This is a genomic window from Acidithrix ferrooxidans, assembly GCF_000949295.1.
GTDB classification, from domain to species: domain Bacteria; phylum Actinomycetota; class Acidimicrobiia; order Acidimicrobiales; family Acidimicrobiaceae; genus Acidithrix; species Acidithrix ferrooxidans.
Map to the genome: position 1 here is coordinate 1 of NZ_JXYS01000007.1, position 57,671 is coordinate 57,671.

Here is a 57,671-nt window from a genome sequence, read left to right on the forward strand (position 1 = left end):
TGGACAACAAGATAAAGCAGATCCTATGTATCTCAGAGCGTCGCAGGGATAAAGAAGAGGCAATTGCTAGAGGTATGCAAACTAAGTTCCAGAGTGCATTTGACAAACTAGCTGACTCAGTTAAGCGTGGTCAATATTCCAATGCCACAACTGTGGCTTCAAGAATAGGAAAGCTAAAGCAAGAGCATCGCTCTATTGCACGTCGCTATGAGATAGATGCCATAACTGGCGATGACCAAAAAGTCAAAGAGCTGGTTTTGACCGAGAAACCAAAAGTAAAAGAAGCAGCTGAGACTCTCTATGGTGCATATGTGATTGAGACCAATAGGAACGATCTAGAACCAGAAGAGATCTGGAAGCTCTATATGACCCTAACAAAGGTAGAGGATGCATTCAAAGCCCTAAAGAGCAATCTTGGGATGAGACCGATCTATCACCAACTAGCTAGTCGTACCGCTGCTCATCTATTTATCTCAGTAGTTGCTTATCACCTCTATGGAGCAATTGCACTTAGCTTATCTCAAGCCGGTGACAAAAGAAGTGTTCACAGCATTCTTGCTCAAGTGTCTACCCATAGCCGCTTGAACGTAACGATGTTAGATGATAACAAACGTCTACATAACCTTCGTATCTCCTCTACTCCAAACTCTACCCAAAAAGAGATCTACTCTATTCTTGGAGTAGTAGATACGCTAGCTCGAACCAAGAAGGTGATTGCTCAACTGTAGTGCCCAAATCCAGACACCAATATGGTCATTACCTGGGCTTTCATGGGGTGGTTGCCGAAAGTAGGGCTAGGCGCCAGGGGAGTTGGTTGAAATTGAGACCTAGGTACTAAATGCGCCTATAGGAGCGAATCGCCAAGGGGATAAATATTGCAATAATGACGATTAACCATATTACGCTTTTGATTCCACCTGAAAAGAGCGGTCCGCCCAGAGCCAAGGATCTCATCTCGTTGATGATGATTGTGACCGGTTGGTTTTTTGCGAATACTTGAAGCCAACTGGGCATTGAACTTACTGGGACGAATGCGGACGAGACAAATGTCAATGGAAATAACCATGCCAGCCCAAAGGACTGAACCGTCTCTTCGTTTTTTAGTGCCAATCCGCAAAAGGCCGATACGCAGCAGATAGCAATGCCAAAGGCGACGCCGAAGCCCAGCATTGCTATGCCAGCAGCGACACCATTGTGAAATCTAAAACCTACGGCGTATCCAACTAGTAGAATTACTACAACCGTCACTAAGAGTCGAATTGAATCGGCTATTAGCCTTCCAAGTAGGACCGCTGACCTAGCCATAGGCATCGAGCGAAATCGGTCGATCACTCCGAGTTGGATTTCACGAGCAAGGCCAATTGCAGTTCCGAATGAAGCAAATGCTGCAGATTGAGCGATTATCCCAGGCATCAAGTAGTCAACGTAGCCGCCTGGCACGTTGACCGAGATTGCCCCACCAAAGACATAACGAAACAGTAAGACGAACATTACGGGTTGGACTATAGCGAAAAATATGAACGCTGGAACCCGAAGCCAAACCAAAAGATCTCGTTTAGCGATAATAAGGGCATCGCTGATGCCATACCTAAGTTCCTCAAGTAAAGAGACATTGATTTCCGTTGGTCGATCCAATATCGGACGATTATTCATTGGTTGTTCCCTCTCGAGCTTTAGAAGTTGTTCTTTTTGCCCTGCGGTTTTGACTTTTCTGGAGGTTTTCATCGACAGCGGTGCTGTAATGGCCAGTGATAGAGAGAAAGACATCATCGAGCGAAGGGCGATGCAGTGAGAGTTTCTCAATGTTTACACCAGCGGAGTCGAGGTTTAGGACCGCTTTGGCCAGCCCATTTGTTCCAAGGGCGCCAATTCCGACAGTTACCCTTGCTGAATCGTAGTTCACAACTGGTTCCTTCGATGATAGATCAGAGACGGCACGCTGTGCATCTTCGATTCGGCTTGGGTCGGTGACAGTAAATTCTATGACATCACCACCGACTTGGGCTTTTAGCTCGTTCGCCGTTCCAGCGGCAATAACTCTTCCTTGGTCAATTACGACTATCTTGTCCGCTAGGATGTCGGCCTCCTCTAGGTATTGCGTCGTAAGTACGAGTGTGGTTCCTTCTTCCACCAGCTCTTTAATTACGCTCCACATCCCGTTTCGAGCTCTTGGATCAAGGCCTGTCGTGGGCTCGTCCAAAAAGAGTACTGCGGGACGTCCAACAAGACTTGCCGCTAAGTCGAGGCGCCTTTGCATGCCACCTGAATACGTCTTAGCAGGGCGATCTCCGGCTTCAATGAGGTCAAATCGATTAAGGAGTTCGCTAGCTCTGGCCTGTGAGGTCTTTTTATTGAGATGATAAAGTCGCCCCATGATTTCGAGATTTTCTCGTCCGGTTAGCTCCTCTTGGATCGCCGCACTCTGTCCTGCTAATCCAATTAGCCTTCTTGCCTTTGCTGGGTTAGCTAGTACGTCGCAACCTTCAATAAATACTGAACCACCATCTGGTCTCAAAAGCGTGGTAAGGATCTTTATCGCCGTGGTTTTCCCTGCACCATTGGGACCTAGAAGTCCGAGTACTGTTCCTCTTGTGACTGCAAAACTAACTCCAGATAGGGCCAAGACGCTACCAAAGTTCTTCTTCAAGTCGCGAACTTCAACCGCATCTTCCAATTGACTTTCCATGCTTATCCTTTGGTTTTCTTCAGGTAGGGTAGACAGGCTGAACTTCTTTATATCAACCAGACGACTTAGGGTTTCATTCGAGATCCTAGACACCTCTATGGCCATTGGCTACCAGATACTTTGGAATTCGACGTACAATAAATAGGAACTTAGCCCATTCGGGCGCCCTTGCGCTGGTCTTTTAATTTGACGTGGTCGGTTAATGGTTTTCTAAACCCAACTGCACGAAAAGCATATGACTCTACTGTCGACATGTTTCAATCCGCGCTCTTTCAACTTGTGTGTTTGGTCTGGCTGTGGGCCATCTCGGGATGGCTCATAGAGGTAGATAAATTTCCCAGATGTGATTTCTAAAATCGGTACGCTCTGGAGATAATCTTTAGTCAAATAGGGGTCGATCCTCCAAAGCAGCTTATCTCTCTGGTTCATCTTGTTCGTCTTGCATGCACTCTGGAGTGAGCTGGTTCATTATGCAAATCAAATATGGTCGATTCGAGCCCGGCAGTGGTCGTTATATAGTGAATGAATTTGGCCAATTGCAATAGTCAAACCGCTTATTTGAATGCTTATTAGAATAAGGTGGCTACTCGTTTGGTTCATCGACAACTTTAGTCCCTCTTTGCTAAAGAGAAATTGATGGTAGCTTTTACCTCTTGGAGGGTTGGGTAGCTGACCTTGGAGCCGGGATTCTCTTGGAGGTTTTTGAGAGAAGAGACTTTTGTCTTGTCGCTATATCTCTTTAGATTTAGCTCTTTGGGAATTAAGCACGACTCTTGAATGAGGTGGTTTAAGATTCGCTGGGGAGCCAACTGGGTTTTTCCAATTTTGTTTTTAAGGTTTTCTTCGATGCCGTCGAAGATAGCAGTTGAGCATTGGTTCTTATTTACGTCTAAGAGCTAAAAGTGCCCCAAAGAGTTCCAAAGAGCAAAAGATGAGAGTTTGTCTAGGAATTGCCTTTGGGGCATTTTTCGTTGTGAATCTTGCCTGGCGCTTTAGGTTTTGTTTAGAACTATTTAGTTATCCGTAAACTGGTGCTCCTGACTTTAGCTGGGAAAGTGGTGAACCTCCAGTTGTGGCGGTGGCTCCTCCTTTTGCTGGTTCAACTCCTTTGTCTCCGTCACCATCTGGAGCCTTCGAAGTTGCTGATGCTGATTTTGAAGCGCCGCCCCCAGCCATTACAGGGGCTGCCGCTATTGCCGAAATGCTCATGATTCTCTCCTTATATTTCATGAATGAGCTGACCCAATCCTTATATAGGAATTGATCGACCGGGTTAGTTAATTCTTGAATTTGCCTCTTCAGGGAGTCTTCAGATTTGGTCAGCAAAGTCCTGGATTCACCTTCGGTGAGCTTGGGGATGAATCCCTTTGTTGGTTCAGCTAGGCGCGATTAGGTCAGCTTCTTGCGGAGAACCCCCATTTCAATGGCTATACAATAGAATTTGATGCCCGGATTGCAAGACCTTGGTACAAAGTTGATTTTTAGATAAGGGTGCTTTGTGAGTTTTTAATTTTCATATGATTAGGGTAGAGCAAATCCCATTTTCAATCGAAGCTACATTGATGAATTGCGATCTTAAAAAGGAAGTTCGGATCATAGATGGTATTAATATCTTCAGAACTACCTTGGTATTGGGTGATATTTATTTCTAGAGTATCGGACTACAGGACGCGACAATCGGCTCGATTCGTATCAAAAGAGCTACTCTCGATAGAAGGAGCCTCGTTGGGTTAATCGCTCTTCAATTTGTCCTGATATTCCTCTGAGGTGACTGGGGGTCGATCCAAGATTGGCGATATTTGAGATTGCACTATCTATGGCATCGTAGGCAGCTCTAGATTTGGGGGCGTCTGCCATGTAAATTACCGCCTGAGAAAGGATTATTCGAGCTTCTGGCATACCAATGCGTTCGACGGCATTGAGTGTCGATGTGGCAAGTACTATCGCCATTGGATCTGCGTTTCCAATATCTTCCGATGCGAAGATCGCGATCCTTCGTGCTATGAAACGAGGGTCTTCGCCTAGGTCTAAACTCTGCGCAAGGTATTGTATCGCATCATTTTTTTGGCCAGATCGCATCGATTTTATGAGTGCACTCGCTAGTTCAAAGTGGCTGTCGTTTGAGAGTCCTCGTCGGAAGTTGAATACTTCATCTTTGAGTTCCTCGAATTTTTCTAGCTGCTTGGCGCCTTGGAAAGTTCCTAATATCTCGGCAAAAGTCAAAGCGGAGCGTAGATCACCGTGGCAGGAGTCGGCAAGTGCTAGGACGATCTCCTCAACAAGCGGATTTTGAATGGACTTGTTTGAGCGTCGAATTACCTCTGCCACCTCTTTCTTGGTCAGGGGAGCCAATGCTATGGTAAGCATTCTCGAAAGCAACGCGGAGCTAAGGCTAAATGAAGGATTTTCGGTAGTAGCTCCAATTATCTCCAATTTGCCACGCTCTAGAGGTTCCAAGAGAGCGTCTTGTTGAACTTTGGATAGTCTGTGTATTTCGTCGACAAATAAGACCACACGACCACCAAAAAGGGATCCACGGGCTGCTTTAGTGGCATCAATTGCTCGTTTGATCTCCTGGATCGAAAGAGTCGAGCCGGTATGAGCTAGCACCGTGGCGCCGATCTCTCTGAGTAGGTTCTCGGAGATGGTGGTCTTTCCACTTCCGGGGGGCCCATATAAAATTATCGATAATGTCCTATTTGAGGTCCGGAATGATCCTATGAGGCCGCCTTGGCCAAGAAGTGTTTCATGGCCAACGATAGCATCGAATGACTGTGGGCGGATTGCTTGAGGAAGTGGGACTTGTGATCTATCGACATCGTTCTCAGACATTTAAAATCCCGCCTTTAAAACCTACTTACTTTAATTTGATATCTAATTGGATCCGGGTTTACTCGCCTTAGGTAATGTTCGCAGTCCGACTGTATCGAGTATCTTTTGCGAAACTGGTTTAGGTGCGTTCGTCATTGGATCTTGCCCCGATTGTGTCTTTGGAAAGGCGATCACCTCTCGAATATTTTCTTCTCCCGCCATTATGGCCGCGATTCTGTCGATTCCAAAGGCAAAACCACCATGTGGCGGTGCTCCATATTTGAATGCTTCCAATAGGAAGCCAAATCTGGAATGAGCTTCTTCCTCTGAAATGCCAATGATCTCGAAGATCTTGGATTGGATCTCCGAACGGTGGATTCTTATGCTGCCACTGCCTAATTCCCAACCATTTAATACTAAATCGTAGGATTGGCTTCTAGTGGATAGTGGATCTGAATCCAGCAGGCCAAAGTCGTCATTATGTGGCATTGTAAAGGGGTGGTGAGCCGAGATTGGCCTGCCATTGTCGTCCAAACCTTCAAAAAGCGGAAAGTCGACGATCCATACGAACTTAAGATCGTCGTGGTTTAGGCCATTTCGTCCAAGCTCCAAGCGAATCGCGCCCAGCACCTCTACTGCTTTTTCCCATTTGTCAGCCACGATCAGGGCAAGGTCGCCGGCGACAAGATCTAATTTTTCAATGATTTGGGCGGTTAGTTTTTCGTCTAGGAATTTTGCTAGCGGAGATTCGAAGGCTAGGTTGTCACCTTCTTGAATCACCTTGAAGTAGGCAAGACCGCCGGCTCCAAGGGATTTTGCCTTGGCTATTAGGGCGTCTAGTTTTGACCTGCTAGGCATCTCTGAGATAGGAGCCTTGATGCCCTTTACGCATTCAGCGCTAAAGGCGCGTATGCCCGAACTTCCAAGAATATCGGTGAGATCAACGAGTTTGGATCCAAATCTCATATCTGGTTTATCGACACCATATGAGTCCATAGCTTCGCGCCAGGTCATTTTGGGGAAATCGCCGATCTCTGTGCCCCTTGTTAGACTGACGATCTCTCGCATCGTTGATGATACGAACTCATGGATTTCATCCTGCGTTATGAAGGATGCTTCCAGGTCGAGTTGGGTAAATTCAAATTGGCGATCTGCTCTTAGATCTTCGTCTCGCATGCATCTTGCTATTTGATAGTATCTATCAAAACCGCCAACCATAAGTAGTTGCTTGGCTATCTGCGGGCTCTGGGGTAGAACATAGAAGCTTCCTGGCTGAAGCCGTGAAGGTACTAGGAACTCTCTAGCGCCCTCTGGAGTAGGCGTCCAAAGCATTGGTGTCTCAACTTCGGTAAAGCCTTGGTCTTCAAGTGACCGTCGAATGGCGCTATTTACCTTGGCTCTAACTCGAAGATTTCGCTGCATCTTTTCTCGTCGAATGTCTAGATATCGAAAGCGAAGTCGGGTAATCTCCTCGACGTCACCTCTATCGTCCAGTGCAAAAGGAATAGGCGCCGCCTGTGATAGGACTTCTATCTCTACGTCTCGTATCTCGATGGTTCCAGTTGAGAGGTTTTCGTTTTCAGTACCTTCTGGACGAGGCGCTACGGTCCCGCTGACGCGAATTACATACTCGGGCTTGATATCGGTAATTCTGTCGGTTGTAACTTGGACTATACCTGTATGGTCTCGCAGGTCGATGAAGCTTAGGTGCTCCCCGTGGTCTCGAATTCGCTGAACCCAACCGCATAGTGTTACGGAATTGCCTATCTCACTTGCGCTAACTTGACCGCAATAGAGACTCCTAAGGCCGACTGCTTGTCCCATTTTTGAGATGCCCACTTTTCATTGTAAATAGATCTGTCAGAAATTATCGATGCGATGCCTGGCCACAAAGAGCCGCCACACCGCATTTAACTGTAATAATCTGCGATTATAGCCTAAGTCCGCTTGACCTTTTCTTTGCCATATTACTTTGACAACCCTTTGATTTGCATGGCTGAAGGGGCTAATGATCGCTGGAGATCCATATACTTTGGTGCTTTTTGGCGTTCTTATGGTTTATGAGGCGAATGAATTTTTGTTGCAATAGCTCAGGCGTAATTCTAACAAGGGTGTCGCACTCGATCGAGGAGGATTGAGGAAGTGGCCTAAGGGTAGATCGTTCGTGAATCTTAGATTTAAAATGAAACACACTTGTAAAATGAAACAAACTTGGGTCTTTTGATTTTTGTTCGTTTTTTTGTCTCTGACCCATTGATAATTGACTATAGTTCTCGCTCTGTTTCAATATAACTCTGGCGCATTTTCGGCCTCTGTCTTTAGCGCTGGATGAATCTACTCGACGACTCGTCGTGTCTGGTCTGGCTCAAATTTTCGCGGAAGTAATTTTTAGAGTTGTATAACAACATCGGACTATTCCAACTAAGGGCATGTCGCGTGCTGATAAGATATGCATTCAAATGGAAGCAAATGAACTCAGAAAAGCCTTTACAGATTTCTTCGTAGAGCGCGGTCATACCTTGGTACCGTCAGCCTCGTTGATTCCTCACGATCCTACAGTATTATTTACAGTGGCAGGGATGGTTCCTTTTAAGCCGTATTTCCTCGGTGAAGAACAGCCTGCTTTCAGCCGAGCCACCTCGATTCAAAAATGTATGAGGGCTGGTGGCAAGCACAACGATCTAGATCAAATCGGCCGAACCGCCAGGCATTTAACTTTTTTTGAGATGTTGGGTAACTTTAGTTTTGGAGACTATTTCAAGAACGAAGCAATCCCCTATGCGTGGCAACTTGTCACCGAAGTCTTAGGGTTAGATCCGAACCGCCTTTGGGTCACCGTTCATTTGAGCGATGATGAGGCGGAAGCCATTTGGCGTGATAAAGTTGGCGTAAATCCCAAGAGAATTCAGCGACTTGATGAAGACAACTGGTGGCAAATGGCCGATACTGGGCCGTGCGGGCCATGTTCGGAGATCTATTACGACAAGGGCGAGAGTTACGGTGCCGACGGCGGCCCCGCTTTTGGATCGGACGAGCGATTTCTGGAGATCTGGAACCTGGTCTTTATGCAATACGATAGGGCCGAAGACGGATCCTTGCACTTACTGCCTAAGCCCTGTATTGATACTGGGGCAGGACTAGAGCGAATTCTTCCGGTTATTCAAGGTAAGGGTTCTGTCTATGAGACTGATTTGCTTTGGCCTATATTGGCTGCAGGCGCGGCCTTGATTGGTGCTACCTATGGTCAAGATCCAGAAGTCGATGTGTCATTGCGGATCATGGCGGACCATGCGAGGTCAATGGCATTTTTAGTGGCGGACGGAGTGATACCTTCCAACGAAGGTAGAGGCTATGTACTGCGTCGGATCATAAGGCGGGCTGCGCTTCGAGCATGGCGAATAAAAGACGTAGAGTCTGTAATGATCACCCTCTTAGATGCAGTTATCGATAACTTGGGAGTCGCTTATCCGGAGTTGGTGACTGGAGCGGATTTCATAAAATCCGTGATCGACCGAGAAGAAAAGAGCTTCGCCAAGACGTTGAGAGCGGGATCTAACCTTTTAGATGCTGAACTTGAACGTGGTTTGCCGATCTCTGGGGAGGCGGCTTTTCGCCTTCACGACACCTATGGCTTTCCAATTGAATTGACTCAAGAGATTGCAATGGATCGAGGGGTCGAAGTCGACACTGCGGGTTTTGAAGTTGAAATGGACAAGCAGAGAACGCGTGCTCGTGCGGATCGTAAGGAAAAAGGCGGCGATAACGAGCTCAACGACCGTTATCGAGAGATTTTCGAGAGCTTTGGCCCCACTATCTTTAGCGGCTACTCCACATTGGGTGATCAGGGCCGAATTGTTGGGATTTTCAAGTCGGAAGGTCAAGACGATCTCTATGAGGTCTTTTTAGATCGAACTTCCTTCTATGGCGAGCAAGGTGGCCAGGTGGGTGATACTGGCGTAATCTCGACCGAGGGAGTTGTCGGTGAAGTTTTAGATACAAATTTCGCCTTCTCATCGTTGACAAGGCATATCGTTCGAATCCCAAGTGGTGAATTTCGAATTGGACAGAATGTTTCTATGAGCGTCGACCGGGCGCGACGAAATGCAATTCGCAAGAATCATACAGCTACTCACCTTGTTCATAGCGCTCTTCGTTCGGTGCTAGGTGACCATGTAAAGCAACAGGGCTCTTTAGTGGCTCCAGATCGTCTCCGATTTGATTTCTTTCACTGGGGTCCGCTTTTGCCAGATGAGATCATTAAAGTTGAAGAACTCGTCAATGAAGCCATATCGGCTAGTGAAAAGGTGGAGACCAAAGTAACCTCTAAATCTGAAGCCATGGAGATGGGTGCTATCGCCTTTTTCGGAGATAAGTATGGCGACTCAGTCCGCGTGGTGCGGGCGGGTTCAACGTCTATGGAGTTTTGCGGAGGAACTCACGTAGATGAATTGGGTGCGATAGGGCTCTTCGTGATCACACAAGAGACTTCTATCGGCGCTAACACTCGGCGTATCGAGGCACTTACCGGTCTTGGTGCGCTTAGCTACCTAAAGGCCAAGGCTGCCTTGCTGGGTCAAGTTACAAGTGTTCTTGGCACCTCTGAGACCGAGGTTTTGTCCAGATTGGAACAGATGCGGATCAAAGAAAGAGAGTTAACGTCGACTCTCGCAGGCTACGAAAGAGAGCGACTTTCAAAACTTACAAAGGACCTTTTCTCTCGGATTGACGATGGTATCCTTATTGAACGCCTTGATGGACAGAATCCAAATGCTCTCAAAGAGATCTCCTCCATCTTGAAGTCGCATGTGGGGTTGAAGTTTGTAGCTCTAATTTCACTCTTTGATGAAAATAAGGTTGCCTTGGTTGCGACGCGAGGCCCGGATTCGTCTATCGACGTCTCGAGCGCGGTTGCTGGCGCAGCAAAGGTTCTGGGTGGAGGAGTAGGCAGGAATGCAGATTTTGCTCAAACCGGAGGCAAGAATTATGAAAAGATCGACGAGGCCCTTCAAATCATTAAGAAGTCGATCTAACTAGTTGTTTCTGCAGGGGTTGAACATATTTGGCTTTAGATATAAAGCTCAAATAGCTGGCAATGAGCCTTGTTCAAGTAAATAAGATCGAATTGGTATCGTCAACTATTTGAGTCAACTCATTGTAACTTATAAGGTTTGAAGTGGCTAAGTATGTAGCGTTAGATCTAGGAAAGCGACGTGTAGGCGTCGCAGTTGGCAACAATTTGATTGGGGTAGCTGTTCCTAGCGAATCGTTCCTGGTGAGTGGCGATCTTATGTTAGAGATTGATAAGTTGGTGTCTCATCTGATGGATTACGATCCAAGCGTGATCGTAATCGGCGATCCTGTTTCTTTGAATGGAAGTAGTGGGATCGCTTCGAGCTGGGTACATGAGATTGGTAATGAGATAGCTCGCGTTGGGAAAATAGAGATTGTCTATGTTGATGAGCGCTTGACCACCAGGTCGGCGACGAGGGAACTTGCTCAAACGGGCCAGAGAGGGAAAAAATTGCGTAGCCGAGTTGATTCAGCGAGTGCAGCTGTAATTCTTTCTTCTTATTTTGATACTATCAATGGTCACGATTCGTGAGTATGGGTTTGTCCGAGGTCTCCAAGGGTAGTTTGTTTATCTGTCCAGCAAGACGCTCTGTTAACTCTAGGTATTCAAGGGGAGTCTGATTTTGGTTGTAGAAGACCACGACCTTACTAAAAGGCGTCAAGTGACCCTTAGGGGTAAGGTCATCATTGGCATCCTCTCCATAGTGTTTATCGTGATAATTAGCGCTTTCCTAGCTTGGTCTTCTTACCAAAGAGGGATATCTGGAGCAATTAAAGGTTCGGTCGTGAATCTTTTGATAAAGAGCGGAGATAATTATTCTATTGTCGGACGTGAACTCGCAGGGTTAGGAGTGATTCGTTCTAGTTTTTATTTTGATATTTACCTGAAGCTAAATGCTCCTCCCTCCCTTCTTCCAGGTGAGTATACTTTTCATAAGAATGAGTCGGCCAAAGCTGTAATTTCGGTCTTTCGAGGTGGCGCCAATGAGTATCGCCTGACCATCATTCCAGGGATGACCGTAGCTCAAATAGCACATCAAGTTGCTAAAATTCCAGGTCATAGCCTCAAGAGTTTTGATAAAGCTCTATCGAAGGGCAACTTTAAAAGTCCATTTCTTCCTCCTGGTTCGACAAATTTGGAGGGTCTTTTGAGCCCTAACACATATTTTGTTCTTCCAAATGAGCCCGATAGTCAATTGATCCAAGAGATGCTGGATGAGACCACAAAAGTTGCTTCTCAGGCAGGTCTATCGCCAAGCACCAGGTTTGATTCCATCAGCGCCTATCAGGTTTTGATAGTCGCATCTTTGATTCAGCGTGAAGCTTTGTTGAGTGGGGACTACGCCAAGGTTGCTAGGGTGATATACAATCGGCTCGCTATACCGATGAACCTGCAGTTTGATTCGACTGTTCTCTATGGACTTGGCTTGACTGGTGGTTCGCCTACTTATCAACAACTTAAGATGGCTACCCGGTATAATACTTATTTGAATCCTGGATTGCCACCAACGCCCATCAGCGCTCCTGGAGAAAGCGCTATTCACGCAGCGCTAAATCCTGCAAGTGGGCCGTGGATATATTTCGTAACTGTTAGCTCAAATGGAGCAGAGGCATTTTCAACAACCTATAGTCAGCAGTTAGCTAATGAAGCTTTAGCTGGCCAGAGAGGGCTAGGATGACAAATTTTGAAGTTGAGGCTCACCTATCATCGTGGGCCTGGCCCACCGGAGCCACTAAAGTTTTAGCCGTAATAGGTGACCCTGTGGATCATTCGCTTTCTCCGGTGATTCACAATGCAGCTATAAGACGCTTGGGTTTGGACATCGTATATGTGGGTTTTAAGGTCGCACGCCAAGATATAGAGAGCGCGATGGCGGCCGTGCGTATCTTTGGGATCCAGGGACTGTCGGTGACAATGCCTCTCAAGAAGGAGATCATACCTTTTCTCGATTCGGTAACAGAGCGTGCTCGTTTACTGCAGAGTGTAAATGTGGTCTATCGAAAAGGTGATCAGCTCATTGGTGATTCTACCGATGGCCCAGCTTTGGTCGAAGCTCTTCGAGAAGATCATGGTATTTCAGTTAAAGGCAAATCTGTGGCAGTGATCGGTAGCGGCGGTGCCGGACGGGCGATCTGCCTAGCTCTAGGTGAGGCTGGGGTTGGTGAGGTATACGTGGTGTCGCGAAACCTCTCGACAGCTGCAGTTGCAGCAGAGCTAGCTGGATCAGTAGGCTTTGTGGGAGTCCCCGCCGATATTGCGCGAGCCGATATCGTAATCAATGCGACCCCGGTTGGAATGGCTGGTACTCAACTTAGTGGTTTGAGTCCTATCACCCCTGACCAGCTTTCATCTGGTCAATTTGTCTACGACATAGTCTATTATCCGGTGCAGACACCCCTGATGGAAGTGGCTGCGTCCAAGCATTTAGAAGGTGGCTCAGGAGTCTCTATGTTGGTGCAACTTTCAAAGATAGCCTTTGAACTTTGGACGGGAGTTGAGCCGCCGCTTGAAGAGATGAGAGCTGCGGCCAAAGCCGAAACTCTGCGCCGAAGCTGAGTATTCGCTTCGACTTCACAAATAGTGTTGAAGTTTTGGTTAGTAACTGACGAAAATGAAGTTGATGACTTTCCCGGTCCCACCTTCAACGCAGTTAGAACGTAATCAAAGCGCTCGCCAGAGTGGGGTAGGTGGTATCCTTTCCCCCTTAGCTCGGTTTTTGCTTCAAGATGGCGTGGTCTCGGAGGAGAACCTTCACAAGGCTGCAGACGAACAGAGAAGGCGTAACGTACCCCTGTCACGGGTATTGATCGAGAACAACTTAGTCGACGAAGCCATTCTTGGAAAGATCCTAGCTACACGTTTGGGGCTAGAATTCGTAGATCTAAATAGAATATCCGTTGACCCAGCTGCTTCATCTTTGATAACACGTAATCTTGCAGTCAAGCATGAGATGATTCCTATTTCATTTAGGGATGCGCGGGTGGTGGTGGCAGCGGCCGACCCCAACAATGTGCAGGGAATTGACGACTTTCGAGCATATATTCGTAGGGATATTGTCCTTGTTGTCGCCTCAAGAACTGCCGTGCTTTCAACTATCGATCGTATGGTTGGAATCGGAAATGAATCCGTAGAGGCAAATGCCATAGCGGCCGCTGAGGTTGCCGATTCGTCTAGTCATGAAAATGCCTCTGCACTCAAAGAGGTGGCCGAAGAAGGACCGATCGTAAAGTTAGTAAATGCGACAATTGCTCAAGCTGTAAACGATCGGGCTAGCGACGTTCATGTGGAGCCACAAGCAGATGGAGTTAGGCTTCGGCATCGTATTGATGGAGTGCTTCACGAAGTGTCGATGCTTCCAAAGAATCTGCAAGCAGGGATTATCTCACGCATCAAGATAATGGCGGATCTTAATATTGCCGAGCGGCGAGTGCCTCAGGATGGGCGGATTTCAGGAGTTATTGGGGGCCGATCGATTGATCTTCGAGTTGCTACCCTTCCAACCAATTATGGCGAGAAGGTAGTGCTTCGAATTTTAGAGAACGCTACTGCGATGATGGACTTGGCAGATCTGGGGTTTCTGTCGGACTCCTTGGCGCTCTATCAAGCCTCTTTCAAAAAGCCCTACGGAACAATTTTAGTTACTGGACCTACCGGTTCTGGTAAGTCCACCACGTTATATGCAACGCTGAATGTCTTGAATTCGCCAGAGAAAAACTTGATTACGGTTGAGGATCCGGTTGAGTATAGAATTCCAGGCATCAACCAGGTTCAAGTCAACTATAAGGCTGGCCTCAACTTTGCATCAGCCCTGAAATCGATTTTGCGTTCAGATCCAGATATCGTCATGGTTGGCGAGATTCGAGACCAAGAGACTGCGGTTATCGCGACGGAGTTAGCGCTAACTGGCCACCTAGTTCTGTCCACTCTTCACACAAATGATGCGGCATCCACTCCTGCTCGCTTGATTGAGATGGGCGTGGAGCCCTATCTGGTTTCAAGCGCACTTGACTGCATTGTGGCTCAACGTCTAGCGCGGCGTCTCTGTGATAATTGCAAAGTGGCCTATGCACCAACTAGAGCTGAGCTCGCTCCTCTTAATCTTGATCGCTGGGGGCTTGAAGTACCTCCGAATTTGTACAAGGCCGAGGGATGTGGTGTTTGTTCTAATACGGGCTACAAGGGACGCTTTGCAATTCATGAAGTTCTCGTGGTAACTGATGACGTAGAGCGTCTTATTGCTGGGAATGGTAATAGCCATGATATTCGCGATTTGGCAATGGCCAAAGGAATGATACCCATGAAGGTTGCTGGATTGCGGCAGGTTTTAGGCGGAAATACAACTTTGGATGAGATATTTAGAGTTGTTTCATGAGTCAAGGATTAGACCTAGGTGCTAGATAAGACAAAGGCGATTGCAGCATTAGTCCGGGATGGGATCTCAGATCCGGATCGCTTGGAGGGGCTAACCAAAGATTCTTCGGGTGTGATTGAATTCGTAGACATTGTGGCTCGAGAATTTCAGTTGTCTCATGATAATCTTTTGGCCACCGTCTCTGAATCCAACTCCGTAAAATATAGCGATGGACCTTCTGTGGTTCGATCTTCAATGGTGGATAAGCTCGCCTCTTTGGAGTTGTTTAAACGATTCTGGGTGGTCCCGTTCTTGGTCGTCGACGGGAGGCTGCAGATCTCGACTTTGGATCCTTACTCTGACGGTGTGATTTCGAAGCTCAAGAGTGCCTTGGTCGGCTATGGCATTGATATGGTCCAAGTATCTCGATCATCAATGGTGGAGATTGCCACCTCGATCTTTGGATCGGCGATATCTAAAGAGTTCGAGGAGTCAAATCCTCTTTCTCAAGGTGAATCCGATTCTAAATCAATTGGCGTTTCGGATCGTTTAGTATCGATGGCGCGGATGGATGCGTCGATACCCTCAATTGCTGAATTATTGCGAGTTACATCCGACCAAAGAGGATCAGACCTCCATTTGACCGTTGGGGCGAGTCCCACAATAAGGGTTGATGGTCGACTGATAAGGCTCGATCAATATCCAATTCTAAAGCCGCAAACTATAAGGGAATTGATCTATTCCATACTCACTGATTCGCAGCGGGATCGCTTTGAAGCCAGCCGTGAGCTTGATGTTTCCTATGGCGTTGCGGGAATTGGGCGTTTTAGGGTAAATGTATTCATGCAGCGCTCCAGTCTGGGTGCAGTTATGCGATCGATTCCCGACAAGATCGCCACTCTGGAAAGTTTGGGTTTACCTAAGGTCGTTTCTTCATTTGCGGATATCCCAAGGGGTTTGGTTTTGGTCACCGGCCCTACTGGCTCAGGCAAGTCAACTACACTTGCCTCGCTCGTTGATAGTATAAATGCATCCCGTGAGTGCCATATAGTGACGGTCGAGGATCCGATTGAGTTTTTGCATAGCCACAAGAAGGCGTTGATCAATCAAAGAGAAGTTGGCGAGGACACCTTTGGCTTTGCGGAAGCGTTACGTCATGTATTACGTCAGGATCCCGATGTCATACTAGTTGGTGAGTTGCGCGATCATGAGACGATCTCAATGGCGCTCACTGCCGCTGAGACGGGTCATGCTGTATATGCGAGCCTTCACACTCAGGACGCCCCACAGGCTATAGATCGAATTATAGATGTCTTTCCATCGCATCAGCAATCCCAAGTCAGAGTACAAGTTGCTTCGAGCCTTCAAGGGATCGTTACTCAGCAACTCTTACCGCTGGCAAGCGGGCATGGCCGGACGGTTGCAGCGGAGGTATTGGTAATTACTCCAGCTATACGCAATTTGATTCGAGAGGCAAAGATCCACCAGATCTATTCATCCATGCAAGCCGGTGGAGCCTTTGGCATGCAGACCATGGAAGTGGCGCTCGCTCAGCTTGTAAGGGCTAGAACGGTAACGCCCGAAGCGGCACTGAGGGGCTCTTCGAACCCCGACGAACTCCGCAGGCTACTCTCTTCTTCCAACTCTTCCCCTTCTCAGCTACGCAGGGGCGCTTAAGACCATCTTGGCGCCTTTGGGTGGAAATGGCGTTTGACTCTAAGACGCGTCTTTAAAATCTGGGTACCCATCGGAGATAGGTAGGGGTTTGCACTAAGCATGTCAACGGGACCAGAAAGAGAGTCGATCGATAATATTTTGATCCTGTAGCGGAGGATCTTGCCTTGCTTGTCAAGTTGACTCCTTGTTTTGGTAGATAAGCCACCTTCATTTTGCTCTGTTGGGTTGAGGAGCTGATCCGATGGCGTTGGTTTGAGTGGTTATGGATTTATAACATCACTGACACGAAGATTCGCATCTATCAAGTTACCCAAAATAGTCCAAGAATTCAGCCAAAGCTGATCTACCAAAGCGATATCAGGGGTGGTTGTCCGTCCCAAGACACAAGGCTGTCGTAACGTCGATAGTGGCAATCTATGAGTGATAAAAAACTTTTCACTTTTGTCACAAGGACTACGGCTATATCTTGAAATCGCCGTGGTGACTCTTTTTGAGTGGTTATAGCATTTTCGAGGTGCCAAGCTTGACTTTTGGATCAGAAACGCTATTCCAGCGTTTTTCTCGCGGAGGAGTTGGATTATCTGTCTCTGGGGGGTTTTAGGTTGAGCGATAGCCTTAGTAAAAACGGGGGATCTAGCTGTCTCCACTAGAGCAACTGGCAGATTTTGGTTAAGATGACCTTTCTTGGAGATGCGAAAGCATAAACGATTTTACAACGGTATTGATAGCGTCTATACGAATTTTTGAGATCCGTGGTGATGCGATTTCGGGTTTTTATTACAGGTTCACATTCCAAGCGGTCGAAAGAGTAAGTGTGGAATATTCCCCGAGATATTTGAAGGTGCGGTTGTGAAGACTTTTGAATACCAAGCACGTGATCGAAAGACCGGCGGAAAGATATCCGGTGTGATCGATGCAGAGAGTGAAGGCAGGGTAGCCGAACGCCTTCATGAGATGGGCTATCTTCCCGTTTCAGTCAAATCCAAGAATACGGTTGCTCTCTCGATGGAGATTCGGATTCCTGGTATCTCTGATCGTGTCAGTGCTGACGATTTAGCAACATTTTCCCGACAGTTTGCAACTATGATTTCAGCGGGCTTGCCGTTGGTGCGCTCGCTTGTAATTCTTTCAACTCAGGTTGAAAATAAGACACTAGCGACTGCTCTAGTCAAGATTCGACAGGAGATCGAGAGGGGTTCATCGCTCTCGGTTGCTTTGGCTATGCATCCAAAGATCTTCGATCGTCTCTTTGTGTCGATGGTGAGAAGCGGCGAAGTCGGTGGTGTTTTGGATCGCGTTCTTCTCGATCTGGCCACCACTTTAGAGAATGCAGCCTCGATTCGTCGCAAGATTAAATCGGCGATGACCTATCCTGTTGCGGTGTTGATCTTGGTTGTTTTGATTTTGACGGCGATGCTTCTGTTTGTAGTTCCTCAATTTAAGTCGATCTTTGCATCCTTGCATGGCACGCTTCCGACCCCAACATTGATATTGCTTGACATCTCCCATATCATGGTTTCCTACTTTTTGGAAGTGGCACTAGTTGTCGCTCTCCTCATATACCTATTACGTAGGTATATTCGCACCGAAAAGGGGCGGATTGTAAAGGATAAGTTGGTTCTGAAGGTGCCGATTTTCGGCAAACTTCTACATAAATCAGCGGTGGTTAGATTCTGTCGTACACTATCGTCGTTAGTTCGATCGGGAGTTCCGCTTCTGGAGGCACTCGATATCACCAAGGGAACAGCTAATAATACGCGTTTTGAATCCGCTATTTCTGCAATGCAAAACGGTGTGAAACAGGGAGTTTCACTTTCGACGACAATGGCTCAACATGATATATTTCCTCCTATGGTTACACAGATGGTGGCAGTAGGGGAAGAGACTGGCGAAGTTGATACAATGTTGGCCAAAATAGGGAACTTTTACGCCGAGCAAGTCGAGGCGATGGTTGCATCACTTTCATCACTTTTGGAGCCGGTCCTGATTGTGGTCCTGGGAGGGGTCGTCGGTTCTATGGTGATCTCACTATATCTGCCAATGTTCAATGTCATCAAGCTTATAAAATAGGATCCAGAAGCTGCTATTTTTCGGTTCTCCTGATCGTTCTTTCTAGCTTGGCTTTTTTGGATCGATTGCTCGAATTTTCAATCTGTCGGATCAAAAAGCATATTTGTGTCAATTGCCTTGGATCAATGATTTACAAAGCCAGCTTCGGTTGAAGCGTTTCAAAACGTCCTGAAGTATTATGGCTAGCGGCTTCTACTTCCATGATGGACCGAAACACTAAAGTCCCCTCCAATTAGAGCGTTGATCTAATTTTCTGATGAATAAGGATGATCTTCTTATGACGAATTGATTAGACCCACAGAGTTTGACTCCCCGACGAATCTTTATTGCAGTCGGAGCACGCCTCTTCTTGAGCCTCTTATTTTTAGCCATGTACCAAAAAACACCATCGGGGACGATGGGCGAAAAGGTGTCTCGACTCTTTGGAGTTTGCAATGAGACCTCTTTTTATTACTCTCTTATTGAAGATTTGTTCGATGAACAGCAGCTTTGCTTGAGACCGATCGCAAAAGCGTGGTTTGCGTATGTGATGGTTGGTCTTTGAAACTTTTACGGACTCTTTTGGACTTCCCGTGCTAGGTGTTGATTTCAGAGCGTAAAATTGGCGGGTGAAGGTGAGTTGCTGACCCCCGAAGATAAAGAGCAGCGGGCCTGCCTCCGCGGTTTCCTGGGACTCCTGCCTTGCCAGCAGGAAGGACAAACCCTTTGGTTGAGAGCACTTTGCGTCGAAAGTTGGCAACATCAGGAGCCTTGCCCCAAACTGCCTCGTAAACTCCTCGGATGTCGGCTAGTGAGAATGGCTCGTTTACGAATGCGGTCGCTAGTGTTGTGTATTCCAATTTTGATCGAACGCGTTCGATAGCATCCGTGACAATAGTGTCATGATCGAAAGCCAGCGGGATCCTCTCTGCCTTGTCACCGCGTCCAAGTGCCAGTGAATCCACGGGCCAAAACTTTGCTTGAGACACATCTCCTCCGGCAACTGGTCGATCTAAGTTTGCCACAAGAGCCACGTGTGCTACTGAGACGACTCTCATCCTGGGATCACGCTTTGGGTTGCCGTAGGTTCCTAGTTGTTCGAGGTGCATTTCACTTGCGTCTAACCCAGTTTCTTCGGTGAGTTCGCGCCGGGCGGCATCTTCAACATCTTCTTCGGGAAGGACAAATCCACCTGGAAGTGCCCAGTAATTCGAGAAAGGATCCTCGCCTCTGCAAATTAAAAGCACACAGAGTTTTCCATAATTCACGGTAAAGATCGCCAGGTCGACCGTTAGTGCAAATTGGGGTTGATGGGTCTGATTTGTTCGGGTCATTATCAATTCGTAAGGAATCTTGTAACGGTTGATTGCAATTGGTACCTTGATATCAGAGTTGACTATAGATCTACGAGTTGATTTTATCTCATTTTGTGAATCTTGACTAAAGAAAGTTCCAGACTCCCACCTCGCTTGGTGCCGTGACGGCTCTGAGTAATTTAATACTAGGGCAAGCGCGCTGAGCAACGATGATTATTTTGATCAATGGACTAAAAGAACCATATGCTTAGTTATCTTTATTAGAAATAAGTATGACAATTATGGACGTGTAAATGAAAATCGAGATCTTCGCAGATATAGTCTGTCCATGGTGTTTCGTTGGGCGTCGGCGACTAGATGAGGCGCTTACCTATTTCGACCATAGTGACGATGTCGTTATCTCCTATAGAAGCTTCGAGCTCGACCCAGGTGCGCAACTTTATTCAGGTGCATCGATTGTTGAGCTGATTTCGAAAAAGTACAACGTTACGCTCGAAGAGGCTAGGGGCTTCAATGAGAATCTTCTAAATATTGGCGTGGAACTTGGAATTGACTTCGACTTTGAGAAGATGTCGCCTACAAATAGCTTCGATGCTCACCGTCTGGTTCAGTTGGCCATCAAAAGTGGCCTTGGAGAAGAGATGGTGGAATCTTTGATGAAAGGATACTTCGAAGATGGTGCATTGATTTCGGATCATGAACAACTCGCTAGCATGGCCAGTCGCGCTGGAATGGACTTCTCGCGTGTGAGTGAAGTTTTAGGGAGCGATGAGTTTGCCATAGAGGTCCGACGAGACGAATCTTTTGCTGCCTCGATTGGTGTAAGCGGTGTGCCCTTCTATTTGATCGAAGATAAATATGCGATATCGGGTGCTCAGGATACTATGACTTTTGTCTCTGCTATGACGGCGGTATGGTCTAAGCTCAAATGACTCCAAATTTGGAGATACTTTGCCACATGGATATAGCCCTAGCTCGAACACTATTTCGACTTGAAGGCCGTTTTAGCCATCATTGAGATCACAAATGTTGCCTTTTGCTTGAGGTCCAAAGTCTAGGGTGGCTGATTTGTTCGAGTGGTTGGAAATTATTGGCGCTAGCTCTTTCTTCCTACGATCGAACATTGGCACAGCCTAGAGGAGTTGGCCGTTTTTTTTGGATTAAATTTGCCTTGTCTTGATTTGGGGTCGGCAGTTTTTTGATTACGCGCTTGATTCTGAATTACGCACTAGTGATTTTGCCTTTGATACAGGGATGTCATGGTTATGTAATCTTTCTCTGTAACTTTTCTTCTTGAGATCTCCTAACTAATTTGATCGAATTCAGATTTACCCAAACGAACCTTTGTGTTGGTTGTATGCTTCGATCTGTAAGAGACTGATATATCCGGGGTAATGACTATGGATTTTGAATATAGCCCGAAGGCAAAGGACCTACAAAATCGTCTTTTGGCCTTCATGGACGAAGCTGTATACCCAGCTGAAGAGGTGTACGAGGAGCAAATGAGAAGCTCTGGTGATCCTCATTTTTATCCTCCGATAATTGAAGATTTGAAGAGCCAAGCTCGCTCGCGAGGTCTGTGGAACTTGTTTTTGCCACACAAGACTGAATGGACCGAGGGACTCTCTAATCTCGACTATGCGCCACTTGCGGAGATTTCAGGGCGTAGCCATTTGGCACCAGAAGCGATCAATTGTGCCGCTCCAGACACGGGGAATATGGAAATCCTCACAATGTTTGGAACAGAGGAACAGAAGGAAGAGTGGTTGAGGCCACTGCTTCATGGCGAGATCCGATCGTGTTTTTCTATGACCGAACCAGCGGTAGCCTCGAGTGATGCTTCCAATATCGAATGTTCGATTACCCGAGATGGTGACGAATACGTTATAAATGGGCGCAAGTGGTGGTCTTCTGGAGCCTCATCGTCGCGTTGTAAAGTGGCAATAGTTATGGGTAAGACCGATCCCAAGGCCTCTCCTTATCAGCAGCAATCTATGATTTTGGTACCTCTGGATACCCCTGGGGTTAAGTTGATCAGAGACCTGACAGTATTTGGCTATACCGACAGGGAGGGCCACGGAGAGATTCACTACGACAACGTCCGGGTTCCAATATCGAATCTTCTTGGAGAAGAGGGTAGCGGTTTCGCAATTGCTCAAGCTCGTTTAGGACCAGGGCGCATCCATCACACGATGCGTTCCATAGGTGCCGCAGAGAGAGCCTTAGCACTTATGTGCAAGCGAGCACGAAGCAGAGTGGCCTTTGGTAAAACTTTGGCAGAGCAAGGCACAATTCAGACTTGGATTGCGGATTCTAGAATAGAGATTGACCAAGCTAGGCTTTTGACATTGTATGCAGCTTGGCTGATGGATACCGTTGGAAATAAAGGGGCGCGAACCGAAGTCTCTGAGATCAAAGTGGTCGCACCTAATGTTGCTCTTAGGGTGATTGACCGTGCTATTCAAGTTTACGGGGGCGCTGGCGTTAGCGAAGATACTCCGTTGGCAAGGATGTACGCCGGTCAAAGGACATTGAGGCTGGCCGATGGTCCAGACGAGGTGCATCGCATGACTATCGCCCGCCGAGAGCTTAGAAAACACGAATAGTATCCCTAGCTTTTGATATCTGGTTGCCTTGATAATGCGCCCAACGTTGACTAAGCCGTAATGATTCGGCGAGGTCAGCGTTGGGCGTAGATTATTGTCCCTTAGCGCGTTTCTCGTTATGAATCGGCGGCTTTCTCAGTTGAAGCCTTTTGTAATAAAAGTTCCTGATAGTTCAGCTTTGGAAAGATAACAGATTTTGGGTAAATTTTATGATCTCACAAGGTGGCGTCTTTGAACCTTCTAACCAAGTCATAGTCTTACTTGATTCTGGTTTTGTGCCCCTTTATCCAGGAGAAGACAAGTAGGGCCAATTGTTCTGGTGGCGCTTCAACTAAACTTCCTACATATGCTTTTAATGAGCAAATGTTTAGGCGGATAAGGTGGGAAATCGTTTTGGGCAAGGCAGAACCACGATCTCAAGATAACGAGACCAGCAAAGTTGATCCAGAGTTTTCCAGCGAGAGGGTGCAGGGATATCTCGCGGAAGCTGTAGCGATTACAAATGAAAGCACCGAAACGGCCGAGGCGCTCGCATTCGTGGAGGAGATGCAGGCTAAGATCGATTCCCGCGTAAAAACCCTTAGAGCCTCTGGCGCATATCCACCTTCTCTTTTGGCTCGCGTAAATGGCTACTATGAGTCGCTAAAGCCAATTGGAAGTGGGCACTCTAAAGCGGACTTCGAAAAGATACTTCTTATCACCGATCGTGTTGCCTACATGGATGTAGATGTGCCCACTGGATCGTCTAAGCCGGGAGTTTCCTATGTAAAAAAGGTATTACGTATGGCAATGGCCTGGTACCTCAATTACATGGCACAACAATTCAATAATTTTACATCGAATTTAATGCGGCTTTTGACGGTAGTCGATCATCGTTTGACTGCGTTAGAGGAAAAGGCCGTTACCATTGAATCGCCCAAGCTCGATATCGTCGGAGTAACCGCATCATTGGTCTTACATGCGTCATTGGTTGATGAGATTGTGGGCGAACTCACAAACGTCAATGGTCGAATCCTGGTAGCCGAATTTGGAAGAGCGCAAGTGCTTGAGGCACTTGCCTCTGAGAAGAAGGATTTTTATGGGATCGAGACTAGGACGGAGTTCTTGGATCTAGGCGAGTTGGCTTCTTATGATGTTCGCCAAAGTAGCATCCTTGAGCACCTCTTGGCAGTCGGCAATTCATCTCTTGATGGGTTGGTGGTAAGCGGAATTGTAGATAGGGGATCAATTCAAGAAAAGACCGCTTTGCTTTTTGGAGCGAAAAGAGTGTTAAATCAAGGGTCCAAATTGATTCTCGTGAGTTCAACGATGGAGCACTTTTCCAAAGTCGAGAACCATATGGAGTTTGATCTGTCTATCGGTCGCCCATTTTCTAGTTCGACTTGGACCTCGATCTTGACCAAACTCGGGTTTTCTCACGTGAAGGTCGTGGAAGCAAAGGATGGCTGTGGCTATTTAGTGATTGCGAATAATACTAAAGTCTCGCCTTTATCTTCGTTGGCGGATTTTGGTATCAAAGAGAACAAGCCCGATAATTAGTTTGCGTCTCGCCAGCGTAAGGTGCGTAGTGTTTTACTTACCCTATGGATTTTGGTTCCGTTGTTTTTATAAGGAGCTAGTTAGCTTTTGATTGCTTCCTGGCAATTATTAATAAGTTTTAGTTGGCAGATGATTTTGGATTGTAGGACCCAGTAGTGGCGGGAATTCATCAATTTATACCAGTTCTATCGCGGGGCGATGGCACCTCTAACAATGCGTTAGCGATCACACGACGTATTCGGGAAGTTGGCATTGACTCTAGGATCTATCTCGTTGAAAATTTTTCAGGTGAGGAAGGTTATTTCTATAGCGACTATCTGAAGGTGATGGATCCCCAAGATATACTCATCTATCACCTAGCTACTTCTTCACCGATTCCTATATTTTTGGATTCGCTGCCCAATAGGGTTGTGGTTCTATATCAAAATTTGACTCCCGCCTCCTATTTTGCGCCTTACGATCTCCTTGGGGCGGTTGGGCAGGAGCAAGCTCGCGCAGAGCTCTCTTTGCTCGCTCGAAGATCGACAATGGGAATTGCTCCTTCCCGCTTCAATGGCAACGATATGATTGAATGCGGATACGCAAATGTAGAACAGGTTCCTATAATCTTTGACACCTCTGATTTTATGGGTGAACGAGACCCAGCAGTTGAGCGGATGCTTTGGGATATCAATCAGAGGGGTTTTTCTAATTGGTTATTTGTGGGAAGAATCGTTCCCAATAAGGCACAAGAACACCTAATAATGGCTCTTGGTGCACATAGAGAAATCTATGGTGACAATGCGATGCTGCACATTGTCGGTCGTCCAACATATCCAGCCTATTTGGACTCTCTCTATCGCCTCGCCGTCGAATTGGGGCTAGACAAAAGGGTAAACTTTGTCCTTGGTGTATCACCTAAAGAGCTAGCGAGCTTTTATGCAATGGCGGATTTGTTTATATCTGCTTCTGAACACGAGGGGTTTGGCATGCCGCTCGTGGAGGCAATGTTTCATGGATTGCCAGTTCTAGCTTATGGTAAGGCGGCGGTTCCAGAGACTGTGGGCAAGGGTGGCATTGTCCTAGATACTCGGGATCCGATAGTAGTTGCTTCTTGGGCGCATGAGATCACCAACTCATATTCTCTTTCGAGCGCGATGGCTGAACTTGGTCGAAGTCGCCTTATGGAGCTTGCTCCTTCTGAGACTGTAGCTATCTTGGATAAAGTTTTAGAGAAGTTACTTTCGGAATGTGGTCTTGATGGGCTAGGAGATTTTTCAAGACCATCTTCGCTCATAGCCGATAAAGGCTCCAATGGTATTTTAGGCTCGCAACCATTGGTCAACTCGAGTAGAGATTGATCGATGCATTCGTCGAAGTTTAGAGTAACTTTTGTAGTTCCACGTTATGGCAAAGAAGTATTTGGCGGAGCAGAAAATGCGGCTCGGATGTTGGCTGAAGCCTTGGCAACACGCGAAGAGCTAGAGGTAAATGTCCTTACTACCACGGCTTTATCTCATCTTGATTGGTCGAATAACCTTCCCCCGGGATCGTCGTTGCTAAACAATGTCTCCATTGAACGATTCTCCATCGATGCTGGCCGTAGAAGCGACTTTGAATATATTTCGCGAAGGATGCTGTCAGCGCCTAAGTCTTTTAGCCGACAAGAATCATTGGATTTGATCAATTGGCAAGGGCCAGTATCAAATCAACTTATTGAGTCGATAGCAACCTGTGACTCTGATGTTGTAGTTTTTTATCCCTACCTCTACCATACAACGGTACAGGGAGTACTCAGTTGTCCAGTACCCAGCGTCCTTCATCCTGCAGCTCACGATGAGCCGATTATAGATCTAGCTATCTACAGAGATGTATTCGCTAAGGTTCAGGGTCTTGTTTATCATACTTATGCCGAGCGCGCCATCGTCGAGCGGCGATTTGGAGTCGCCTCCAAGAAGAGTATCGATCTTGGCATGGGTTTTCGGACTTATGAAGGTCTCAGGGGTAATGTGTGTGAGCGGTCTGGATTGAACGGGAAGGAGTTCATCCTTTGTTTGGGGCGCGTGGAAGCGAAAAAGGGATCGGTGCTTCTGGCAAGACTCTTTCATGAATACAAGGTTCGCAACCGAAGTGGAGTGCAACTTGTGTTCGCGGGTGCGATTTCAGAGGCCGGTCCGGAATTTGTGGATGTGAGATACTTGGGAGAGGTTTCGGAAGCGGACAAGGCGGAGCTGTTGGAAAAGGCCACGATTGTGATATCTCCATCAGCATATGAGTCATTTGGTATTGTCCTTCTTGAAGCTTGGAATGCATCCAAGGCTGTAATTGTCAATAGGGATTGTGCTGCAACTTACGAACTGGCTCGTTCTTCAAGGGGTGCATTGTCTTTTGAGGATTATGGGACATTCGAGGAATCTCTTCATGTTTTGTTGGAGAATAGAAAATATCGCGACCTCTTGGCGAAAAATGGCAAGCGTTATATACGGCAAAACTTCTCCTGGGACGTCCTCGCTAAGCGGTACTTGGATTTTTTGCGTTCGGTCGCAAGGGTATGATTAGATATTTAAATATTTAAGATAATGTAGATCGATCCTTTATGATCTATTGATTATTACTAAAGTTGCTTATTCAAAGAGAATCGCGGACAACTACTCTTTTGCGAAATTGTCATGTTTTTTCTGGGTTAGTTTCTGTCGTTTTACACACTCCTTGATGAGGATGGACTAATTAATTAGGTTGGAAAATCATAATTAGTGCTGTCATTTTGGGTGAAGTTGTCAATTTAAAGTTTGTTGGCGTCAGGCCCATCTATGGACATCGCAGATATGATTGCATGATTTTTGCCTTTAGTTTTTCTGATTGCCGTTCGGTGGATTTTAAATATGACGCTATTTTTGATAAAAAGATCGATTAATGATGCATATTTTTAAGGCTGTAATTGTTTCCATGACTGTTTGGAATCTTACTGAAGGAAGACCTTTGTCTTGGATTCGATCCTGATTTTAGATTCTTTTTCGTCCAGTTTGACCCGTTTTGTCGAATCAATGGTTTGGATATTTCTTTTGGACTGGTCGCAACGATGACTTTATGCTATCTTACCCGTTGGATTATTTATTTGCGGAGATACCTATGATCGAAGTTCAATTGCAGATATGGTTTAAGACCTCCATCGATGATATCTATCTCTGGTTCTAAGTGTTCTATTAATTATGGGTTAGCGATGTTCATCTCGCAGACAACTATAGAGTTCTAAAGTAAGGTTGAGGTTTTATGTATTTTTCGAAGTATGAGTATCTTTTATTCGAACGAAAAGAAAATGGAGTACTGTTAATAACTATAAATAGACCTGAGAAATTTAACGCTACTAATGAAATTGGCCACGGTGAGCTAGCGCGAATATGGCGGGATGTTTCTGAGGATCATTTAACAAAAGTTGCAGTTATTACTGGATCGGGAAAGGCTTTTAGCGCCGGAGGCGATCTGGATATGGTCTTGAATATGGCCGGTAACTATGAGAGAGTAAATCACATGTTGCGTGAGATGAGCGATATGGTTTACAACATAATCAACTGCGAGAAGCCCATAATATCGGCCATAAATGGAGTGGCAGTCGGTGCCGGTGCAGTGGTTGCACTCTTGGCTGATATCTCAATCTGTGCTCTAGATGCCAAGATAGGTGATGGACACGTGAAGCTCGGCGTGGCGGCGGGAGATCATGCATCAATTTTGTGGCCATTGCTTGGAGGGATAGCAAGAGCGCGTTACTACCTTCTTACAGGAGAGATGATCACGGGTGAGGAGGCGGAGAGGATTGGAATGGTCTCCAAAGCGCTTCCAAAACAAGAGGTCCTAGATGAGGCGTTACGCGTCGCCGATGGGTTGGCTAAGGGCTCGCAAGATGCGATTAGGTTGACCAAGAAAGCAATAAATGGATGGTTGCGTAATGCGGGTCAGATCTTTGATACCTCTGCTGCATATGAGATGTTGACCTTTATGGGTCCGGATGTCGTAGAAGGTGTGGCGGCGTTGCGCGAAAAGCGCGCTCCATCATTTCCTTCATCTATATAGTTAAAAGCTTTTATGAAGGCTCCTATCAAAGCTAGGGTTGCTACCAAAGGGTCGAAACCTAAAAGGAACTGAACAGCTTCGATCGCAATTGTCATTCCCATGATTGGATTTAGAGGATTGAAATGAAGAATAATTCAAATGTCGACTATGACGCTGAGCACGAGGCGTTTGGTGAGATCGTTGAGGTATTTATAGCTCGAAGTGTTGAGCCGCACTATCAAAGATGGGAGCAGCAAGGTATAATCGACCGAACTCTCTTTTTGGAGGCAGGCCGGCAGGGTTTATTGGCTTTTGGTGTCGGAGAGGAGTATGGTGGCGCGGGAGTCAATGACTTTCGCTACAACGCAATCTTGAATCGTGGCCTTTCAAATGGAGGTTATGCCGGGGTTGCACTCGCTTTGAGCCTTCAAAATGATGTCGTCCTACCATATTTTACAGATCTAACCAATGATGAACAAAAGGAGCGGTGGCTGCCATCTATCGTGGCTGGTGAGTCGGTGATAGCAATAGCAATGACGGAACCCAACACAGGTAGTGATTTGTCGGGAATTTCGACTAGCGCTCATAGGGACGGGGACTACTTTATCCTAAATGGTGCAAAGACCTTTATCTCCAATGGTCAAAATGCTGATTTGATAGTCGTGGCTGTACGAACGTCGCCGGATCCACATAGAGGGCTTTCGCTTTTGGTCGTTGAATCAGCCACGCCGGGTTTTTTTCGCGGTAGGAATTTGGACAAGATAGGACTTCATTCCCAAGATACCAGCGAGCTCTCTTTTGTGGATGCACGAGTGCCCGCTAAGAATTTACTCGGAGAGGTCAATAGGGGATTTTATTATTTGGTGCGGAATCTGCCACAAGAGCGGCTTTCTCTCGCCCTTGGAGCCGTGGGAGCAGCCGAAGGCGTTTTTGATTTGACGCTCGCTTATACCAAGGAACGTTTTGCATTTGGACAAGCCATAGGCAGCTTTCAGAGTTCGAAGTTTACGTTAGCTGAGCTTGCCACTGATATTGACGTTGGTAGGACCTATGTTGAAGATTGTTTATTTAGCCATTTGAGGGGCGCGCTGTCCCCAGGTAGAGCAGCCAAGGTGAAGCTTTGGACTACTGAGATGCAACTGCGAGTCGTCGATCGAGCGGTTCAGTTGTTTGGTGGATATGGTTATATGCGTGAATTTCCAGTAGCCCGCGCATATGTAGATGCCCGAGTTCAGACAATCTACGGCGGTACTTCTGAGATTATGAAAGAGATCATTGCTAAAGATCTCGGACTTTGAGACTGGTTCGCCATGGCATTACTCACCCATGTTCAAAAATGCCCTTTAAGTCGCGAGCAAGAATTAGGTTGCAATTCATGGGCAACAGCATTTTTTCGCATTTTAACGCAGTTGGGTGCAAAATGCGGATATCAAGGGAGATCTATGGCAATCTAAATGATTGATGCTGTAACTTGGTGTTGATCGAGATATTTTTTCGTGGCCGGCCTATGTCGTGGCCGGCCTATGGCCACTTGGTGTTGGAATTGACATTTCCAACACCAAGTGGCCGTGCGGCTAGATTGCATCCCCTGAATCTGGGTCAAAGAAGTGGAGTTTTTCTATATTGACGGTAAGGTCGATATAGCTTCCCGCAGTAACGTCCAAGTCGGGTGAAAGCCGAGCGACTCCTCGAGCGTATTTATTGCCCGGGTTGTCGAGTTGAATTTCATCTAATTTATCTTCTTCTGGGGTCTCGCCCTCCACCTTGACGGATGTCGCCTCTATCTGAAAGTGGGCGAGTATCTCCGAGCCGAGAACTTCAGATATGTCAACTTTGACCCGAAGGCGGTTGGTTGCTTCTTGACTACTCGAATTCAGCGCGAGATCCTCCGGGCGGATTCCAACTATTACTTTACGATCGCGGTACTCCGTCAACGTGGAATGTTTCTTCAAAAGGCCAGGAGAAAGTGCTAGCTTCTGTGATCCAATCGTCAGGTTTGTTAGGTCTCCTGCGATAGTTGCGTGGTAGAGGTTCATGGATGGTGAGCCGATAAAAGCAGCTACAAATAAGTTTTTTGGAGAGTTGTATAGGGCAGAAGGCGTATCAATCTGCTGGAGGATGCCGCCGTTCATAACAGCAACCCTGTCGCCCATTGTCATTGCTTCCACCTGGTCGTGGGTTACATAGATAGTAGCAGTACCAAGGGCACGTTGTATTCTAGAGACCTCTGCTCTCATCTGAACCCGCAATTTTGCATCCAGATTCGATAGGGGCTCATCCATTAGGAAGACTGCAGGATCTCTGACAAGGGCTCGTCCCATTGCAACTCTTTGGCGTTGACCCCCTGAGAGTTGAGCGGGCTTTCGATCTAGATACTCTGTCAGACTCAACTTGGCGGCTGCTTCTTTGACTTTCGCCTCTATCTGGTCCTTGGAGAGCTTTTGAAGTTTGAGCGCAAAGCCGATGTTTTCGGCTACGGTCATATGGGGATATAGCGCGTAGTTCTGAAAGACCATCGCAATGTTGCGCTCTTTGGGTGATGTTTCGTTGACTCGCTTGCCACCTACCCTTAATTCGCCCGAAGTTATCGTCTCAAGTCCTGCGACCATTCGTAGTGCTGTGGTCTTACCGCAGCCAGAGGGTCCAACAAGAATTAGAAATTCACCATCAGACACCTCGAGATTGAGCTCGCGGACGGCAACATATCCGTTTGCGTACGTTTTTGAGAGCCGATCGAGAGTTACGTTGGCCAAGGCCTTCCCCTTCCATGTGCATGGTTAGATATCTTTACATAGGTTTAAGGCGCTTGAAATGAAGTAGGGCTGCGTGGAAAATATGGATCCAGCCATCTCATCCTTTAAATTTATCACATTTTGAGCGTGCATGGGCGAAGTTTTGGAAAGTTTTTACGTTATATGGGTGGCTCATCTTCAAGGCGACTGAAAGCCCCCAAGAACAATCTCTTAAAGTTGATACGTTAATGTGGTCGAGATGGTCGAGTGTCTAGTGTTACAAAGCTCTAGGAGACAATTGCAAAAGTAGATCTTTAGCTGTTTTGGATTTAAAGCTCCGCACTTAATGCTAAATAAGGCATAGCAACCCCACTCCGAGTCAAAAATACCTCCCGAAAGAGTTGATTTCCGAATCGTGCGATTTTCTCCTAGGGGAGTCATTCTGGCCAAGATCAGCCTTTTTTAGGAGATTGGCCAGAATGATTGAGGCGAGAAGATAGACCATAAGCTGGCGACATTGTTTCATGGCGTTTGAATCGCTAGTTAAAGCTGGGCTATTCAAGTCAAATGCCCTTCGAAGGTCCTCTTCGAAGTTGAGCGGCCAACTTTCGGCGGGTTCACGAACAGCGCAATAGGGTTAGATCAAAGGGAGCTTCAATTGCGTGCCTGGGTGATTTTTTCGAAGTTGCATTCGCCTCTTGGGTCGAAAATTTAGGTAAGGCGAAAATGGAATCAAAATCGTTTATTTTGCCATCGGCAATACTCTTTTAGTGACGGTTTTCGAAGTTCCAAAGATCTAAGATCATCTCCTCTAGGTCGGGCTTAGTGGGAACCCATCCGAGCTCTTGTCTTATTTTTTTGCTTGAGGCGACAAGGCTCGGTGCATCGCCCTGGCGACGAGGTGCAAACTCAACCTTTGGAGTCTTTCCTGTCACATTTTTTATTGCATCGATGACCTCGAGATTGGAGAATCCATCACCATTGCCTAGGTTGAAGATGTTATGGTTCGAGCTTTTCATCTTCTCTAGTGCCAGTTTGGCGGCAAGTGCCAAGTCGACGACGTGAATGTAGTCCCTAATGCAGGTGCCGTCTGGGGTTGGATAGTCCGACCCAAAGATTTTGATAACCCTTCCTTCGACTATTGATTTAAGGGCCGTTGGTATCAGGTGGGTCTCTGGGTTATGCCTCTCACCGGCACCACGATAAGCACCAGTTACATTAAAGAAACGCAAGCTAGCTGCACTTAATCCGTGAGCTTGGGCCTCGGAGGCGATAGCCATGTCCATAGTAAGTTTTGTCATACCGTAGGTGTTGAGCGGATTGGGAGGGGTATCCTCGGTGATTGGGCTCTGGCCTGCCCTGCCATATACCGCAGCTGTGGATGCAAAGACTAATTTTGGAATCTCTAATTTTCGCATTCCATCTAGTAACTTGATTGTTCCGATCACATTGTTGTGCCAATAGAGTTCGGGATTAGAGACCGACTCTTCAACCCTAGAGTGAGCAGCCATGTGAACTACGGCGTCGAATTGGTTGGTTTCGGTAAAATATTTAGGCAAATCGGATATTTCACCCTGTACAAAGATAGCACCTTGAGGCACTGCATCTAAATAACCACGTGATAGGTTGTCTAAGACAGTGACAGTGTCACCTTGGTCAAGGAAGTAGCGAGCCATTACGCTTCCGATATAACCGGCTCCGCCAGTAACCAGAATTTTCATCTTTTAGTACCTCGTTTTGAATTAGCTTGGCCCGATGTGCCAATTGGAATTGTTTCGACGCCCATAATTTATTGATCTAGAGGTTGAATTATGGGTGTTACTGGTGCTTGAGACTGGCACTTGGGCGCTAAGGATATCTTCGCGTGGGCAATGCTAGCCAGCAACGCTTATCTTAGGAGTTTTTGAAAGGTTGGATAGTAGATTTCCGCTCCTCAATAGGCAAGCCGAAACAGCTAAGCACCAGCTCTTGATTGATCTTGGGAGCTCAATTAGGAGCTGGTGCTTGTCGACTGTCATGAGGCTGGTTTGAATCTTTGGCCCGAGGCATTTCGGACGTTTACTCATAAGTAACGAAGAACTCCTTTTAGGCTCAGCTCTTTATGAGATTGGGTTCAATGCCCCATGTGAAACTCTTGGTCTCTTCTGGTTCAAGTTTTATCAAATCTACGCCGGAGTTAAAGGCATCCGGTGGTGCGCTCATTGGTTCAATCGCTATTGAGTGGCGGCGTCTCTTTGCATCAGGCAGGGTGTCGCCACTGTAGAGTTGCAGATATTGGTAGGACTCGTCCATCCAAAGTGTTGTCTTGGAGTCAGTATCGTTTGAAAGAGTAATCCTTGCTAACCCATCTTTGTCGCGATCAATATCGCTAAAGGTGTGGTCCAAGGCCACCGATGCGATCTTTTTATTTTTCCTGAAGTCATAGATGGTATCTTCCACCTCTTTCTTTGCGATTGGAATCGCCTGATCGTCCTTTTCAAAGTAGGAGTGTGCAGGGCTTTGTAGCTTCAATTGGTCGATTTTTTCACCAAATAATGATATATATGGATGTGCTCCGGTGGCTAGTGGCGCCGGGGTGTCGCCTATATTTTTGATTGTCGTTTCTACTCTAAGGCCAGCTTCTCCTATGTCGTATCTGATTTGACATAGCAACATGAATGGCCACGATGTCGTTGGAGGCAGGAATAACTCGTATGTAACCGATTCTTGGGTTGAACGAACTAATTCGAAGTTTTGCCAACGGGTGAGGCCGTGGATCGCATTGTTATTTCGTGCCTCACTCAAGTCGAGCTGGTAGGCTTTGCCGGCCCAATGATAGCGCGCCCCACGGATCCGATTTGGCCATGGGATCATGGTTTGGCCTCGTGTACTGTCTGCTATCGAGTTTTCTTCGAAGCCCTCGACTACCTCAGTCTCATCTTTTGTATATCTTCTAAGGCCACCTCCGACCGAAGTGGTTGTGACCTTTTGATCACCGAATGATATCGTGGCTTGATTGCCTGATGGTGGACGCATTTTAGTCATGGTGTTCCTTGTCTTTTTAGCCAGGGCGATCGCACTCAATTAGCATAATTTGTTAGTCTCAAAGCTATTTCAAAGATTCAATTCTCGCATGTGAAGTGCTGGGGCGAAATATTGGTGCTTATTGGACTTGTTGTGAAATATATTGAACTGAAGCAACTCGAGGAGATGGAACCGCTGGAGCCGTCTCTGCTGGAGTAATCAACTCGCGCACCTTGGCGATAGCCCATTCGTCCAATGACGATATTGGGTCAGAAAAGGTGCGTAATCCGTTGGTGGAGGCGACGGCATCAGCTATCAATTCTCGATTTTCGATTGAGGGCCGCAAAAGAAGGCAGTCCGGGTCGTTTACCCAGAATCTACCATGTAGTGCTCGGCGAGCCCGGCTGTTGAGAATCGCCGCGCGAGATCCGGGTTGGCTTAGGTCTTGTTCGGGTGGGTCCCATAGCGGAGAGATATCGGGCGAGATCCTCATGGCGTCTACCAACCCGACGCTCGAGAGTATTGGTGCGCCACAACCGACTATGGTGGCTTCATCACCGACACATTCCCTTATGGAAGCCATTGCTTGACGATATGCAACTTCACTAGGGATATCTCGATTGCGGTTACCTTCCATAGCGCCGGCATAGAGGAAGTCAAGTTTAAAGTAGGTGACACCTAACTCCTTTAACATCGTGAAGGTCTCTAGAAGGTAGTCCATCGCGCCGTTTGCAGTCGTGTCAAGGGCTAATAGCGACTGGTTCCAGTTGAAGCCTGCATCAGCGCCCCCTAGAATCCAACTCGGGTTTTTTTCGGCCAACTGGGAGTTGGCCCCGACCAAAAATGGCGCGAGCCAAATGCCGGATTCTTTGCCGGCCTCCTTGATCGTGGCTATAGTGCTTTTTAGATCGCCAAAGCGTTTTGATATGGTCCAGTCACCTATTGCTTCTTGCCACCCATCGTCGATTTGAATTGTGGTTATGGGTAGTTGTGCCCTGGTGATGTCGCCTAGCGCTCCGACGATGTCGTTTTGTGTGACGTTGAACCAGTAGCAATACCATGAACACCATGCGGGTGCAATTGCCTTTAGCGGTTGGAGTTCCATCTTTGAAAGAATCAATTCAGCCCACCCGCTAAGGGCATCTTCGATCGTTACGGCGCTTGGCCAACTTCGAGCTTCAATTGGTAGATTGGATGAAATGACCAGGTGTTTATTACCTTTGGGCGTTGCTAATATGTGGGGGATTTGACCCTGTATGTCTGCCACGCCGAAGCTAACGATCGGCCTTCCATCTCCAGGGTTGACAATAAGCACCCCGTCGCTTTGAAAGCAATTTGAGGGGTCAACGAATTCAGGGCGATATGCCATCGCTTGCCATATTTTTTTGAGCGGTCGCGGTGATGTTGACTTGAAAGAATATGACCCCGATGGACTCCAGGATTGCCAACCGAGTTCGTAAACTAAGGCACGGTCGGGGTCGATTTCGATATCGGCAATCTCGTCAAAGTGCAAAGAAACCATGTGATCTAGAACTCCCTATGCTGCTGGGCCAAATATAACAGTTGTTCCACTTATTATGGTAGTTTTTGTTAGATTTTAAAAATCTTATATGCTGGTCAACTTTTGCTGTGTATTGCCTGATAGTTAGAATGAAAATCAGGCATTTTACAATAAAAAATATCGAAAAAAGACTACATATGTATTTCTATTGTGGGGTATCTCGATTCTATGGCGACTATTGACTAGGGGGGCGTGGGGATATATCGCTATTTGCGTTGGTTGCTTGAGATCTTTTAGGCAGCGATAAGAAAATATTTTAAATTTTTTGCTGCTCATTGGCAATAATTTTGCGATAAATGAGATTTTTTGTTAACTTGATGTTGCATTGATGTTTCGGATATGTTAGTTTTTGTTTGGAAGCAAGAGCTTCCGTGGGGTCCGTTGCTCGAAACAATGTTTGGGTAACGGGAAAAATACAAGGGGGACAACACCATGAGCTACAAGAGCTCAATCAAGCGATTCCTTACTAAGAGCGGAAAAGGAGTAGCCCTTTCGCTCTCTGTGGCTACATTGGCGGCAGCTTGTGGCTCGACGACGGCTAGCAGTTCCACCACTGCGGCTCCAGCGACGACCCAAGCAGGCGTGGTTCACCTGACCTTTTGGTCTTGGGTACCTGGCCTTCAAACGTCGGTCAATCTTTGGAACAAATCGCATCCAAATATTCAAGTCAAACTAGACGAAGTTACTTCAGGCGCAGCTGGAACCTATGCCAAGATGTTTAGTGCCTTGCAAGCTGGTACTGCACCAGATCTTGGTCAGGTTGAATATCCGGTTATTCCCAACTTTGAGCACGTAGGTGGCTTGGTAAATCTTGCAAACTATGGTGCAGCATCTTACAAGAGCAAGTTTGTGCCATGGACCTGGAATCAGGTAAGCCAGGGGTCTGCGGTCTATGCTATTCCTCAAGATACCGGTCCTATGGGTCTTTTCTATCGTGCAGATCTCTTCACAAAATACGGTTTGACGGTTCCAACTACATGGGCTCAATATCTCGCTGATGCTCAGAAGCTTCACGCCGCCAATCCAAATGCCTATATCGCGGCCTTCCCGGCATCGGATTCAGCATGGTTCTCGGCACTTGCGTGGCAAGCGGGCGCGAAGTGGTTTTCCACTAAGGGTAATTCATGGGTTGTAAATATGGCAGACCCGGCAACTCTACAAGTGGCGAAATTGTGGCAGACTATGGTTGCGGATCATCTTGTCAAAGTTGAGCCGGACTTTGCAACTGGCTGGTATAAGGACTTGTCAGATGGCACAATTTTGACTTGGCCAACTGCAGTATGGGGTCAAAATACCATCGCCACCAACGCTTCAACGACTTCAGGAGATTGGCGAGTTGCTCCAATGCCAAACTGGACCTCCACTCCTAGCAATGGTAACTGGGGTGGCTCAACTACCGCAGTCTTCAAGGGAACAAAGTATCCAGCACAAGCGGCACAGTTCGCTGAGTGGCTAAATACAAACAGCGGAAGTCTTAACAATATGATCACAACGGGTGGCCTTTATCCAGCTGATATCGCTGGACAGTCCCTGCCTGCTGATAATTCGCCCGTTGCATTCTATGGTGGTCAAAATATCTGGAAAGTATTCAAGGCTGGATCTGCGATCGTAAACACCAACTTCCTCTGGGGACCATTGATGAGCACGACCTTTACTCAGTTGAATGATGCCTTTGCTAAGGCGACGACTGGAACCGGTACTATCGGATCTGCGGTCTCATCTGCTCAGGCATCTACAGTAACATCCATGAAGCAGCAAGGCTTCTCGGTTATCACCGGTTAGGAAGTACCAAAAGGATCGGATTAGGTTGTGGTAGTTCACTTTTAGGCGCTGTGAACCACCCACAACCTAATCTGTGGAAACTTTGGTAGCCTTTGGACAAGTTAAGGAGTTAGCTCTAGGGTGGTTTTAAGTTCTGCTCCGCCAAAGGGACAAGCAGATGTCCCTCAGCGACGTCGCATAAAAGATAAATCTTCGAAGATGGGGGCCCCTCTGGCATTTATGAGTCCCTTTTTACTTCTATTTGCTATCTTCTTTCTGCTGCCAATTGGGTATGCAATCTATGAGAGCTTGCTGCAAATAAAGGTTTCGGGCCTTGGGATAGGTCCCAATTCCACAACTACTCAATTCGCCGGATTAGCCAACTACGCAAAAGTTCTTGCAAACGCCTCCTTTATCTCCGGGGTTGGACGCGTTTTAGAGTTTGGGATCGTACAGGTTCCCATAATGCTCATCTTGGCCACGACCTTGGCACTGCTGTTAGATTCGGCATCTGTCTATCTAAAGAGGTTCTTTCGGCTGGTCTTTTTCTTGCCATACGGAATTCCTGGAGTAATAGCGGCAATTCTTTGGTCTTTTCTTTACCTACCTGGATTGAGCCCAATTGTTTCAATATTGAAAGGTGTTGGCTTTGGGTCGATCAATTTTCTTGGAATTCACTCTGTCTTGTGGTCGATTGCAAATATCGTAACTTGGGAGTATACCGGTTACAATATGCTCATTATCTATGCCGGTCTTCAAGCGATTCCTCAGAGCTTATATGAGGCTGCGCGCATAGATGGAGCGAGCGAAATCCAGGTGGCCTTTAGGATAAAGATTCCGCTGGTCGTCTCTTCCCTGGTTCTTACCGCAGTATTTTCAATCATTGGAACCCTTCAGCTCTTTAGTGAGCCTCAGGTTCTAAGGTCTGTTACGACTAACATCAGTTCTTCATTTACTCCAAACCTTCTGGCTTATACAAAAGCCTTCGTCGAGAATAATCCAAATTTCGCGGCCGCAGCTGCTGTAGTTTTGGCGGTCGGAACATTCATCCTCTCGTTTGGATTTTTGAAATTGGTTCAGCGTCGAGCTCTAAGTGAGGTTGAAGTATGAGTATCGCTCCACCAATTGCACCTGAGCGCCAGAGGGCGCCTTTTCGCAAGAGTTCAATTTTGGCAATGGCCTTTATGTTTGTGATGGCTACCTACTTTTTGCTTCCCGCTTATTGGCTGGTAATTTCATCGACCAAGGGGCCTACTCAGCTATATGCCTCGCAAGGTCTTTGGATTAGTGGCTTCAAGCTGTTCTCCAACTTGAGCGGTCTGTTTAGTTACAATGGTGGGATCTATCTACAATGGATAATTAATACCGTTTTATATGCTGGAATCGGTGCGGCGGTCGCAACGCTGATCTCTGCGCTTGCCGGGTATGGCCTCTCTAAATACAACTTTAAAGGTAAAGAGCTGATCTTTTCCATAATTTTGGGAGGAGTGTTGGTGCCAGGTACCGCATTGGCTTTGCCGCTGTATCTCTTGCTTGCGAAGGTGCATCTGACCAATACTTACTGGTCCGTCTTGATTCCAGCCTTTGTCTCTCCATTTGGAGTATTTTTGGCAAGAGTCTATGCCGGAGCAGCTATCCCTAATGAACTTATTGAAGCCGGAAGAATAGATGGAGCGAGCGAATTTAAGATCTTTCGAACTATTGCATTTCGAATTATGTCGCCTGCGCTTGTAACGATCTTTCTCTTTCAATTTGTTGCTATTTGGAATAACTTCTTTTTGCCACTTGTGATGCTCTCCAATCAGAAGCTATACCCAGTAACATTGGGGCTCTATAGCTGGGACAACCAATACGGCCAGGCTCCTCAGTTGATAAGCTATGTGGTTTTGGGTTCGTTGATCTCGGTGATCCCCCTGGTAATAGCATTTCTATCACTGCAGCGCTTTTGGCGATCTGGGCTTACTGCGGGGAGTGTGAAGCTTTGACGGTCTATAGCGAGAGGCTTTCTCTTCCCTTGGGACGTCCCCTCTACTTTGGTGGCGATTACAATCCAGAGCAGTGGTCGCGAGATGTTTGGCAACAAGACGTCGAGATGATGGTTGAGGCCGGAGTAAATCTGGTAACTTTAGGGGTATTCTCCTGGTCGCGCCTTCAGAGTGCTCCTGGGAAGTTCGATTTTGGGTGGATGGATGAGATCTTTGAACTCTTAAGTTCAAACGGAATTATGGTGGATTTGGCGACTGCTACAGCGTCCCCGCCGCCATGGTTAGTCCATGCACACCCTGAAATCCTCCCAAGGGATTTTTCGGGGCGGACTTTGAGTTTTGGTTCGCGTCAGTCGTATTGTCCCAATTCTAGACCATACCGTGATGCGGCGGCGGAGTTGGTCCATGCGCTAGCGCAAAGGTATGGTAGCCATAGTGCGCTAGAGATGTGGCATATCAACAACGAATACGGTTGCCATGTGACCTCATGCTACTGCGATGTCTGTGAGGTAGCCTTTAGAGAGTGGCTTGTGAAGCGATATGTCGATATCGCTGGTCTGAATTTCGCATGGGGCACGACTTTTTGGAGCCAGATCTATACCGATTGGAACCAAGTAACCCCTCCAAGGATTGCTCCTACCTTTTCAAACCCTACCCAGCAGTTGGACTACGCGCGATTTAGTTCGGACTCTCTCTTGGATTGCCTCTTGGAGGAGCGCGCTATTTTGCGTGAGGTTACACCGCAGATCCCCGTTACAACGAACTTCATGGGATTCTTCAAAGGGGTAGACCAGTTCAAATGGGCAGAGGCTCTAGATTTCTGTGCTGTTGACAATTATCCTGATCCAGCTAGTCCAACGAGTTCTTTAATCTCGGGCGCCGTTGGTGATTTGACTAGATCGGTAGGTCAAGGGCGTCCGTGGATTCTTATGGAGCAAGCTCCTAGCGCGGTGAACTGGCGTGAGATCAATGCACCAAAGGCTCCTGGACAAAATCGAGCTTTGAGTATGTCATCTATAGCTCGTGGGGCCAATGGAGTTATGTATTTTCAGTGGAGAGCTGCTAAGGCGGGTGCTGAGAAATTTCATAGTGCGATGGTTCCGCATTCGGGTCGCAATTCCCGTGTATGGCGTGAGACCGTTCGCCTCGGAAATGATTTAAAGGCGCTTGGCAGCCTTGGATCATCTCAAACTCTTGTCGATGTTGCTATTTTATTTGACTGGGATAATTGGTGGGCGATAGAACTCGATTCGCATCCGAGTACGAAGTTGTCTTACCCACTTGGGATTTTGGACCTTTATAGATCGTTCGCTCGGGCCGGTCGGGTAGTCGATTTTGTTCACCCAGGCTCTGATCTCTCAAGGTACAAGGTCGTTGTGGCTGCTAATTTGTATTTGGTCAAAGAGGACGCTAGCTGCGCTTTCGTCGAGTATGTTCAAAATGGCGGAGTAGGCGTTGTTACATACTTTTCTGGAATCGTAGATGAGAATGACCATGTTTATTTGGGAGGCTACCCCGGATTGTGGCGAGAGCTTCTAGGTATAGAGATTGAGGAATTTTCGCCCTTGGCTATCGGTGAATCGGTGAGCCTAAAGGGCGAGTTTCTTCAATTGCATGGCGGAAGTGGTCAGCAATGGAGCGATTCGATTAATCTTGTTGGCGCCGAGGTGCTAGTCAGCTTTGGAAGTGGTCGACTTGAGGGCATGCCGGCAATTACAAAGAATGCATTTGGTTCAGGGAAGGCATACTATGTGTCAACTTCCTTGGATCCAGATACATGGGGATTGGTTTTGACAGATGCCCTAAGTGGTCATGAAGAAATAGCCATTAGGCCATCCAGCGAAGATGTAGAGATTGTAAATCGAGGCAATCTCGTCTTTATCATTAACCATGGGTTGAAGACGAATCTTTCGCTGGAGGGAGACTGGATTGACGTGCTTACCAAATGCGAAGTTAGCGGTGAGCTCAGCCTTGAGCAATACGACGTTTATGTTCTCTATCGGTTAATTAGGGAATAGAGATTTTGATCTACCCTGAGCAGGATTGAGTTTTGCTGGTATAACGATGAATGGTAAATCTAATTTTTTCGGACATACGAGGGAGGGTAGTTTCAGGGTGATAGCAAGTCAGCGCCGGTCGCGCATCTTCGAAGAGTTGCGAAATCGTGGTTCGGTTAGAGTTGTTGAGTTGGCAGGTCTCTTGGATGTTTCGGAGATGACCGTTCGACGTGATCTTGAAGTGCTTCAGGAGTCGGGTGTCCTGACCAAGGTGCACGGCGGTGCTATTGCTGTGGGCAAGAGTGCCGAGGAGCCCGGTTTCGAGGCAAAGATCTCTCAATGCGCCGACGAGAAGATGGCCATAGCGGGTGAGGCGGTCAAGTTGGTAGCGCCCGGATCCTCAGTCGCGATTTCTGGTGGAACTACTACTTGGGCGTTAGCGAGACTACTTCCATTGGTGCCTCAAGTAACAGTCGTTACGAATTCTTTGAGCCTAGGGGTAGAGCTCCATGCGAAACACCCTTCTCTCCCGCTGATACTCACAGGTGGAATACCGACTCCTTCGGGAGCGCTGGTTGGCTTGGTAGCGGATCTGGCTATTGAATCTCTGTATGTGGATGTGTTGTTTCTAGGGGTTCACGGGATGGACCCGGATGCTGGTTTTACAACACCTAATTTGGCTGAGGCTCAAACCAATCGAACCCTTATCCGTAGCGCTCGTCGGGTAGTTGTGCTTGCTGATCATACTAAATGGAGGACAATCGGTATGACCCGGATAGCTCCGTTTTCGGCTGCTGACATACTAGTTACTGACGACGGTATATGTCAAGAGGGCCGTCGTAGCCTGAGCGATACGGTTGGTGAATTAATTATCGCCCCCGTTGTCCATGGCCTCGATGGAGTTGGGTATGTATAGAAAACTAGGTGATCCTAGTTTTCTAAGATCGGCACTAGTTGAGTGAATTGAGTGTGGTAGCCGAGTTCGGATGGTCTTTAAATGAATTTGATGAGATATTTTGACGGGAGTGATGATGACTAAGAATCCGACTAATGCAACTGACGCCTTTGATTATGGCGATGAGGTTGTTGTGAGAGTGCACACTAGTGATGGTACGAGTATTTTACTGCGACATGTCGATGCTATGGCGGATGCGCGGAGGATCACTTTTTATAGACAAGTAAAAGTTGAGATCGCGTAATGACCGAACGAAGATATGATCCGACTTCAGGCGAGTGGGTAACTTTTGCAACTCACCGTCAGAATCGGACCTACAAGCCAAAAGATGACTTCTGCCCCCTTTGTCCCACCAAGGACGAGTCGGCACCCACTGAGATTCCAAGCGAGCATTTTGAGATAGTTACCTTCGATAATCGCTTTCCGGCCTATTCGATAGATGCGCCGGTTCCTGATGTTGCTGATAGCTCCTTTTATCGAGTTCTTCCGGCTTCAGGCAGGTGTGAGGTAATTGTTTATTCCGATGACCATTCCTTGACGTTCGCGGATCTACCTTTGAGTCGTCTGCGAATGCTGGTCGAGGTGTGGATAGACCGATGGAAGATATTGGGAGAGGAGGCGGAGGTCTCCTATGTGATGCCCTTTGAGAATAAGGGTGAAGTGGTTGGCACAACCTTGTCACATCCACACGGACAGATATATGGATATCCTAACGTTCCACCACGCGCCCAGAGGGAGCTAGAAGCCGCAGCACAGTACTTACAAGATACGGGTAGGTGTGTCGAATGCGACGTTATTGCAGCTGAGTTGGAGGGCGGAGATAGAGTTATCTATTCCAACGGATCCTGGCTAGCTTGGGTTCCTTTCTGGGCCCGATTTCCATACGAGGTACATGTGGCGCCTAAGTTGCATCGTCCAAGCCTAGTTGATCTAACAATGGATGAAAGAGCTGATTTTGCAGATATCCTTTCCGTGGTTGCTAAGAGCTATGATTGTCTCTTTGGTTTTTCGCTTCCTTATATAATGGCATTTCATCAGCGGCCCACCGACTCGGCTCAGGATTGGGATCCGATATCTCACTTTCACGTGGAATTCGCGCCCCCTCATCGAAGTTCCGACAAGTTGAAGTATCTAGCTGGCTCAGAGTTGGCTGGTGGTGCATTTATTACCGATGTTGTTCCAGAGATGGCGGCGGAGCGGATTCGTAAAGCGGGAGCTTTGATTAAGTGAACCTCACATCCGTATTGGGTAAACTCTTCGACGAAAATTTCAATCGTTCAGCTGAGGTGATTATCCGTTCGCCTGGTCGTGTGAATTTGATTGGCGAGCACACCGATTACAACGGGGGACTTTCGCTTCCGTTTGCGATCGATCGATATGTTATGGTTGGGATTTCCCGACGGGTAGACGGCCAAATCAGGTTGCTTTCAAATGATCAGAATGGAATTTTTGAGATCTCTATTGAAGATCTACTAAAGTCCCCCGCTCTAGGTGGTTGGGTGAGATATCCCCTTGGTGTCTTTCAGACCTTAATCGCTAGAGGTTTGCCCTTGGGTGGTTGCGACGTAGGAGTTGTCTCCGACTTACCCATGGGAGCTGGCCTTTCTTCGAGTGCCGCTCTTTTAGCGGGCGTTGGTCTGGCATTGATGGAGTCTTTTGGATTTGAACTTAGCAAGTCAGAGTTAGTCGAGGTCATCCACTTTGCTGAAAGTCACTACGGTGGATCCCCTGTGGGGTACTTGGACCAAATGGCAATAGTTCAAAGTAAAGCGAATCATGCTCTCCGCATTGATTTTTCGGATAAATCGACCTTGGACGTGGGGTTACCCTTTGGCGAAGTGGCCATTTTTGATTCAAGGGTCAAACACTCTATTAGCGCTGGAGGATATGGACTTCGTCGTCGCGAATGCGAAGAAGCAGCCCAACGCCTTGGAGTGGCTAGCTTGAGTTTAGCTTCGCTAAGTGATGCCTACGATAAATTGGATGATCTGCACTATAGACGGACGCGTCATGTTCTTAATGAAAATAGTCGTGTTTCAAGGGTGGTGGATTCTCTTCGAAAGGGCCTTGACGTCGGTATCTATTTGACGGCCTCTCACGCCTCTCTGCGTGATGACTTTGAGGTCTCCTGTAAGGAGTTGGACTTAATCGTGGACGAGGCCTTACATTTTGGTGCCAGTGGCGCAAGGATGGTCGGCGGTGGCTTTGGAGGTTCTGTGCTAGTTTTAGGAGGTGATTGGGAGGCACTTTCTAGATCGCTAGAGGTTAAATTTAATGCGATGTCGCTGGTTGAACCAAAGGTGTTGATCGTCTCAACTACTGGGACACTCCAAAGGGTCGCTTGAGAGTCCAAATATAGGAGTGTTGAGATCTCACTTTGGCTGAGATCGATTGAGTTCAACCTATGGGTTGACCTTGCTTTTATAGGTCAGGTTCTAGGCCCTCGGAGCAGCTAGATTTTGCTTTCTTCTGCCCCAAGATACTCAAGTTTTTCTAATACATAGATCACTTGTAGTATTTTGCCGAGGAGCTTATAGGTCAACCTTTAAAGGCGATTTCAACTGCGTTGGTACCCCTAGCTTTCATAATGGTTTCGAGTTGGGATAAGTTGCCAATAGAGCTCATTCTGGGAGATCTCCCAATTGTGGTAGGTTGCGGCTTTTGCACCATCGCCCAAAAGAAGAGAGGAAAAGCTTGGTTATTTTTAGTTTTTAGTCCAGTTTTCTTCAGTGACGTGATTAGCTGTCGGTGGATATGCAGTCTCGTTGGTAAGATTTCTTAATCTCCAACGAGCATCGTCGATGAGCGGAAGTGTAAATAGAGCCTCAATGCCTATGAACCGTTTGAGTAGTGAATATAAAAAGACTGTTGGCAGCCATGGCAATCGCCGAATGTTGTCATAACGTATTACCAATACCATTAAGACCGAGAGGGTAATTCCCCCAGATATGCCAAATGCGATTAGCGCTCCCTCTCTGGTAGTGGCGGTGCCTCTGGAAAATATTGATGCGAGTATCCAAAGCGGCACAACTCCTCTCGCTAGTGAGAGGGCTCTCATCGAGAGCATCTTTGGATAGAAAAACCAAGCCCTGGGGCCAACTAAGCCTGCGTAAAAGGGGCTATGGCGAGACCAGGTATGGAGGACCGCTCTTGTCCATCGCACCCTTTGTTCACGGAATGATGCTATGTCGGAGGGGACGTCTTCTTTGATTTTGATGGAAGTGTCAACGACTGCCCTAAAGCCCAGTCGTGATATCTGCATTGTAAAGTCTGCATCTTCGCCATTCATCCCGAAGGCGAAGCCAGACACTCTCAGCGCGGCACTCCTTCGAAACGCCACAAAGGTGCCTGGAATGCAATTTATTGAATTTACCCTGCTTTGTGCCAAGAGGTTAAAGCCAAAGGTCTTGATCTCTTCCAATCGACGCATGTGGTCGAACCAGGTGACTCCTTCGTCGCTACGTGGTGAGGGAAGCGTCCCAACCAAACCGATTTCTGGGTTGGCGAACCACCCAGGGAGCGGAAGAAATGCGTCAGAGTCAATAATAGTGTCGGCATCGATTCTTATTACGATCTCTGTCGACGTTTCGGCAAGTGCAGAATTGAGCGCGAATGCTTTGCCGGCATGGCCTAAGCTGAGTACTCTTACTTTGACCCATCGGCATTGTGATGCGACCGATAGCGCCTGATCTCTTGTATCGTCCATGGATCCATCATCGGCGATGATGATCGATACAGGGCCGCCATATGTGAGTGCCCCCGCATCGATTGCTTTAATCATTGATGCAATTGATGCACTCTCGTTATAGGCCGGAGTGATTATCTCAAGTGGAGGGGAGCTATTTCGGGGTAGGCCGGGCCGGACCTTAGGAGTAACGGCGATTATCAATAGCGACGACAAGGTGTAAAAGGCAGGATATGCCGTAATTCCAATTACTGTAAGGCTTGCAAGTGTCATCTTGAAGATTGATGCCAGTGAGAACAGTCCCATTCCGAGAATCAGCAATAGACCAGTCACAATGCTGAGAACCCGGATTGTATCGGAGCAGTTTTTGGCTCCTTCTCTTTTAACCGATGTAACTCCCGGTAGGACGAATGTGGAATGCAGGAACCTCAGGTAGATCACTGTTGACAGAAAGAGAGTCAGCAGGGTGCCTTCAATTGAAAATGGACCCACCGCCAGGCCAGTGGTACTTGAGATGATCATCTCAATTGCGTCTAAGGAGATAGTGAGGATAAGGTAGATGATTGCGTTCGACGCTATGGCTAACCTTCGAACCAATCGAGCACGAATAAATAGGGCGATTAAAGGATAGTCCAGAGCAATTAAGACTCGGATTGCTATTGGAATCTCACCGGTAGAGACAATCCTATGAGCACTTGGCGAATTGAAGGCGATCAAGACTACAGCCAAAGTGGCAAATTTATAGAGCCGGGCAACTTGGTGAAGGTCAATGAGCACGAAAGATGTGGCAAATATGATTGTAACCATCAGCATTGCGGGGCGTCTCCAATCACCCTTGGCCGATTTAGGGATTATTACTAGGTCCTTGCCATTGCCAAGATCGAATTTCGACGGTGAAAATAGTGGAAGAACACCAGCGCCAAGTGCTGCTAATGCGACGGTTACTACAGCTCCAAGTCCAAAGTAGTTGATTGTCATCGTTTCCTCTTTGTCAAAATCTAAGTTACAGACAAGGTAGCACTTTGCCACTTTTGCAGCACTGCTTGTTGGTAGGCGCTAGATCGAAAAGGCTTCAATGTCTTTATCTAAATCGCTATATAGAGCTAGTTGCAAGGTAAAACTCCGGTTCATAGCGGTTTTAGTTAGCTAATTTGGAGTTGCGCTTCCAACCATCCCTTGGATTATTCCCTTCGGCATTCCACCCACTTCTTTGGCGGTTATTTCGAAGAGGATCTGACCACCCTGAACTACTTCGATGGGCGAAGCATTTGAAATGACGCCGTAAAAGGTCTTTGTAGGGTTTCCCGAGAAGGTGATCGTTACCTTTTTACCGGAGTGAAATTTAGACAGACTATTTTGAGGAATTAGCAGCTGCACCTTCCAATTATTTCGATCGCTAAGTACTATGAACGGAAGCTGCGTTGCCGAAGGACTAGATCCTGAGCCGGAGGCCGCGGATTGAAATAGCGTGTTTGATGATCCAGTTGGAAGATTTGGTCCATTTGTATAGTTGACAGTTCCAGATGCTCCGGCCAATTGTCCCACCGCACCATTGACCTGCTCGACTATGCCTGAGATGGGGGCAGTTATCGCGGTAAGTAGCTTTGCTCGTTGGTCGGATTGGAGTTGTGAGAGATCTTTTTGTAGCTGTGCGTTAGCTGCGCTGATCTGACTCGAACTTCCTATGTTTGAGGGAGTGCCTAGCTTTATCTTAGCTTTGCTAAGAGCCGCATTGGCTTGTGCAAGGTTTAACTTGTCTTGGTCGACCTGGGCAACTGACGATGCATTTACACTGCTCAATGTGGATTGTGCTACGGAAAGATTTCGTTGGTCTTTGTTGGTCTGTTGATAAAGTGAGAGACATTCTTGGTAATAAGCGATTTGATTCTGTGGGATGGAGACTTGGGATGATCCGTATCCGGCGGGCTCCACTAAGCCGTTTGGACACGTGGTTTGGTATAGCTTTTGATCAGAACTTAGGAGAGAAAGCGAAACGTTGTATTGACTTTGGTCAGCAACAATAAGTGCGTTGTCTGTGTTGATTGTGTCTTGCAGGGTGGCTTGGTTTTGTGAGACCGCTGCCTGAGCGGCATTAACGTCTTGTATTAGGAGTTGATTGGCGCTGTTCTGCGAGGTCGGACTGCTTATTTGCGCGATCGTTGCTTTGTCGGCTGCAATTGCCGCGTTATCTGAGGCTATTTTGGCGTTATAACTCGAAGAATCTTGTGTTGCAAGGGTTTGACCTTGCTTTACATACTGCCCTGGAGTCACATCTATAGTGGTGACGTTTGCCGTAGTTGGAAAGTTGAGGTCGACCTGCTTTGCCGGTGCAGCAATTGCGACGACGGGGTGCTTGGTTAGTGCTATTGCTTTGATTACCACCACCAAGAGGGCTATGCAAAGCAAGATTGCCAAAAGAGTAGCGATTATTGTTCTAGATCGATCCCTTGTGTTTCGCCTTAAATCCGGGGCGGTTAACCTGTCATTTAGCGGGGCCCAAACGTCCATGAGGGCAGGGGATACTGGAGAACCAGACCATCTTGTTGCGCTAAGAGGTCGATCCTGTACTTGCGCGATCGCAGAGGCATTAGTTACTCCTTCAATCGGCCCACTTTTCATGGGCATTAGACCTTCTTGTGAGAAACTATCAGTTGATGGTTGTGTTGACTCTCCAGATTGATTGTTTTTACTATCGCCACTGTGATTGTTACGCAGGATGGCAGATTTTGATTCTAGGGTTGGCTTGTCTAGATGTTCCTCTATGAAGGACCAGAAGAAACTATCGTTTTCATTCGATCTGTTTAGACCAATATCACCAACGTCAGGTGTATTTTTAGATTCAACATCGTGGCAGCTGTTCTCGTCCATAAGAGCTCCTAAGTCGACAAATTTTCGATCCGGTATCGTTAGGTTTTATTTTTTTCAATTCGTTTGACTTTGCGCGGATAATTGAATCTATTAGAAGGTAAGGATAGAAAATTCGATTGATAAGTTTTAGGTAGTATTAAAATATAACATAATCTAAAGTAGCCAATGCATTATCTCAATTGGATTTTTTAATAAGTTGTCAGATCGTATTTTCGTTGTGTTGTTTGCGATACTATTTGGGAACAGTTCCAGTATGGCAGTCTATTACATTTTGTGTAATCTAATGGATTTCTAAACATTTCGTGAGTGGCCTTTGTGTCACTTGAGCGATAAGCAGTTGGGGTATTTGTCGCTGGTCTTGTTGGTAAAAGTCGACCTGAGTGGCTATCGGGTGGCCATTGGCGAAATTGAATCTATCTAGATCATCATTGGTGTTCTGTGGAACTCGCTGATTTTCTTTTTGGTCTTGCCCTTGCCGAGGACATCCATCCATCCATCCATCCATCCATCCTGTTTGAATCAAGGGTTTATGGGAAGAGAAAGAGCCGAAGGTATCGGGGATTTTTAAAGGTTTAACACCTTCGACTTTGAGATATTTTCGATCATAGGGTTGCTGTAAAAACTTATGATCGAGATTTTGGGTGAGTTGACTCCAATGTGGTGTTAAAAAAATTCGATTCTATCAATTAGGTTTGAATAATTTTAGACATCTATGGCTGGTAGTTGGAGCAAGGATTACTTTGTTATTATATTATCATTAATTTTAGATCTGGGTTAGCATGCAATATAATTAGTCAAGTGGACTGTAAAATTATTATATTGATTTTGCGCTATCCTGAGGTCGATTTTGAAGATCATGAGTTTTGATATTGATGATAAGGCATTACTATTGCCCGCTTTGTTGGATTGGTATTCAATTTTGTGCAAGTAATGATGTCATGATAAGTGCGCTCATTCTTGACCAGTCGATTTTAATTTAAGTTTTGGATTCTTTTAAATATTTCTCTCTTGAATGCGCGATACCGAGCGAAGAGCCTTTGGCTGGGGTGCTTTTTTAGCAAGTGGGGATTGTGTAAAGTTGGCTTGTCGGGTCGGTTGTTAGGGGTGGAGCACGATCTGTGCGTCGAGGAACACTCGTTTATGGTTGTGGAATCTAATTCCTTGATCTTGCTTATTATTATTATTAGTTGGAATCACAACGCCATATTGGTACTTCTAGCGTTTTGATTCCAACAGCCGAGATTGGCTACTTCACGGCAACGGGCCTCTTTTTTTTGAGAAACATTCAAGCCATTTGGCGCGCAAGTTTTGCTCACGATCACAAGTTTCAAATAATTGGATGAGACTTTAGTGTCAATTACACTCGTTTCTTGAACGATATGGCGAATTTGAAGTCCGCTTTTGTGTTGTAGTTGCCCAAAGGAATAATTTGTTCCAATTGTGTTATTTGCTATTTGCTTTGCATCATATAGTGATAGTGATTAGTAGATTTGGCAGTGATTGTCGTATTTATTTTTAAAGATCACACTGAGTAGCCTAAATTTTGGTGGCTATCTCTATATACTTCGGAGTATACGTTGAACAAATTACGTGCTGGTCTTTGACATCGTCAAGTTCCTTCAATTGGGTAGTTTAGATGTCAAATCGAACTATCAGTAATGGGAAGTTTCAACTATTTGTCTATTTGCTTATAGCTTGGAGGCCGTGTGAATAGGGTATCTTGTTCGCGAAACGGGCAGTTGGCCATTTCGCGACCACGTTCGTAGGGCCAATGGTGATAGCCATTTTGGAATAATTGGTCCAAAGAGTTACTCGTCAAAGATTTGAGTTTGCTAGACATAGCGTTACCATTACGCAACTTGAGGATAACTTCGGTGCGGATGCTAATGTTGTTCCTAGCTTTGGACTGCATAGCTTGGTTTTGAGCTGCATAGCTTGCCAAGATGATAGAGAATTCTTTCGGCGAATGGGGCCACGAGATCACCTGATGGTGATTGACGGCCTGACAACGGCTACTGCTCTTATGGTGAAGGTCAGATAGCTTAGGATTCGCATTTTGAGCGAGCAACCGCCCGCTCTAATGGCTGTGAAGGGGCGTATTGCATCCTTTATGGGTGTCAACCAAATCGGAGAGGTTTATCCAAAAACAGCAAAATGAATGCCGACCCTTGTCGAGGGGTAAGTTGTCCGTAGCTCTTTGAAAGCTTAGATTTGTATTTGAAGACCTTTCTCGGTCCTTTGAGGTCTCTTTGGCTTGTGTCAACAAAGGAGTGGTGACGGTCCGGGTATCTGCTCCCAAAAACCTGAGCATAATTGCTCAAAGCCGTTGGGCTTATCCGCACATGGTTGATAAGAGATTTGGGTCTCTTGCAACTCATGCCCCTTGACGCATCGTTGCGCCGGATGAACGAGCTAGTAAGATACGTCGAACTTCCCTATGAGGGGTATAGAGAGTTATCTCATGATCGAAGTATCTATGTCGCAGGTTCAAAGCAGCGTTGAAATCAGCCTGGAGAACATCCCCGTTTGCACAGTGAAACTTATCCCCCACACGCTTACCTTCCAGTAGATGTGTGTTGGAGTCCATTTGCGATGTATAGGCCGCATTCACGAGAACATTTCTCGCTTTAGCCTGTTGTGTTGTAGATTCAAGGGCTTCTGCTAGTGTGCCTTTGGCCCATGCTGAACATTTTCCTGTTGTACTTCTTCCGGGGCTTCTTCTTGGCGATAGGACGGCTTAGGTCTTCGGAGATAACGAGGCTGGCCTTGTCTACTACCGAATGGGCTGCCTTGAAAGCAATGTTCCTGATTCGTTCCTGTGCCTTATTCTTGCGAGCGTTGATCTTCTTTGTCCCAAGGTTGTTGGTCTTGATACGGTCAGCCTTAGATGTGTGTCCGGCTTCTCTGTGCTTTTTTTCTAGGGCGTGTAGCTTGTTGCGAGCCTTGCCAGTTTTACTAGCCTTGCCACTGTACTCGGTCATGATTTTGCCAAGCCCCATGCCGTGCGTGTCTCCATCTGAGTCCACGAACGCTTCGGTGTATCCTTTGTCAACGGCGATAACATCGGCCCCGACTGGGCGGCCTGGTGGTTTCTTGAATGCGTAATGGATCTCGATAACGTCGTCCTTGACTATGATCCTGAGGTTCTTGCAAGATAAGATCAACATTCTTGCCATTGGTAGTTGTGACTAGACGGATGGGTTGTCCGTATTTGGCTGCGATGTTGATGACCACGACGACTTTGCCATCAACAATCTCGGTATGGTGTCTGTCTGAACGGACTACGAATTGGTTGTTGACCTTGGAATGTCCGTGCTTGAAATGCTTTCGCATCTGGCGGTGTCGGAAGTTGTCTTTGGTCCACTCGCCCTGCAAGAGTGTGTAGAGGCGAGCGAGTTCTTCTTTGTCGTCTTTGGCTCGGGCATAGATAGCCCTACGTACCTGCTTGCGAGCGGCAGCTCGATAAAGGAAGACATCATTAACAATATCTTTCGTGCTCTCGTTAGGGATGGTGCCATCTATTGGCAAGTTAAAATAGAGGGCGAGACTGCTGATTTCGTTACGAATATCGTTAGAGCTTTTGCCAACCGTCTTTCGTCCACCGTATCTTCGCCAGATGTCCGCTCTTATGTAGCCAACGGCCTTAGCTATCGGCAGTAGCTCTTTGGGTGTGTCGGCGTAGATGATGCGAGTGCTAGTTGTCACTGAGTACCTGAATCTTGTGTTTGGGATACTCGGCCTGGAGCTGTTGCTTGTATTTCCTCACGCCATAAAGCCGACAGCTAAAAGTGTGGACGATAGCGAGCATATCTTCGACCATCTCCTGTTCTGGTGAACACGATGGTTGATTGACTACTACTATCTCGCATCCCGATTCTTCAGCTATGTGGGCGATAAGATCGAATCCAAACCTAACGAGTCTGTCTTTATGAGCGATTATTAATCGTTCAATCTCTCCGTGCTGTATACGATCCATAAGCGCTAGGAACTTCTTGCGTTTGAAGTTCATACCTCCGCCGATTTCCTAAGTCCACTCATCTACAGCTATACCAGCGTTAAGACAGTAGATCTCCATAGCTTTAACCTGTGATACCAGGTCATCTTTTTGCCCTGAACCACTCACTCGGCGCTAGACGACAGTGACTCGACTAACAGGAGCGCCGCCCAGCATAGCTCGTACATCAGACTCATCGAAGTAGCGATGCCCGCTAGGGAGCCTTTTGGGCGTGATCTTGCCCTCTTGCTCCCATCGCCGTACCGTACTTGGACTACGCCCAATCCGTCGTGCGAACTCACCAATGCTGTAAGTATTAGCCATTACAGTTAAGTATCGCAAGTGTTGGATAGAAAAATGTCAACTGTTGTTTGCTCCTAAGGCGCTAGAGATCTTCACAAGCAATACGTGATGCCCATAAAACCATTGCGCAACCTATGGCTATGCATCTAGATAGATTTGTGTAAAGGTCAAGGTTGTAGCGGAGTCCTTCATGGAAACTTTTCAATGAAGGACTCCGTCGCGAAAGGGAGCTACATATCGAATAGCTTCTTTGCCTCGTCGATGGTCATGTCACCACTTGGGACTACTAGATCAGAGACAGCCATTGTCTCATCTGCCAGAAGTGCTCCAGAGCTGACGATAAGATTATTCAATTGTCGGGCGCAGTTTGCAAAACCCTTTTCGTCGCTATGGGAAATAGCGGTTTCCATGGCTGTATCGAGAGCATCGAGCTGCGGCTTAATCGTTATTGGAACCTGATAGACCGATTCCCCAGCGATCCTGATCGTCAATACCTCTCCCAACGGAGCCGTTGTGTGTGGGGTTGGTACTGCAATAGGTGGTGCAATCGGTGTTGGTGTGGGCATGGTTGGAAGCTGGGCGACCGGGGCTGGCGCTGCCGTTAACCCCAATTCGGCTTTCATCGCCTCAAGCTCTAGATCCACGCCAGTGCTTGAGGTGGCTGAACGCAGTTGACGCTCGATGTCATCGTTCCCACCGCCAATTGCCAGGGAATCAAGCACTCCAGAGTCCGCCAGTTCGCCAACGGCTGAAGAACGTGCCTGGTATTGAGTGATCTTTTCTTGAGCGCGATCAAGCATTAGATTTACATCCGTCATATGCTCGGAAAGACCGCTTAGGTTTTCAACGGCTTCACTTGAAGCTTTGGCTGCTGTGTACTGAGCCTTCATTGTTTCGCGCTGTGTTCTGAAGACCTCGATCTTGGCTTGAAGCTTGCGCCCCGTATCCTCTAGAGCTTGCTCTTGTGTACGTAGCTGGTCGATCTGAGGGTTGAGGGCATCCACTTGACTCTTGACTACCCTTGCCCTTTCAAGGGCAGTTTTGGCTAAATCTTCTTGCCCTTGTTGGAGTGCTTGGCGGGCTTGTCCTTGTAGTTTTTCAAACTGACTGTTGAGCTGTGCTCGTTGAGCCTCTAATCTCTTTTGTGATGTAAGGACATCGGCAATCGATCGCCTTACTTGCTGGAGATTCTCCATCATCTTGGTATAAGACAGGTCAAGTGCTTGGGTTGGGTCTTCAACCTTATCAAGAGCTGCATTGGCTTTTTGTTGAAAGACCTGCGAGAGCCGCTTAAAGACGCTCATCTTTTATCCATTCCCTCTCTAGCGCTTTAGCTAGTAGCGCCGTTGACTTAAGTTGCACACGTGCAAACCTTTGGCAATCTGATCGGCCAAAAAACTAGCATAGTAATAACTGTAGTTTGTGGTGGCTAGGAATTCACTTAGAGATGCGTCAAATTTTGTAACCTTGTGGAATGATTTTTATTTCTCGATGGGAAAGAACAGGTTTCGAGCCCCGTTATCTGCCAGCGCGAAGTGGCGGGAGTACTTGATATCCTGAGCTGACGCTCCATTTCTCGGAGTCCGAAATGGTATCTGCTGGAGACTAGTTTCAAGGAGGCCACGAGAGACACTATGTGACTTTGAAGTGGGCAATGACCTGAATTTGGCATTTTTCTTTGAATATTTCGCGGCTGTAGGTGTGTCGATTGCACCCTTGAGCACGCAGTGTTTAGCGTTAAAATTTACCTCTCTCTAGGAGACACACCGATTGGTTCTAGTGAGATATAGATTGGTTCGGATTTTCTTTTGCATGGGTTGTTAGCTAGAAGCTTTGCCCAAGATATTGTTTTGGGTTTTGTCGAGGTGACTCGGGTTGACTGGCGTCAATCGCTAAAATTTGATTTAGGGGTTAAGCTTGGATCCGAGCATCAGGACAAGATTACGATGGATACACCCTAACTATGACTATTTGTCAGGATCAGTGAAAAATGACGACATTTTCGATGTTTGCAACCCGGAAACGAGTGGCGAAAGAGAGCCTTTTGCACTTTGACTATTCGCTCGTGATCGCAACGCTTGCCTTGGCACTCGTGGGCGTTGTTATGGTCTATAGCGCAACGAAGGGAAAACTCCAAAGTGGAGGTTTGAACCCCAAATATTATTTGGAGCGCCAAGCGATCTGGGTCGTCTTGGGTTTTATCGCAATGATCGTAACGGTTCTGATCGACTATCGTCATATTCGTCGCTTGGCTTACGTGGTCTATGGCGGGGTATGTCTAGGACTTCTGGCGGTCCTTTCTCCTATTGGCCATAGCGCACTAGGCGCTCAACGTTGGTTCCAACTTGGTCCACTTCAACTCCAGCCATCGGAGTTCGCAACCCTAGCAGTTCTTTTAAGTGCGGCCTTTTTTCTGAGGGATGGCGAAGGACCAATACCGATCGGAAGATTGATAGGGGTTTTGGCCCTGGCTGGGCTACCTATGGCACTCGTCATCAAGCAACCTGATATCGGTACAGCCATCATCATCGGCGTGGTCTTTCTGTGCCAGTTGGTCGTTGCTCGAGTCCGTCTGGTTCATTTGGTGGTATTGGCCATGTTGGCGGTATTTGGTATTTACGTCGTGATTCATCTTCATATATTGCAGAAATATCAGCTCAACAGGTTGACTTCATTCGTAAATCCTCATGCAAATAATGCTACGACGGGCTACAATTTGGCGCAATCCAAGATCGCCATTGGTTCCGGTGGACTCTATGGCAAAGGATTGTTCCATGGGACTCAAACAAATCTGTCATACGTACCCGAGCAGCAGACAGACTTTATTTTTACCGCAGTTGGGGAGCAGTTTGGCTTTATCGGAGGGAGCCTCGTAATCTTAGGATTCGGCTTTATATGCTGGAGAGTTTGGCATGTGATGTCGATCGCTAGAGACAGACTTGGTCGCCTCTTGGCTGCTGGTGTTTTGGGGCTGTTGTCCTTTTCGATCTTCCAGAATGTAGCGATGACTATGGGGATTATGCCCATTACTGGGATACCGCTTCCATTTATGAGCTATGGTGGATCTGCTGCACTCTCCTTTTTCACAGCTGTGGGTGTAGCATTGGGGATTGGGATGCGAAACTCTAGATATGTACCGGATGATAAACGCCAATTTGCCGCTCAAATGAACGAATAGCCCTCGACTGGGTTTAGATTCGAAGGCTAGGAATGGGGCCTGGCCCTAGGAAGACGAAGCTACCTGAGTTGGAAAGACAAGAAATACCGCAAGTGGAAGAATTGAATGGCAAAGTTCAGTCTGAGACCCTTGACGATTCTCCATTCGTACCATCGGGCACTTCTCACGAAGATGTTTCACCCAAGGAGTTGCTCGAGGTCGATTCATCGCTCGATGAATTAGATTTTTCACATCCAAAAGTTGATACTATCGACGAAGAGTGCGTGTCATCTGGCTTTGATGAAACCGTTCTTCGATTGTCCAGTCGCAGGCGTAGCCGTGTTGTGGACGTTGGCGTCGCGTTACCAGACACCTTTGGCCATGTGATCATAGAAGAGACGGATGAGCCCAATAGACGGCTTTCGGTTCCGATATCTCTAGATCAGGCGTCTATGATAGCAGCGGCATTGCTCCATCTTCCGAGAAGGCGACCCTTGCTCGCCGATGTGGTGTCAGACCTTTTTGATCAATTTTCCATGACTATCGCAATGATTTCAATCACTGGGCGTCAAGGGGGTGTCTTCTTGGCGGAGGTTACCGTTGTCGATAGCCGTGGTCAACAAAGGACCGTTCCCTCTCGGCTTAGTGACGCTATTTTGTTGGGTCTAGCCTCTCCCATCATGCCCCCATTGATGGTTTCAGAGACGCTATTTGGATAAGGACTTCTGTGGCTGGGCCATTTTGATTTTCGTGTGAGTGACGAGCTTGCTCATGAATCTAAATGGCCCATATCATTGCCCGGCATCTTTTTCCTAGATCTCTCATTGCCTTTAGGGGCCTGCGACCTCTAAAGATCAGTAAGAACCTTCGATAACATTTTTTGGGGTCTCTCCCCTTGAAATTCTGGCAAGGTTGTCCTCTAAAAGTTCGGTTGCTTTTATGTAGAACGATTTGGTTGCTCCTCCAACATGGGGAGTTATGACCACATTTTCACACTCCCAGAGCGGGTGGCTGGGATCTAATGGTTCTGGATCGGTAACATCTATGCCAGCTGATATCCTCCCAGAGGAGACTTCTTTGTAGAGGTCCGCAGTTACCACTACCTCTCCTCGTGCAACGTTGATCAAGAGTGAATTATTGGGCATCATGGCTAAGAAGTTTGCGTCTATGAGGCCTTTGGTCTCCGATGTGAGCGGCACGACGACAACGACTATATCTGAGTTGCGTACAACTTCTTCGCACACGTTGAATGCTATCGTGTCGTTGTGGCCGCCCTTAGACACGAGCGTTGGAAGACCTCCAAAGGCTGTGATTAGGGTCGCTATTCGTCTTCCGATCGATCCAGCTCCTATTATTGTGACTTTGGCGCCGAAGATACTGGGACGTGTTTTTCGGGTGCTCCAGCCTTGGTTCTTTGCCCGGATGGTTGCGTCGATGCCTCGCAGTCTGGTTAGAATCAGGGCTATCGTCAACTCGGCCGTTGCATCGTCATGTACCCCTTTGGCATTGCAAAGGGTGACGCCTTCCCTCATAAAGGG

Annotated in this window: 42 protein-coding genes and 1 pseudogene (1 of these 43 running past the window's edge); 25 read left to right on the plus strand and 18 right to left on the minus strand. The window is 47.0% G+C overall.

Features of this window, described 5'->3' with window-relative positions; genetic code table 11:
- Positions 1-728 (plus strand): IS1634 family transposase (locus AXFE_RS01565; RefSeq protein ID WP_152625795.1); only part of this gene is annotated, 728 nt, incomplete at its 5' end.
- 106 nt (positions 729-834) lie between these two features.
- Here the strand turns inward: AXFE_RS01565 and AXFE_RS01570 are convergent.
- From AXFE_RS01570 to aspS, 5 genes are all read right to left on the minus strand, one after another.
- Positions 835-1,653, minus strand: coding sequence for an ABC transporter permease (locus tag AXFE_RS01570; RefSeq protein ID WP_052604145.1), 819 nt, complete (start codon positions 1,651-1,653; stop codon positions 835-837).
- Positions 1,646-2,674 carry an ATP-binding cassette domain-containing protein gene (locus AXFE_RS01575; protein ID WP_407071667.1) on the minus strand — a complete coding sequence of 343 codons (1,029 nt, stop codon included), beginning with the start codon at positions 2,672-2,674 and terminating at the stop codon, positions 1,646-1,648. The genes AXFE_RS01570 and AXFE_RS01575 overlap by 8 nt, the downstream gene beginning before the upstream one ends.
- Positions 2,675-3,703: 1,029 nt before the next feature.
- Entirely contained in the window at positions 3,704-3,895 is a 192-nt protein-coding gene (locus AXFE_RS01585) for a hypothetical protein (RefSeq protein ID WP_052604147.1), read from the minus strand.
- A gap of 492 nt (positions 3,896-4,387) precedes the next feature.
- Positions 4,388-5,518, minus strand: a complete 1,131-nt coding sequence (locus tag AXFE_RS01590) for an AAA family ATPase (protein WP_052604148.1) — start codon at positions 5,516-5,518, stop codon at positions 4,388-4,390.
- A gap of 42 nt (positions 5,519-5,560) precedes the next feature.
- A complete protein-coding gene (aspS, locus tag AXFE_RS01595) occupies positions 5,561-7,321 on the minus strand; it encodes an aspartate--tRNA ligase (RefSeq protein ID WP_052604149.1) in 1,761 nt (586 codons plus the stop codon).
- Between the two features lie 635 nt (positions 7,322-7,956).
- Between aspS and alaS the strand changes: the two genes are divergently transcribed.
- From alaS to AXFE_RS01630, 7 genes are all read left to right on the plus strand, one after another.
- Entirely contained in the window at positions 7,957-10,527 is a 2,571-nt protein-coding gene (alaS, locus tag AXFE_RS01600; protein ID WP_052604150.1) for an alanine--tRNA ligase, read from the plus strand.
- A gap of 143 nt (positions 10,528-10,670) precedes the next feature.
- Positions 10,671-11,099, plus strand: coding sequence for a Holliday junction resolvase RuvX (gene ruvX, locus AXFE_RS01605; protein WP_052604151.1), 429 nt, complete (start codon positions 10,671-10,673; stop codon positions 11,097-11,099).
- Positions 11,100-11,190: 91 nt separating this feature from the next.
- Complete coding sequence (mltG, locus tag AXFE_RS01610; protein WP_052604152.1) at positions 11,191-12,246, plus strand: endolytic transglycosylase MltG; 1,056 nt, start codon at positions 11,191-11,193, stop codon at positions 12,244-12,246.
- On the plus strand, positions 12,243-13,124 hold the full coding sequence (gene aroE, locus AXFE_RS01615) for a shikimate dehydrogenase (protein ID WP_052604153.1): 882 nt from the start codon (positions 12,243-12,245) through the stop codon (positions 13,122-13,124). The genes mltG and aroE overlap by 4 nt, the downstream gene beginning before the upstream one ends.
- Before the next feature lie 55 nt (positions 13,125-13,179).
- Complete coding sequence (locus tag AXFE_RS01620) at positions 13,180-14,940, plus strand: GspE/PulE family protein (RefSeq protein ID WP_200891153.1); 1,761 nt, start codon at positions 13,180-13,182, stop codon at positions 14,938-14,940.
- Positions 14,941-14,958: 18 nt separating this feature from the next.
- Positions 14,959-16,596 carry a type IV pilus twitching motility protein PilT gene (locus AXFE_RS01625; RefSeq protein WP_200891154.1) on the plus strand — a complete coding sequence of 546 codons (1,638 nt, stop codon included), beginning with the start codon at positions 14,959-14,961 and terminating at the stop codon, positions 16,594-16,596.
- A gap of 849 nt (positions 16,597-17,445) precedes the next feature.
- Positions 17,446-18,666, plus strand: coding sequence for a type II secretion system F family protein (locus AXFE_RS01630; protein WP_052604154.1), 1,221 nt, complete (start codon positions 17,446-17,448; stop codon positions 18,664-18,666).
- A 575-nt stretch (positions 18,667-19,241) separates the two neighbouring features.
- Here the strand turns inward: AXFE_RS01630 and AXFE_RS01640 are convergent.
- On the minus strand, positions 19,242-19,979 hold the full coding sequence (locus tag AXFE_RS01640; protein WP_052604198.1) for an NUDIX hydrolase: 738 nt from the start codon (positions 19,977-19,979) through the stop codon (positions 19,242-19,244).
- 275 nt (positions 19,980-20,254) lie between these two features.
- Here AXFE_RS01640 and AXFE_RS01645 point away from each other — a divergent pair, with 275 nt between their 5' ends.
- The 7 genes from AXFE_RS01645 (at position 20,255) to AXFE_RS01675 (ending at position 29,430) form a co-directional block, all read left to right on the plus strand.
- The gene (locus tag AXFE_RS01645) at positions 20,255-20,893 is read left to right on the plus strand and encodes a DsbA family oxidoreductase (RefSeq protein ID WP_052604156.1); all 639 of its coding nucleotides are present in this window, start codon (positions 20,255-20,257) and stop codon (positions 20,891-20,893) included.
- 468 nt (positions 20,894-21,361) lie between these two features.
- Complete coding sequence (locus tag AXFE_RS01650; protein ID WP_200891155.1) at positions 21,362-22,567, plus strand: acyl-CoA dehydrogenase family protein; 1,206 nt, start codon at positions 21,362-21,364, stop codon at positions 22,565-22,567.
- A 393-nt stretch (positions 22,568-22,960) separates the two neighbouring features.
- A complete protein-coding gene (locus AXFE_RS01655; RefSeq protein WP_052604158.1) occupies positions 22,961-24,106 on the plus strand; it encodes a hypothetical protein in 1,146 nt (381 codons plus the stop codon).
- 155 nt (positions 24,107-24,261) lie between these two features.
- Complete coding sequence (locus tag AXFE_RS01660; protein ID WP_052604159.1) at positions 24,262-25,446, plus strand: glycosyltransferase family 4 protein; 1,185 nt, start codon at positions 24,262-24,264, stop codon at positions 25,444-25,446.
- Between the two features lie 3 nt (positions 25,447-25,449).
- Positions 25,450-26,640 carry a glycosyltransferase family 4 protein gene (locus AXFE_RS01665; protein ID WP_052604160.1) on the plus strand — a complete coding sequence of 397 codons (1,191 nt, stop codon included), beginning with the start codon at positions 25,450-25,452 and terminating at the stop codon, positions 26,638-26,640.
- 715 nt (positions 26,641-27,355) lie between these two features.
- Positions 27,356-28,153, plus strand: coding sequence for an enoyl-CoA hydratase/isomerase family protein (locus AXFE_RS01670; RefSeq protein ID WP_052604161.1), 798 nt, complete (start codon positions 27,356-27,358; stop codon positions 28,151-28,153).
- 122 nt (positions 28,154-28,275) lie between these two features.
- A complete protein-coding gene (locus AXFE_RS01675) occupies positions 28,276-29,430 on the plus strand; it encodes an acyl-CoA dehydrogenase family protein (protein ID WP_052604162.1) in 1,155 nt (384 codons plus the stop codon).
- A 276-nt stretch (positions 29,431-29,706) separates the two neighbouring features.
- Here the strand turns inward: AXFE_RS01675 and AXFE_RS01680 are convergent, their stop codons facing one another.
- From AXFE_RS01680 to AXFE_RS01705, 4 genes are all read right to left on the minus strand, one after another.
- Entirely contained in the window at positions 29,707-30,885 is a 1,179-nt protein-coding gene (locus AXFE_RS01680) for an ABC transporter ATP-binding protein (protein ID WP_052604163.1), read from the minus strand.
- Between the two features lie 746 nt (positions 30,886-31,631).
- Entirely contained in the window at positions 31,632-32,585 is a 954-nt protein-coding gene (galE, locus tag AXFE_RS01690) for a UDP-glucose 4-epimerase GalE (RefSeq protein ID WP_052604165.1), read from the minus strand.
- Positions 32,586-32,955: 370 nt separating this feature from the next.
- Complete coding sequence (locus tag AXFE_RS01700; protein ID WP_082058392.1) at positions 32,956-33,888, minus strand: aldose 1-epimerase family protein; 933 nt, start codon at positions 33,886-33,888, stop codon at positions 32,956-32,958.
- 118 nt (positions 33,889-34,006) lie between these two features.
- Positions 34,007-35,389, minus strand: coding sequence for a glycoside hydrolase family 36 protein (locus AXFE_RS01705; RefSeq protein WP_052604168.1), 1,383 nt, complete (start codon positions 35,387-35,389; stop codon positions 34,007-34,009).
- 471 nt (positions 35,390-35,860) lie between these two features.
- On the opposite strand from AXFE_RS01705, the gene AXFE_RS01710 reads away from it, so the two are divergent.
- The 8 genes from AXFE_RS01710 (at position 35,861) to AXFE_RS01745 (ending at position 44,471) form a co-directional block, all read left to right on the plus strand.
- Positions 35,861-37,210, plus strand: coding sequence for an ABC transporter substrate-binding protein (locus AXFE_RS01710; RefSeq protein WP_052604169.1), 1,350 nt, complete (start codon positions 35,861-35,863; stop codon positions 37,208-37,210).
- 120 nt (positions 37,211-37,330) lie between these two features.
- Positions 37,331-38,299 (plus strand): carbohydrate ABC transporter permease, encoded by a 969-nt coding sequence (locus tag AXFE_RS01715; RefSeq protein ID WP_200891156.1) that lies wholly within the window; start codon positions 37,331-37,333, stop codon positions 38,297-38,299.
- Positions 38,296-39,174: a carbohydrate ABC transporter permease gene (locus AXFE_RS01720; protein WP_052604170.1), complete on the plus strand. Its 879-nt coding sequence runs from the start codon at positions 38,296-38,298 to the stop codon at positions 39,172-39,174. Before AXFE_RS01715 ends, AXFE_RS01720 begins: the two co-directional genes overlap by 4 nt.
- Positions 39,171-41,192, plus strand: a complete 2,022-nt coding sequence (locus AXFE_RS01725) for a beta-galactosidase (RefSeq protein WP_052604171.1) — start codon at positions 39,171-39,173, stop codon at positions 41,190-41,192. The genes AXFE_RS01720 and AXFE_RS01725 overlap by 4 nt, the downstream gene beginning before the upstream one ends.
- 97 nt (positions 41,193-41,289) lie before the next feature.
- Positions 41,290-42,087 (plus strand): DeoR/GlpR family DNA-binding transcription regulator, encoded by a 798-nt coding sequence (locus tag AXFE_RS01730; RefSeq protein WP_052604172.1) that lies wholly within the window; start codon positions 41,290-41,292, stop codon positions 42,085-42,087.
- 115 nt (positions 42,088-42,202) lie between these two features.
- Entirely contained in the window at positions 42,203-42,370 is a 168-nt protein-coding gene (locus AXFE_RS19810; protein ID WP_160291686.1) for a hypothetical protein, read from the plus strand.
- On the plus strand, positions 42,370-43,356 hold the full coding sequence (gene galT / locus AXFE_RS01740) for a galactose-1-phosphate uridylyltransferase (RefSeq protein WP_052604174.1): 987 nt from the start codon (positions 42,370-42,372) through the stop codon (positions 43,354-43,356). The genes AXFE_RS19810 and galT overlap by 1 nt, the downstream gene beginning before the upstream one ends.
- Positions 43,353-44,471, plus strand: a complete 1,119-nt coding sequence (locus AXFE_RS01745) for a galactokinase (RefSeq protein WP_052604175.1) — start codon at positions 43,353-43,355, stop codon at positions 44,469-44,471. Before galT ends, AXFE_RS01745 begins: the two co-directional genes overlap by 4 nt.
- Positions 44,472-44,830: 359 nt before the next feature.
- On the opposite strand, the gene AXFE_RS01750 is transcribed toward AXFE_RS01745, so the two are convergent.
- The 7 genes and pseudogenes from AXFE_RS01750 to AXFE_RS01780 all read right to left on the minus strand — a co-directional run bounded on the left by AXFE_RS01750 (position 44,831) and on the right by AXFE_RS01780 (position 54,280).
- A complete protein-coding gene (locus AXFE_RS01750; RefSeq protein ID WP_052604176.1) occupies positions 44,831-46,789 on the minus strand; it encodes a glycosyltransferase family 2 protein in 1,959 nt (652 codons plus the stop codon).
- A gap of 168 nt (positions 46,790-46,957) precedes the next feature.
- Positions 46,958-48,679 carry an HlyD family secretion protein gene (locus AXFE_RS01755; protein ID WP_052604177.1) on the minus strand — a complete coding sequence of 574 codons (1,722 nt, stop codon included), beginning with the start codon at positions 48,677-48,679 and terminating at the stop codon, positions 46,958-46,960.
- Between the two features lie 2,374 nt (positions 48,680-51,053).
- Positions 51,054-51,290, minus strand: a complete 237-nt coding sequence (locus AXFE_RS20310) for a hypothetical protein (protein ID WP_235347510.1) — start codon at positions 51,288-51,290, stop codon at positions 51,054-51,056.
- 37 nt (positions 51,291-51,327) lie between these two features.
- On the minus strand, positions 51,328-51,678 hold the full coding sequence (locus AXFE_RS20315; RefSeq protein ID WP_200891157.1) for a hypothetical protein: 351 nt from the start codon (positions 51,676-51,678) through the stop codon (positions 51,328-51,330).
- 49 nt (positions 51,679-51,727) lie between these two features.
- Positions 51,728-52,384, minus strand: coding sequence for a DNA polymerase III subunit delta (locus AXFE_RS20320; RefSeq protein WP_200891158.1), 657 nt, complete (start codon positions 52,382-52,384; stop codon positions 51,728-51,730).
- Positions 52,374-52,997, minus strand: a pseudogene (locus AXFE_RS01775) (IS607 family transposase). Before AXFE_RS01775 ends, AXFE_RS20320 begins: the two are co-directional and overlap by 11 nt.
- A gap of 209 nt (positions 52,998-53,206) precedes the next feature.
- The gene (locus tag AXFE_RS01780; RefSeq protein WP_082058393.1) at positions 53,207-54,280 is read right to left on the minus strand and encodes a PspA/IM30 family protein; all 1,074 of its coding nucleotides are present in this window, start codon (positions 54,278-54,280) and stop codon (positions 53,207-53,209) included.
- 686 nt (positions 54,281-54,966) lie between these two features.
- Between AXFE_RS01780 and rodA the strand changes: the two genes are divergently transcribed.
- Both rodA and AXFE_RS01790 read left to right on the plus strand, forming a co-directional pair.
- Positions 54,967-56,154 (plus strand): rod shape-determining protein RodA, encoded by a 1,188-nt coding sequence (gene rodA, locus AXFE_RS01785; protein ID WP_052604180.1) that lies wholly within the window; start codon positions 54,967-54,969, stop codon positions 56,152-56,154.
- Positions 56,155-56,246: 92 nt separating this feature from the next.
- A complete protein-coding gene (locus AXFE_RS01790; RefSeq protein ID WP_160291687.1) occupies positions 56,247-56,852 on the plus strand; it encodes a bifunctional nuclease domain-containing protein in 606 nt (201 codons plus the stop codon).
- Positions 56,853-56,987: 135 nt separating this feature from the next.
- Here AXFE_RS01790 and AXFE_RS01795 read toward each other — a convergent pair whose 3' ends face one another.
- Positions 56,988-57,671: the 3' portion of an NAD(P)-dependent oxidoreductase gene (locus AXFE_RS01795; RefSeq protein WP_052604182.1), read on the minus strand. Its footprint extends 222 nt past the window's final position; only the last 684 of its 906 coding nucleotides appear in the window; its start codon lies beyond the right edge, outside the window — the gene reads right to left on this strand; the stop codon is at positions 56,988-56,990.

Bases quoted from the DNA above. Each gene is read 5' to 3' on its own strand.
- AXFE_RS01570 (WP_052604145.1), bottom strand. From the start codon at position 1,653: ATGAATAATCGTCCGATATTGGATCGACCAACGGAAATCAATGTCTCT.
- AXFE_RS01585 (WP_052604147.1), bottom strand. From the start codon at position 3,895: ATGAGCATTTCGGCAATAGCGGCAGCCCCTGTAATGGCTGGGGGCGGC.
- AXFE_RS01590 (WP_052604148.1), bottom strand. From the start codon at position 5,518: ATGTCTGAGAACGATGTCGATAGATCACAAGTCCCACTTCCTCAAGCA.
- aspS (WP_052604149.1), bottom strand. From the start codon at position 7,321: ATGGGACAAGCAGTCGGCCTTAGGAGTCTCTATTGCGGTCAAGTTAGC.
- alaS (WP_052604150.1), top strand. From the start codon at position 7,957: ATGGAAGCAAATGAACTCAGAAAAGCCTTTACAGATTTCTTCGTAGAG.
- aroE (WP_052604153.1), top strand. From the start codon at position 12,243: ATGACAAATTTTGAAGTTGAGGCTCACCTATCATCGTGGGCCTGGCCC.
- AXFE_RS01620 (WP_200891153.1), top strand. From the start codon at position 13,180: ATGAAGTTGATGACTTTCCCGGTCCCACCTTCAACGCAGTTAGAACGT.
- AXFE_RS01640 (WP_052604198.1), bottom strand. From the start codon at position 19,979: ATGACCCGAACAAATCAGACCCATCAACCCCAATTTGCACTAACGGTC.
- AXFE_RS01645 (WP_052604156.1), top strand. From the start codon at position 20,255: ATGAAAATCGAGATCTTCGCAGATATAGTCTGTCCATGGTGTTTCGTT.
- AXFE_RS01650 (WP_200891155.1), top strand. From the start codon at position 21,362: ATGGATTTTGAATATAGCCCGAAGGCAAAGGACCTACAAAATCGTCTT.
- AXFE_RS01665 (WP_052604160.1), top strand. From the start codon at position 25,450: ATGCATTCGTCGAAGTTTAGAGTAACTTTTGTAGTTCCACGTTATGGC.
- AXFE_RS01670 (WP_052604161.1), top strand. From the start codon at position 27,356: ATGTATTTTTCGAAGTATGAGTATCTTTTATTCGAACGAAAAGAAAAT.
- AXFE_RS01675 (WP_052604162.1), top strand. From the start codon at position 28,276: ATGAAGAATAATTCAAATGTCGACTATGACGCTGAGCACGAGGCGTTT.
- galE (WP_052604165.1), bottom strand. From the start codon at position 32,585: ATGAAAATTCTGGTTACTGGCGGAGCCGGTTATATCGGAAGCGTAATG.
- AXFE_RS01700 (WP_082058392.1), bottom strand. From the start codon at position 33,888: ATGACTAAAATGCGTCCACCATCAGGCAATCAAGCCACGATATCATTC.
- AXFE_RS01705 (WP_052604168.1), bottom strand. From the start codon at position 35,389: ATGGTTTCTTTGCACTTTGACGAGATTGCCGATATCGAAATCGACCCC.
- AXFE_RS01710 (WP_052604169.1), top strand. From the start codon at position 35,861: ATGAGCTACAAGAGCTCAATCAAGCGATTCCTTACTAAGAGCGGAAAA.
- AXFE_RS01720 (WP_052604170.1), top strand. From the start codon at position 38,296: ATGAGTATCGCTCCACCAATTGCACCTGAGCGCCAGAGGGCGCCTTTT.
- AXFE_RS19810 (WP_160291686.1), top strand. From the start codon at position 42,203: ATGACTAAGAATCCGACTAATGCAACTGACGCCTTTGATTATGGCGAT.
- galT (WP_052604174.1), top strand. From the start codon at position 42,370: ATGACCGAACGAAGATATGATCCGACTTCAGGCGAGTGGGTAACTTTT.
- AXFE_RS01750 (WP_052604176.1), bottom strand. From the start codon at position 46,789: ATGACAATCAACTACTTTGGACTTGGAGCTGTAGTAACCGTCGCATTA.
- AXFE_RS01755 (WP_052604177.1), bottom strand. From the start codon at position 48,679: ATGGACGAGAACAGCTGCCACGATGTTGAATCTAAAAATACACCTGAC.
- AXFE_RS20315 (WP_200891157.1), bottom strand. From the start codon at position 51,678: ATGGGGCTTGGCAAAATCATGACCGAGTACAGTGGCAAGGCTAGTAAA.
- AXFE_RS01780 (WP_082058393.1), bottom strand. From the start codon at position 54,280: ATGAGCGTCTTTAAGCGGCTCTCGCAGGTCTTTCAACAAAAAGCCAAT.
- rodA (WP_052604180.1), top strand. From the start codon at position 54,967: ATGACGACATTTTCGATGTTTGCAACCCGGAAACGAGTGGCGAAAGAG.